The organism is Tunturiibacter empetritectus (assembly GCF_014201375.1).
Classification (GTDB): domain Bacteria; phylum Acidobacteriota; class Terriglobia; order Terriglobales; family Acidobacteriaceae; genus Edaphobacter; species Edaphobacter lichenicola_D.
The window spans coordinates 1-43,009 of record NZ_JACHDZ010000011.1; the positions used below are offsets into that span (position 1 = coordinate 1).

Here is a 43,009-nt window from a genome sequence, read left to right on the forward strand (position 1 = left end):
ACCAAGAGCAACAACAAAAAGCAGAATCCCTATGAAGGAAAAACAAAGAACAATCCCTTGACACTAGTGACCTGCTCATAGAAAGTCGGCTTATCTTCAATCATCCGGCGACAGAATAGCGGTCGGGCGAGTTTCGTAACGGCCTTCCCCCTCCTGCACCTTCCCCTTACGGCTGCGGCGCGAAAGTGGCGAGAAGTGCGCTTGTGGGACTCATCTCTCCAGTTCACAAGAAGACGAGAACGCACCTATTAGAGTCGTCCCCGTGTCGTTTCATCTTGGAGAGCGAAGAGCTCGACGAGCGTCCTCACGCTCTTTCTGACGGAACGGTCGAAATTGTAAGGCCTCAAACTTCTACATCATCTTGTCGAGGGTAATTGGTAGGTCTCGCACCCGTTTTCCTGTGGCGTTGAAGATAGCGTTTGCAACCGCCGCTCCGACGCCTGTAATTCCAATTTCTCCCACCCCGTGTGCCCCCATCGGGGCATGCGCGTCCGGGATGTCAGTCCAAATGACATCAATCTCGGGAACGTCCATCTGTACCGGCACATGGTACTCCGCGAGGCTGGGGTTCATCACACGCCCGTTGCGTTCATCGAACTGTGTTTCCTCCATGAGCGCGAGACCTAGACCCATGATGATACCGCCGCGGAACTGGCTTGCCGCCGTTTTCGGGTTGAGAATGCGGCCGCAGTCGAAATAGCCGAGAAAACGAGTTACCCTAGTTTCCCCGGTGACGGCGTTCACACGAACCTCGCAGAACATCGCCCCATGCGAGTGCATGGACCAATGTGTGAACTCTAGCGGCGGTGGAGCGGTTGCTTCAGCCGTTATCTCATCGCGTCCTATTCTCGCCATCATGGACACATAGCTTTCGCGACGCCCCAGTTCGTCAGCCTTGCACAGGTAACCGTCGCGACCGGTCACTTCGTCCGCATCAAGCCCAGCAAGTGGAGAGTCTTTGCCTGCAAGTTTGAGCAATTCAGTTATCAGCTCTCTATGCGCAGCGATTACCGAAGCTCCAATCGAAGCAGTTTGCTGCGATCCGCCCGCAAGGACAACACCGGGAAAGTGCGAGTCTCCGTAATTTACGGTCACACATTCCATTCCAAGGCCAAGTCGGTCGGCAGTGACCATTGTCTGCGTGGTCGCCGTGCCCATACCCATCTCGTGTGCGGCTATCTCGACGGTAGCCCGTCCATCCTTCGTCAAGGTGATGCGCGCCGCGCCCCCGGGCATCCGGTAGTAGGGATAGGTAGCCGTCGCACATCCCATGCCGAGGAGCCACTCACCCTCGCGGTGAGTGCCCGGCTTTGCTTTGCGCGCTGCCCAGCCAAACCGCTCCGCCCCGGCCTTATACGCTTCCACAATGTGGCGTGAGGAGAAGGGTACTCCGGAGGTCGGGTCCTTCTCCGGCTCGTTGCGGATTCTGAGCTCGATCGGATCCATGCCGAGGCTTTCTGCAAGTTCATCAACGGCACTTTCCAAAGCGAAGGTGCCAACCGCCTCACCCGGAGCACGCATGAAGGTGTTTGCGAGCATGTCCATCTTGGCTGCTTCTACGGCAAGTTTGAAGCTTCCCGACTTGTAGGCTGACATCGCCGGAAGGATGAACGGCTCGGGCATATTGTTATGCCGACCCATTGCCACCATGCCTGTCTGGATGAGCGCGTCGAAGCTGCCATCTGCCTGTGCTCCGATAGCAACACGTTGTTCGGTGAGCGTGCGACCACCAACGATCCGATAAACGCCCTCGCGTGAGAGCATAATGCGGACGGGTCTCCCGGCCACTTTGGAGGCTGCGGCCGCCAAGATCTGATGTTGCCAGAGCGCCTTGCTTCCGAAACCCCCACCCACATAAGGAGACGTGACATGAACCTGCGCTTCCTCAAGGCCAAAGACCTGCGCGAGTGACCAGGCGCCGTGGGCGACACCTTGTGAGGCGTCGTGCACTCTTAGATTGTCACCATCCCATCCAACGGTTGCCGCGTGCAGTTCGATGGCGTTATGACTGTGGCGCGGAGTCCTATAGACCACATCAACTTTATGCGGAGCGGCAGCCAACGACGCCTCAGCATCCCCGATTTCCAGTAGCAGCGGCTGTCCTTGAAAGACTCCTTGCTCGGCGTTGGCCTTCGCGTCTTCAAACACGGTCACAGATGGCTCCGTCTCATAAGTGACTCGTATCAGCGATTTCGCGTAGTCGGCCTGTTCTTGCGCTTCGGCGAGTACGAGGGAAATGGGCTGACCATTCCAGTGGATTTCTTCATCCTGCATGATGGGCAGATCATCGCCGCCGGCGGCTTTATCGCTGGACATAAAAAGGGGCGCCGGCTTCATCCGAGGTGCATTGCGATACGTCATCACCAACACGACACCGGGTGCGGCTTCCGCTGCTGCACTATCAAGCTCCTTGATTCGACCCTTGGCTACCGTGCTGTATTTGAGCGCCGCATAAACCATATTCTCCATGGGAAACTCAGCCGCAAATCGAGCTGTACCGCTGACCTTCTGCGGTCCGTCCAGCCGCGACACCGGTTTACCGATGAGCCCGTGCTTCTGGCGGATGAGCGGGTCAGGCGTGCCGCCGGGCATCCATCCATCCGGAGCGGCTTGAACGGCCTTCTTCATCACCGCCTGCGCGGCGTCCTTGATGCTCATGAAAGATCTCCCGCCAGCTCTGCCAACACCGCTACAATCGTGCGTTTGGCGAGTTCTATTTTGAATCCGTTATGGGTCAGGGGCTTCGCATCTGCAAGCTCCTGATCCGCTGCGGCGCGGAAGTTCTCGTCCGTCGCAGGCTGTCCCGTCAGCGCGGCCTCGAGCTTCAAGGCACGCCAGGGCTTATGAGCAACCCCACCCAGCGCGAGCCTTACATCCTTCACGACCCCGCTATCGATTTCTATCGCGGCTGCAACCGAGATCAGGGCGAACGCGTAACTCGCGCGGTCACGAACCTTGCGGTATACCGAGTGTCGCGCGAAAGGCAAAGCCGGTATCTCAACTGCGATGATTAGTTCGCCCGGCCTCAGCGTTGTTTCCACCTCCGGATTCTCGCCCGGCAGTACATGCAACTCAGCGAAGTCGATCGTTCGCTGCCCGTCTGAGCCTGTGATGTGCACCAGCGCGCCGAGCGCCGCGAGGGCAACGCACATATCCGACGGATGAGTGGCCACACAGGCGGACGACGCTCCCAGAATGGCGTGAATGCGGTTAAACCCCTGGATAGCGTCGCAACCCTGCCCCGGAACACGTTTATTGCACCGTGATCCTTCGTCATCGTAGAAGTACGGGCAGCGCGTGCGCTGCAGGAGGTTCCCGCCTACCGTGGCCATGTTTCGGATCTGCCCGGAGGCGCCGGCCAGGATGGCCCGAGCCAGCAGCGGGTAGCGCGTCCGTACAGCTTTATTTTCAGCAACCGCCGTGTTCTTGGCTGCCGCTCCGATTAGTATGCTTCCGTCTTCTCGCTCAGTGATCGCGCTCGAAAGACCGGTAACATCGACCAGCGCGGAAGGACGCTCTAGCGTCTCCCGCATCAGATCAACGAGATTGGTGCCGCCTCCGAGGTATTTCGCATTGACTGCGGCGCCCTGTCGGACTGCGTCTGCGGAGTCGACCGCCCGGGCATAAGTGAAACTGTTCATTTTATGGTCTCCGCAAATTCTGTGATCGCATCGACAATCCCGTTGTACGCGCCGCAGCGGCATAGATTGCCGCTCATTCGCTCGCAAAGTTCATCTCGCGTGAGCGTGATGGAACCGCCTGCCAAGTCACCGGTCACGTTGCTCGGCAGGCCGCGTTTTACTTCCCCCAGCATGCCCACGGCTGAGCAAATCTGCCCTGGAGTACAGTAGCCGCACTGAAAACCGTCATGCTCAATGAACGCCCGCTGGATTGGGTGCAGCATGCCCTCGGTGGACAACCCCTCGATCGTAGTCACCGAGCGGCCTTCATACTGAACCGCTAGTGCCAGGCAGGAAAGGATGCGTTCCCCGTCCACCAGCACCGTGCATGCCCCACACGCGCCCTGGTTACATCCCTTCTTGGTGCCAACCATATCCAGGTGGTCACGAAGGAGGTCGAGGAGGGACACACGCGTGTCGCTCGGCAGATCGATGGATGATCCGTTGACGTTTATCGACATGCGATGATCCTCGGCATCTTCAAAACCAGTTGTAAAGAATGTAAGACGCAAAAAATGGAACTGGCGGCGTCGCCGATTGATCGAATTATGGGCCTTCCGGCGCAGGCCGCCGCCGGCCAGGAGGCGCAAACGATGAAGCGTGCCTAGCCGATATCTCAGGCGAAGAGGCCCGCGACCGCGTCGTTTTCCATATTTTCAGGTCCGACGCGACGGTCGGTTAGCGCGGATGGATTGTGCGCTTGGCAAATCGCCAATGCTCCTCGACATCTGATCGGTAACGAGAAGTCGGCTTGCGTTGACCGGCTCGGAGTTGCGCATGGTTATGTCCTGCGAGACCAAATCAGTAGGAATCGACCTTCAATCGTTAGCTGTCATGCTTGGGCCCACCTGCTCAGGGCCCAGACGTTGGAGAAAGCGTCGGGTCTGTGAAGTATTCCTTTGCTCGACCATCCATTATTCGCGGGTCGCGGTCCGTTCCGATGTACTCAGCGAGAAAGTCAAGAAGCCCTTCCACTTTTGGCGTGAGACGCGATGAACCTGAAAAAAGCGCGCACAATGTGATTGGTTCCGGCTTCCACTGCGGAAGAATCGGGACAAGCCTACTTCGATTGTTCGGGTGCTTTGCCATCCACAGCGGCAGGACAGTAATGCCCAGACCGTCCAAAGCGAACGCTAAATTGATGCCTGGGTCACTTGTCACGAGGTGAAACGCAATATTTGGACTGAACTGTTTCGATCCGCGGGACAGCTTCCAAACTCCGGACCCCGCACAATGATGGACGATGAGTTCGTCGGGTTTGGCAGGACTTCCGGCCGCATTCACGTAGGCCGGACTCGCGAAGAGGCCCCGGGCAGTCCCGGGATAGTTCCTGACTTTCCGCACGGAGTCCTTCGGCGCCCTAAGTTTGAAGAACACGTCCACATCTTCACTTGGTTCCTGATCCCAGCCGAACGAATACGGCTCAATTTCGATCTTTAGAGACGGAAAGCGGGTGATGAAATCCTTGAGCAGCGGCGCGACAATTTCGCGGGCCATCGTCACCGGGCACGCGATCTTGATTGTGCCACTTGGATCGGAGCGGCGGGCCTCTAAGAACTCCCCCCCGTCGGTAAGAGTGCGCAAAGCACGTCGACAGGAGAGAAGATACTCCCTTCCCGCGTCCGTTAAGATCAATCCTTTGGGACCCCTCTGGGCAAGAAGAACGCCTAAGTGTCTTTCAAGACGCGTGAGGGACCTGCTCACCGTCGACGCGGGCTGATTCAGCGTCTTCCCAGCAGCACTCAGCGTTCCTGCTTGCGCGGCAATGACGAAAGTCCGGACGTCGTTGAGGTCAACATGTTGCGTCATGATGTGTCCCGACAGGTACTGATATAAGCGGCGCTTTTTTCCTCAACGGTCACAAGCGTTCAAAGTCTACAGGTGCGGCGCAGCAGTTTCTGTATCAAAGAGAACATGCTGTCATTATCGGTCTTCCCTTGCGCCAGCGCAAAGCTCCTTTGCGTGCATCGGGGCTCCAAGTGTTCCACGTTATCGCATCTGTTCTATAGACGACAGCCAACGAGATGCTGGCACCTGATCTCAAGCGTGCGATTTCACAAGAACACTTGGAGCACCAATCGGAAGTAGGTCATCCGAGAATAGCGAAGAAGACATGAAAGTTTTAGTTACCGGAGCAACGGGAAATGTGGGTTCTGTGGTGGTTGCGGAACTCTTGAAGCGCGGTGCAGAAGTCCGTGCGTTGATTCGTAAACCCGACGCCGCTCATAAGCTGCCACCGAGCGTTGAGGTGGCAATCGGCGATTTGCTCGATCCCGTTTCGACAGAAGAAGCGATGAAAGGAGTCGATAAGCTCTTCCTGTTGAATGCTGTCGTCGCGGATGAGTTGACGCAGGCATTGATCGCATATGGCATCGCGAAACGGATTGGCTTGAAGCATGTGACCTATCTGTCTGTTTTCAAAGTGCAGGAGTTCCGCGACGTACCTCACTTCGCGTCTAAGCTTGCAGTCGAGGGTGCGTTGCGTGAATTCGGTGTGCCGTACCCCATTCTGCGTCCCGGTTATTACATGCAGAACGATATTAGCTTGAAGGACGCTCTGACTGGACCTGGCCTCTACCCGATGCCGCTAGGCACCGCCGGTATCGCCGCGGCAGACATGAGGGACATCGCGGAGGCTGCTGCCATCTCGCTCACAGAAGAGGGGCATGAAGAACAGACCTACGACATCGTGGCATCTTCGCTTATCAGTGGTCCGGGAAACGCGGCACTATGGAGCAAATTGCTCGGCAAAGAGATCAAGTACAAGGGGCACGATTTCGACCAGTGGGAAAAGGGCATGCGAGCACGAATGCCGAGTTGGAGTGCTTTCGATCTCCGCATGATGCTCCAAGGCTACTTCGATCGAGGGTTCGCCTCGACCGAGACGGAAGTTGCGCGTCTGACGAGACTGATTGGCCATACGCCGCGCAGCTATGAGGCGTTCGCGGCTGAGACCGCACAGACGTGGAAGTCATGACCCGAAGCAGCGGGTGGTGTCGCACAACTCCATATCTGGGGAGGAATGACGGATGTGTTTCCTTCCGACGTCGCACTGCAGGCGGCTAAAGATTGCGCTGGATGAGATCGGCGTCTTCCTATGGCAGCACTTCCATTTCTCAAATTGATTATCCATGGACGACGAGCGGGGTTGACGATGCAACAGGGACGAGTTGTGGTGGTCACGGGAGCTGGCGGAGGCATCGGCAGCAGGATAGTCGATCGATTTCTAGCCAACGGCGATCGGCCGATCGGTCTGGATAGGGCAGAAACCTCATTGAAAGAACTTGGCGCCACCCGAAAGGCGGGAGATCAGCTTTCGACATCATGCGTAGATGTGACCGACGCGGACGCTGTCGCTGCCTTCGCGAGGCAGGTGCAGCAGACCTATGGGCACGTTGACGTGCTCGTCAACTGCGCTGGGTTCTATCCCGTGGTCCCGTTCGAGCAGATGACGCCGACGCAGTGGCAGGAGGTCATCGCAATCAATTTGACCGGAGCCTTCCAGATGACGCACACGTTACTGCCGTTAATGAAGGGCCGTGGTTGGGGACGGATTGTAAACATCGGTTCTGGCGGCCTTGATGAGCGAAGTTCTTGGGAAGCCGGTGAAGCCAATCAAGATCGAGCTTCCTGCAAAATCGAACGTGCCTCCTAAGCTCACGCGGATGTTCGATTGGTACGACAAGCATGCTCTGCTCGGCAACAGCACAACACTTAGAGCGATCCTCGGGCGCGAACCGCGCACCTTGCGATCTTTCTTGGAAGAACTCAACGCACAGGAATAACCAAACCGAAAGTCCCTTCTGTAATTTCGTCCAAGGAGCTATCCCATGTCTAATACACCGAAGCAAAAATTTGAGATGCGCGGACAGTTCACGCCCGAAAATTCCGCTCTTGTCCTCGTCGATTACCAGGTTGGCACCTTGCAGTTGATCCGATCTTCAAGTTCAGACGTGTCACTGCGGAATGCAGTCATGCTGGCAACCGCTGCAACTAAGCTCAAGATGCCCATCGTGATGACATCAAGTCAGGAGGATCACATCCAAGGGCCAATCTCGCCCGCGCTTCAGAGTGCCGCCCCGGACGCATACAAGCACCGCGTCAAGAGAGTCGGCATCGTGAATGCCTGGGCCGATCCGAACTTCAGCGGAGCGATGGAGGCAACCGGGCGCAAGAACCTCATTATGGGAGGCGTTACGACCGACATCTGCCTCGTGTTCCCAAGCATCAGTGCCGTCCAGCTCGGCTATAACGTCCAAGCGATTCTCGATGCCTCCGGTAGCTCGTGGGGAATTCAGGAAGAAGTGACTCGCCAGCGCATGCAACAAGCAGGCGTCGTGCTGACCACGACCAACACAGCGATTGCTGAATTAGTGCAGGACTGGGCTTCACCTGCGGGCAGCGAGTTGATCAAGTTACTCGTCGGCTCAGCGCCAATGATGCAACCGGCAGGCGCATCCTCGATCTTGATCCCGTATGGTTTGAGCGTGTTGACGTTGCTGGGATGGGTGACCATATTTTCTTTGGTCGGAGGGTCCGCGAACGGAAGCGCAATCCCGGGGATTTGGCCGAACTCACGTGAGCACTCTTCTACCATCCACCGAGGTGGCATAGGGGCCGATCCGGGAACGGGTGGTTTACGCTCCGCTGCTGGCGTTGCCAGACTCATCAACAACATCTCGAAACCGCCTGGAGTATAGAAGTTGAGGAGGCGTGAGTTGGGGGCGTCCACAGTGAAGCTGTGCTCCACCATGCGTGGAACGTAAACCAGAGTGCCTGGACCAGCCTTGACCGTCTCCCCGCCGGCATTGAACGTGCAATGACCTTCGAGAATGTAAAGCCCCTCGTCGGAGGGGTGGCTATGGGTAGGAGCCCTGTGTGGAGTTAGTATTTATCACTTCGCCAGATCCTTCAGCGCTCAACTTGGATGTGCGCCATTCGAGTATCAACTAGCCTTGCGCCTGGAGAAAGCCAGGGAGCTGCTTCGCGAGTCGGATCTAGCCATCGAGGCAGTCGGCATTGCCGTCGGTATCGAGAGCGCAAGCAACTTCGCTAGGCTGTTTCGACGGACGGTCGGTGTGAGCCCCAGCGAGTATCGAAGATTGCACTCAGGGGGTACGCACGCAAGAGCGCGCAAGCAATGAGAAACCCGGAAATTTATACCGCCTCAGGGCCACAGAACCAGCTAGGTGAGCGATACCGTCAAGTTCATTGAGACGGTCGTAACGGAACGTCTATTGCGGGAATCCACCTTCAAAAGCTAGTTCTTCCAACGAGCGCCGGTCGCTGGGCAGGTCGCGCGCACGCAATTCCTCCGGCAGACCCGCTGGATCGGCTTTCCTACCAACCGCATAGACAGCTTCGACTTTATGACCTTTCGGAACGCTCAGGTCTTCAAAGGCACGGTCAGCGTCAAAGCCCACCATGCCGTGCACGTACCAGCCCATCAGCGAAGCTTGGAGGGCGAAATAGCCGGAGGCAGTCCCGGCATCGAACGAGTGGGTCGGGGACGGAACTTCGTTACCGCTTCGAGGGGACCGCATGGTCGACTTGGATACGAGAAAGACCAGTGCGGACGACTCTTTCGCCCAGGACTGATTGAAGAGCACAAGGAGGTTCAGGAGGCGCTCCCATGCGGGCGTATCGCGCAAGGCATAAATAAAGCGCCAAGGCTGAGAGTTATACGAAGAGGCCGCCCAGCGAGCCGCTTCCAACATGGTCAGAAGTTCTTCCTGGGTGATTGGCTCAACCGTGAAGGCTCTTGGCGACCAGCGATTGAGGAACATTTCGTGAATGCGATAGTCGGGCTTGCGCTGGTTCGTCATGGACTGTGGCCTCTTTCTTCAGCTTGTGTTCTTACCGTTTCTAGTGCTTCAAAAACGCATAACCGCAAGCCGCGATAAGAATCAGGCACACCAACAACCCCACAAAGAGTTGAGGATGCATCCCCAAGACTGACCCATTCTCTTTCGTAAACTCAGGGTCACTCCAACCGACACCCGGAAAGATGGGCGACAGCAGCATTGCCACAAAGTAGAGCGATGCTGCGACCGCGGCCAGAATGAAATGCAGAAATGTCAGCGGCCCCGTACCGAAGAGAAGAAATAGCGAGTAGAGACCCAACCCGATGCCCAGCAGCATCGTTTGGCCATTGTGGAACTTGGCATGGGGCGGCCACCGTGGATTGTGGATGTGCTGCTTTGCTGTAAACGGGATCACCGCGTCAGCAACATAGCCCCCGAAGTTAAACACAGCAATCAACGCGACAATCCATTTTGCGACTTCCATTGCGTCCCCTCTTTCAGGTAGCGGAGACTGGCATTGCGCATCACTTGCTGCAGCCGTGGTTGTAATGACGGTTCCCGCCTTTGGTTGACAATGTACACCTACCCTTGCTATGGTTGACAGTGTCAACCTAGGAGGTTAGATATGCCTACAGTCCTCATCACCGGCGGTCATGCCGGTATCGGCTTCGAATGCGCAAAGCAATTGGCGTCTCGTTCGCGCTGCGATCTGGTCCTCGCCGGGCGGAGCGTAGAGCGGATGGAGCCCGCGGCACAGCAACTCCGGACCAGCTACGGCGTGAAGGTCACGACGCTGAAGCTGGATACCTCGTCGCTGGTGTCGGTCAGAGAGGCCGCAGCGGAGTTCCGAACTCTGCTCGACAGCGGCAACGTCGCCCCGTTAGATACGCTCCTGTGCAATGCCGGCGGCAGACACAATGGGCCAACAACCTACAGCCCCGATGGCTACGAGACGACCTTCGCGACCAACTGTCTCGGCCATTTCCTGCTGGTCGAACTGCTTGTTGATCGTATGGCCGACGCCGGACGCATCGTGTTTACCGCAAGTGGAACGCATGATCCCGATACAATGGATGGAAAGATGGTTGGCAAAGCGGTTGAGCCGGACGCGATTGCCCTTGAGAACGATGGAAAAGATGGCAAGAAACCGCTGTCTGCGGGGGTCCGCTACTCTACCTCAAAGCTCTGCACCATGCTGTATGCGTATGAACTGCATCGCAGATTACGGCGCGCTGACGGCTCCATTGCATCCATTGCGTTCGACCCTGGATCCATCCCTGAGACGGGACTGCTGAGAACGATGCCCAAACCGGTGCAGTGGCTTGCGAAGACCGCCCTGATGAAAGGCCTCATGAAGCGCATAGGCGTAACGCAAGGCTCAGTCAGCTTCTCCGGCGCCTCGCTCGCACAGATTGCAGTCGATCCCATTTACGGAGACGCGTCCGGCAAGTATCTCCAGTCGAACGATGGTGCATTGAACGAGACGCGATCCTCTAAAATGTCCTATGACGAACAGAGAGCAGCCAAACTATGGAACGACTCCAAGACGCTCGTACGTTTGCAGCCAAGCGAAGAGTCAACTCAGCTGCGGTAACGACGGACAAGAAACTGATTCTTGCTGCTACCACGCTGCTCGATTCCGGTGGCGAGGACGCCGTAACGCTACGCGCGGTCGGCCATGCCTCGGGGATATCTCATAATGCTCCCTATAAGCATTTCAAGAGTCGGGATGCGTTGTTGGCTGCCGTCGCCACGGCCGACTTCGTGATGCTGACGAAAGCTTTTAACGCGGTCCGTCAGAGCTCCATAAAACCAGCCGGGAAGTTGATGAAAGCGCTGAATGTCGTGATCGACTTCAGCGTAAACCATCCGGCACGCTATAGGCTGCTTTTCAACGATCCAGCCATCGCCGCACAAAAGGGTGAACTTGAGAAGACTGCTCTAGCAGCTTTCGCCGAGTTCATTGTGATTGTCCAGGAGTGTCAGGCCGCGCAGGCATTGCCGGACATACCCGACGCCACTCTTGCCGGACTACTTTTTGCAACGATGCACGGTCTCATCGCTCTCCGGGAAAGTGGCAGAATGCACCCGGAAAAGGGACTTTCTGTCGTGCAAAGCAGCTTGAAAACGCTCGTTCATCTGTTGTCGCCTCAAAGGATCTGATGGAGTGTCCAAGACAAGTGAAACAGTCCCCGTTGCTACAAATCGGACACCGGCTTTTCATTTGTCCTGTGTTGCCTGCATGGCCGGGTACAACCGTTCAATTACTTTCGGCAGATAGTTCTTGATGAAATTCTTGGAATTCGCGCCTCGGAAAAAGTGTGCAGCTTTATCTTCCAACACCAGATGAGCGAGCCCATGAAGCGTAGACAAACCGCACAACATGTCGGCGGCATCGTCAAAGCTATCCGGGTCCACCTCGCCCCTGCCGCGGTATGCGAGAACTGCAAGGCTGAGCCGCATTCCTGGTCTACGGCTCACCGCAGCAAAGCGAGGATCGTCTCTGTCCACTAGATCGTTTCGAAACATGAGGCGGAAGTGACCTGCTTAGAGGTTAGGTCTTCGCCTCAGGAAACCGAACCGTCGAGAGAACGAATTCGCGAACCAGCAGGCTTGGAAAGAAACGTACTCAGGCAGTTTTGGCTTCAAGTTCGTCAGCCTTAGCAGCAGCTTTGCCGACAGGCTTCTTCTGGACGCCGTTAGCCATGCCCAGCGATACGGCTTTCTCTACCGCGTTCTCGGTTAGGCCCTTCTTCACGGCTTTCCGGACCGCCTTTTCGACCTTCTTCGCTGCCTTCTTCTTTGCCTTATCGTTCGCCATTTTCCCTCACAGTTATCGCCGTAGCCGGCCACTCTTCTTTATGGTTTTTATCGCAGTTTTCTTCACGGCTTTCTTTGCCGGAACCGTCTTTGCGGGCTTCTTCGCTATGGCTTTCTTCGCAGCCTTCCTGGCGGGTAACTTCTTAGCGGGAGCTTTCTTGGCCACAGCTTTTTTGACCACTACTTTCTTGGCGGCCTTCCTAGCAGGCATTTTCTGGACAAGTTTCTTGGCCACAGCCTTTTTCGCAGGTGTTGTTTTAGTAGTCTTTTTGATCGCGGCTTCCTTCGATGGTGTCTTCGTCGGGACCTCCGTAACGGTGGTCACGGCTGCACCCACTGCGGTTTTGACGGAGCCTGCCACATCTTCTGCCATCGCAATTACGTATCCAACCGCCTCTGCAGCCTTTTCCACTATCGTTTTTTCAGCCATTTTCAGAACCCTCAGTCATTGTGTTCGTACGCAGTTACGAATTGTAGAGGCATATCGACGTATGCGCACAAAAGCTTCGTTTCCTCCCCAAATTGTTGGCTTTTACGTGTCTGGCGGCTCCTTTGCTCCCCTCGCGTGACACTAAAAGCTCTCTTCGATCTGCTAGGGCTGTCTAATGAATGAAGGGCTGGATGGCAAAATGTGCGAGAGCGTATCCCGCCGCTCCGATTAGCGCCGCCCCAGGAAATGTGACGATCCACGCCACTACGATCTTCTCTCCCCAGATCCAGCGAACCGCATGCGGCCCGCGAGTGGCGCCCACTCCCAAAACCGCTCCCCCGATCGCGTGTGTCGTGGAGATAGGGACTTTCGCGATGGTAGCGAAACCAATTGTGGTGGCAGCTGCCATCTCAGCCGAGAATCCGCCGAGCGGCCGGAGATGCGGGGTTATCCGAGAGCCTATCGTCTTCACAATGCGCCAGCCCCCGGCCATAGTCCCGAGTGCCATCGCCGCGTGACAGCTCAAGATGATCCACCAGGCGATCTCGTGCTTCCCGGCCAGCCCCTGGAAACCATTATGGGTCGCTTTACCCCATTGTTCGTGACCAGCCGCGGCGAGTAAAGCCACAATGATGCCCATAGTCTTTTGTGCATCATTAGTTCCGTGACCGAGCGAGTAAAGACCTGCTGAAAGTAACTGCAGATGCCGAAAGCGCTTTTCGGTTTTGTCGCGATTCGAGTGTCGCGTAAGCCAACTGAGTCCAGTCATGATGCCCCACCCAAGGATCATGCCGATCACCGGAGATATGATCAAAAACACTATTACGGGAATCCAACCTTTGATTAGGATGGAGCTCCAACCCGCCTTCGCGATCGCAGCGCCCGCATACCCGCTAATAATGGCGTGCGACGAGCTTGTCGGCAGCGCCATTAGCCAAGTGATGATGTCCCAGACAATAGCTCCAATGAGGCCGCCGCAAATGACGTAGACATCTACCGCCTTTGGATCGATCAATTTGTTGCTGATAGTTTGCGCGACTCCTGTTCCGAAGAGAAAGGCCGCGACGAAATTGAAAAACGCAGCCCATAAGACCGCTTGAAGCGGCGAGAGGACCCGCGTGGTTACCACTGTCGCGACAGAGTTTGCGGCATCGTGAAATCCGTTGAAAAAGTCGAAGACAAGTGCAATCGCAACGAGGAGGAAGACAAAATAAAGCATTGGCATATGAGATCGTCACCCATTCTTGAGAAGCACCCGAGCCAGAGTCTCGGTCGCTTCTTCGCATCGTTCAATCGCGTCCTCGAGAAGATCGTGTAGCTCCTTTTTCTTTAGGACTTCGAGGGGATTAGGATCACCGGCGAATAACCCTCCTAGGAAGGTTTCGCGATCTCTCTTAACAAGTTCCATTGCTCCCGACACTGCGTCCAGGGAAGGCTCTAGATCCTTTAACTTTTTTTGCTTCCTTAGGCCGCAGATGATGGTATTCAGTTCATTAGCGATCCGCGAGAAGTTCTTCGCTTGGCTGGTTAATGTCGGGTGCAGGTCGTTGAGCTTGTAGAGGCGGAAACGCTGCGAAAGCTCTGAAACGCGATCGACAACGCCATACATTTCGGTGATCAAGCTTAGGATGTCCTCGCGATCAAGTGGCGTGATGAACGCCTGGTCGAGTCTAAGAATGGACTCCTTGAAGATTTTCCGGGCACCCAGCCGATCCTGTTCGATATTTGCCAATTGGCCATCGAAGTTTGGAAGTCTGGCCACGATCTCTTCGAACTGCTTCGCCGCGCTCACCACTCGCGAGGAGAGCTGCTCCAACTCGTCGTAGAATTTCTCATCCTTCGGAAGCAGATTGAACATGTTGACCACCTGAGCCCGTATGATGGTCGCAATCATTACAGTTGGATTAAAATGAGATCTAGGCACTACACGAACGGGGAGTTCTGTGGTCCATCGGGACTCGCGGGTAGCAGGAGGGTGCGCGCTCAAATCTTACTTGGGGCGGGGCACGCGCGATGGACCGACAGACGTCTATGCTCTAGTCTTTTTCGAATATCAGATTTAGGAGATGTTGGGTCCCGAGCCATTCGTAGTTTGAGTTCCTGCGCGAAAATAATCCGAAGTTTCGTTTACCAGACCGAGAGAGCTAATTTGTGCCGGATGTGAATAGATGCTTATTCGTCATCATCTTTGACAGAAGTAACCTTCGCGATCTCGCGATCTGCCTTATCCTGCGCCTTCTCTGCCTTCTTGGTCTTACCATCGTCCAGCGCGTGTCTTTGCAGCTTGTCTGCCTTTGCTTGTGCTTTGTGAGCCTTCTGCTCTTGTTTCAATTCCTTCTTCTTTTCGTCTTTCTTCAATGTCGGCATATAGTCACCCTCTGGAACTCTAAGACGCATTTTTTGCCTGCGTCGGTGGTCGAGGAATATTAAGAGACGGTGGATGAAGCCACCGGCGCGTACTAGTTCGCGCGCAAGCAGAAATCGGTTCCGGGCACGGAAGTCGTCTGCCTGAGATCGGCCGCTCGTCTCCTTTCATGACCTCGCTGCTACCCAGTCTGCGGTGCAAAATATGGTGAGGATTGTCTTATCAATTCGGGCGGGTTATCAAAGGTACACGTTGCGAGAGTTAAGGCTGCAATGGCAGTTAATCGTGCATTAAAAGCGATAGCTCGTCAGTCAGGTTCTCCGTCTACTTGACGTGAGGGGGTATTTACCCCGGTTATTCGTGGGATGCATTTTGCTTCTTGTTGAAAATAGCGAGGTAGGTTGTTTTCGCTGCGCGACAGAGATCGGCGTCGGCACCGCGATTTTATCAACATGCCTTGTCGACTACTGCTGGTGCGGATCACCCCGCGGGCGAGACCAGATTCTCCGGCACCTTAAAAGCCTTATGTTCGCCAATGATCTCAAAGCGGACGGTACTGGAACAGAAATCGCATTCTGTCTCGTTCACGCCTTTCGTAACACTTGTAACGGGGAAGGTGCGCAAGCACTCAGAGCAGGTGACTGCAATGGTTCCTCTATCGTTCTTCACCCATACAGCGGCGTGGCTCGGCTTGCCAATTTTGGGACGGGTGGGGAGTTCGTGCAGCAAATCAATAATCTTCTGGAATAACTCTTTGGCGTTGTAGCCACCTTTTGGAAAAAATGCGTCGGCAAGGACGCTCTGGGGCACGGATAAACCGGAGAACTCCCCCGAAATAACAATTACACGAATGGTAGGAAATCGCCGACGTACAACCGAGAGAAACTCAAACCCATTCATATTAGGCATCTGTAAGTCGGAGATAATGATGTCCGGCAGGGATTGTTTGAGCGCCGCAAGTCCCTCAAATCCATCCTCCGCTCCACGCACCTCGTACCCCTGTGCTACAAGCAGCATCGTCCCTAGCTCACGCAAGCTGGGCTCGTCCTCAACAATCAGTATTCTGTATGGGAATGGACTAGCCGACAAAGAACGCTCCGTTCTGCCTACTTATTTAGCGATTATAGTGCGCAGGTAGTTTGGGTCGCAGCTCGAGCTGATCCTGTAATGAAGACAATGACGAGTCGGTTGCTTTTGCTGGAAGATTTGCATCATACGTCGTAAAGCAAGCTGCTTTCTAGACGCACATTCCATTCAGGATTGAAAGCAATGACCGCGGTGGCCAGAAACAACGTGAAAATCCACGGAGACGGCACTCGAACTCTCATGTTTGCCCACGGATATGGCTGCGATCAGAGTATGTGGCGAGCAATGATCCCAGCCTTCGAAAAAGACTTCAGACTGATCCTTTTCGACTATGTGGGAGCCGGCGATTCCGACTTTTCCGCATTCGATAGGACGCACTACAGTTCATTGCGAGGCTATGCCGAAGACGTGCTAGAAATCATTGAGGAGCTGAAAGTCGGCGGTATAACTTTTGTCGGCCATTCGGTTAGTTCGATGATCGGTGCACTCGCTGCGATTGAAAAGCCAAGCTATTTTGAGAATCTGATCATGATTGGCCCGTCGCCTTCTTATATTAATGACGGCGACTATAAGGGCGGCTTCGACCGCTCTGACATAGAAGGGCTTTTGGACCTGCTCGACAGCAATCACTTGGGCTGGTCGGCGACAATGGCTCCCCTGATCATGGGCACCGATCAGTCTCCGGAACTCATTGGAGAACTGGAAGCCAGTTTTTGCCGCACAGACCCGCGTTTCGCTCAACACTTCGCCCGCGTGACTTTTCTCTCAGACAATCGGGCGGACTTACCTAAAGTGACCACGAAGACCTTGATCTTGCAGTGCGAAAAAGACATGATCGCCCCAATCCACGTGGGAGAATACGTAAATAGGTGCCTTCCGAACAGCCAATTCGAGATGCTGCAGGCGACGGGTCATTGCCCTCACATGAGCGCGCCCCAGGAAGTGATCGACCAGATTCGCCGGTTTCTTTAGCGCAACGCAAACCCATTGTGGAGGCTGATTTCTTTGAAGAAGCTCCATGCGGATATGTCGTGCTTGCTCTGGACGGCACTTTGCTGCAGGCAAACCGAGCCTTCCACGTGCTGACCGGCCAAACTGAACCTTTATTCCAAAAACGACGTTTTCAGGATCTCCTCTCTCGCGCTGGGGGAATGTTTTACGAAACTCAGTTCACACAGGTCATTCTCCTGCGGGATCGTCTCACCGAAGTTGCCTTTGACCTCATCGGCGCCGACGGCGTAATCGTTCCGGTCCTCGTCAATGCGGTACTCCGACGGGATAATTCCGGAAAGCCACACGACATTTTCATGGCCGTATTCAACGCGTCACGTCGACGTGCTTACGAACAAGATCTGCTCCAGGCTCGCAAGATCGCTGAACAGATGGTTGAGGTCATCCGACACTCTTCGGATGCGATCATCACTCTTACGACCGGTGGGGACATCCAAACGTGGAACAAGGGCGCGGAACAAATCTTTGGGTACGCTCCAAACGAGGTAAAGGGTAAGTCTCTGCTGACACTTCTGTTTGTCAGAGAGCAGGAGGGCCATATAAGAGAAGCCATCGCCCTGCTGGGTCGCGGTCGCAGCATTAGCAGGGAGTTCGTTGGTGTGAACAAAACTGGGAAGAGGATGGAGTTGTCGGTGAACTTGACTCCCCACATGGAGGCGCCGGGTATTCTGGTCGCGTTCTCGGCCATCCTGCGGGACGTGACGACACAACGAGATGCGGAGAAAGCGCTCATTCGAAGTGAAAAATTGGCGTCCGTAGGCAGACTTGCGAGTTCCATCGCTCACGAGATCAACAACCCCTTGGAAGCAGTGACAAACCTCCTGTACATCCTCCAATCACAGGTAGTCTCGGAAGAAGCGAAGGGTTTGGTAACGACAGCTCAGGAGGAGCTCGCGCGAGTTTCACATATTGCGAATCACACGCTTCGCTTTCATCGCCAGAGTACGAAGGCGACAGACGTGGACTTGGGAGAGCTGTTCAACTCAATCTTGGGGCTCTACCGAGGACGATTCAATAATTCCGGGATCAACGTTGACGTAAGGACGTTAGGCGCGTCTCCTCTTCGCTGCTACGACGGCGAAATGCGACAAATACTGATGAATCTGATAAGCAACGCATTTGATGCTACGCGAAGCGGAGGCCGTCTGATCTTGGCATGCAGAGACATCACCCTTCGTGACGGGCTGCGGGGTGCGCGAATTACGATTGCGGATTCCGGAACGGGTATAGACGCTGCGGTTTTAGAGCACATCTTCGAAGCCTTTTACACTACCAAGGGAATCGGCGGTACTGGCCTAGGACTTTGGATTATTCAAGAGTTGATCGAGAAAGCCGGAGGGTCCGTGCGGGTGCGCAGCTCCACCAAACCAGGCAGAAGCGGTACCGTGTTTGTCCTCACATTTCCACATCTTCGCGAAGAGTTTACCCCTATGGTTTTGAATCGTGCCTAGCGCTAACTCACTTTGATTAGCGTCTTAGCTCAATTGACGATGCTCGCGCGAATGGCAACCGTCGACTTGCGGATCGATTGGCAGCCAATGGATCCAGATTTGAATCTTCATCGGGACCTGCCGATTAGAGCGCTACCGGCCCGGTGGCGCCTCCAAGCTTGATCTCTCGCCCAACGGCCAAAAGCCTCGTTGACTCGTGGGCTCTCGTCGCAAAGGGATGCCTTTCGTGTTGAAGATCAGTGTTAGCCACACCCGGGTTGTCTTTCACGTTGATCGCGGTCTCTTGCTCTGAACCCGAAATAGTCTGCGATTTAAGTGCCCGCGACATCGGCACAGAAGAACTGCCGACCGCATCAAAGAGAGGAGTGGTGCGCAAATGGCGCTGGTCGATCACGGCACTCTATGCGACCAATAGAACGAGGTGTGACATGGGAGAGATAGACAAGATCAATGAACTACCAGAGCCGGACGAGCTCCCCGCGAAGGAAGACTCCGCCGAGTACGAAGCAGGGTTCCAGGCCGGCAAAGCGGGTGAACCGAGCGACGGAAAAACGGTGGATTGGCATCGCGGGTGGGCCGACGCACAGGAATAGGCATTCTCTGACTTGCAGAGACGGCCTACACGCCTCCGTGTGATGACGAGCGCGCAGTCCGGCTAGAGACGGCCAACGACAGCGCACGAAACTTGGAACAAGGTTGGCACGGCCATAGTGTTTAAACCTCCTAACGCTGTTGAGAAGCCGAGTGTTGCAGCGAAAGTCGCTCGAGACTAAAGAATGTTAACAGCTCGAGCCGCGAGCAGAGCGACGGTGGTGAATGAGATGAGAGATTGAACCATCATGAGTCCTTTGGCCCATTTCGACAATACTGGGCAGTCGGTGGGCGAGAAAGCGGTACTCGTATTGAAGGCGATGAAGAGATAGTCTACAAATCCGGGACGCCAATATCGCTCGCCCATCTCCTCTCTCGTCTCTGCATTGAGAGTCATCTGCGGAAACAAGAACGCGCCATCGGTATGGCTTTCGCGCAGATCCCTCACATTAGGGCCACCTGCATCCAAGCGCCAATACCACGACGCAAAGACAAGAATATTTGTGACCCATAATGCCGCCGCCGAACGTAATAGGACTTGAGGTGGTACGTTGTGGGACGGCAAGGCTCCGATCAGCAGGCCCAGCGACCAGACCATATCTGCAGTCACTACGACATTTAAGGCATAACCAAACACCTCATTGAGCTTTAGATTTCCGCCCCGTCTCGCAAGGACAGTTGGGATTACCAGAATGCCAACGACTATAAGAAGAAGCCAATCTGGACCAAAAGAGAGGAAACCGGGTATAGCCAGACGCAGTCCCCCCACGGCAAATAGGGCTACGAGTGCCGGCCACCGAGGTTCAATACGGTTTGTCGATGTTGCCATTCCACTATTGATGCATCAATCAACGGAAATGGAGAGGACGTCAAGAAAGAGTGCCGATTAAAATAATGCCAAAATCTGCACAGAGCTACTTTACAGGCTAATGCTTGACTGACGCATCATGTTGAAGGCGTCTGCCGAATACCAGCCCGATTGTCGTACCGATCGATGCCGAGCGATCGCTTACGCCAAAGCGCACTCCGCCGTCTATGCCAAAGGCATCACTAAATTGGTGGTATAAGCCACCAAACAGGTAAGTCCCTGGCGGAGTGTTGGATTGGGATGTGTTCTGGCCGAAAACTTCGGCGTAGAGGCGCGTCTCCTTTTGAAGGTGGTAACTAAGAGCGAATGATTGTTGTCCGCCGTACCGACATCCGGTGGCCGTTTGACAGTCAGACTGTACGATCGAGCCATTCACGATGACATCTAAATTACCGTTCTTCCCATAGTGGTGATTGAGCAGCAGAATTGCTTGCTGACCATAGCCCTGAAGTGCACCTGCTGAGGCAGTCGGAAGTTCAGCCTCATACTGAAATGCAACTCCCGGCGCGAACCGATGGTACTGTTCCTTTTTCGCCTCGACCTTCCCGCCGATTTGAATAGTACCGATGCCATCGGTGGTAACTCCATCGTCTTGCTGATGATTGAACGCAGACCAATCGAAATCAAATCTGAGTCGAGCTAAAGGAGTGTAAGTAAACAGTGTGTCCAACGTCTGCTGATTGCCGGGTGGATTTCGAGGATAGGCATCATAGCCCGCCTCTACTTGAAGGACCCCCCTGCTTTGAATGGCGGCACTGTTGGCGATCGTGGGTCTCGTGGGGTTGAGGTTCATATCCTGTGCCGCTGCGCTGACCGCTAGCAGCGAAAGCGCGCACAATTGCCAGACAATTTGAGTCATTCGCAGCGATTACGGACTTCTAGATTTTGGAGTAACTCGTTCAATGGTGAATGCGCTCCGAAACGCTACCGGCGCCTCACTAAAAAGACTATTAGCAGGACGATCAGGATGAGCCCCAAACTTCCGGGCCAAACGAACCAGCCACCGCCGCTTGAATACCCTGCCACCAAGCATCCAGATAATCCTACAGTTGCAAAACATGCGGCAAGGAGGCTCAACAGTTTCGCGATCCGGCTGTAGTTAGAGAGTCTTCTTTGAGAATTTCTCAAGTTTGTTCCTCCAATATCAGTCAAGACTAAACAACGTTCTTGACTTCCGAAACCAGCGACCCGACCGGGTTGGTGACGGTCTTTCTTGCTATCGAGAACATGGATTCGCCACGCCGGTACATTAGATAGGCCGCTACAAAGCCGGAAATCACAGTGGCGTATAAAACTATTTTGCTCAACGTACTGTGAGCTTCGATCTGTTTTTCTGCCGCCATAAGCCCTCCTCTAAACTGCCCTTCGCCTTTATGATGCAAAAAGACCGGTCGAAGTAGGGTTCGGCGGCTGTATCTGCAGGCAGCGGAACTATTGACGGTGAAGTGGCTGTGGGCTACTTCTGAAGCGTGGAATCGAAACGAAGATGGACCTCCTTACCCGTCGGTGCTTTGTAGGGTGAAAATTACCACCGCATGCTGTGGCTTTTCTTAGTCGGGTCCAGTTTAGAAGCAGACGGAAACTCAGGCCGCAGCATAGGAAGTACTATGACCGAAACTCCTTAGCATCCGCACGGCGTTGAAATTCATTGGACGCACATAGGCAAGTTGTGGGAGGGAAAACGGTCAGGCCATCAATGAGAGATATTGATGCACGAAAGCGACGGCCATGCTACGAAACACCGCCGTTAGAGACATTGAAGCCACCGGATCAGGGATAGACGTTAGGCGGGACGATACGCTCGTCCCGCCCATTGCAGTCCTCTAGACGTTGTCGAGTGTGTAGACCGCTTCATAGAGCCCTGGATGAGCTTCACCCAACTGATGGCCCTTTTCGATCACCCCCTTTTCGAGAAGCTCTTTGAAGATTCTCTCCTGCGCTTCCAGGCTTTCGGCTTGAGCGTAGTTCACTACAGACTTGCCGTCGATGCTCTTGTGGATACTGATGGATTTCCAGCCGGGAATCTGCCGTGCAACAGACGCTGCGCTGATCAAATGATCGACAAGAGCCTGCTGATTCTCTGGTTTCACAGTGAACACGTTGATTTGGGTAATGATGCCGCTGTTCGCTTCGATCGTAGGCATAGCTTATTCTCCTTTGATTTTGTTCTTGGGAGAGCTGCTAACGATCGGTTCATCGAAAAGGAACCCGCCCAAGTTCGGAGTGCAGACGCACTCCTACTTGTCGCGGGTTCACACACGTTATGTGTGCAAACAGAGCCTTCCTGGCGGAAGGTGGCCGGGCTTACCTTACCGACCTGCCCTTTCTCGACTCCGTTCATCTTGCCACGTTGGCTGTGTTGTATGCAATCCAATCGAATTTGCTCGAAGCGCTGCTTACCGCGCGAACAGCACCGATACGTGAGAAGCTGAATTGGATCGAACATAGAGTTTTGTAATCGTCTCGTTTCCCCTTCCTGCACCTTTCCCCTTTCCCACGGCGCGTTTCCTGCTAGCGCCTGATCGCTTCGGAGAAACGTACTTTAGTCGCCCTGTTCTTCTTGTGTTGTTCTAGAGCTTGTATGCGCACTTGAAGTGAGATGCTCCTGCGACCAACTGCTTAATGAACGAAGGACAGACACAATAGCGTCGGCGGATTCTCCCTGCAATTCATATTCGATCCGCTTAAGGTTTTTGTTGGACCGATCAGTACGAATCACCAAGCCCGACTGTTCGAGTTTGTCGAGCCGTTCGAAAAGGATTTTTTTGGACACCGGTCCCAATCTTCTGCGAAGCTCGCCAACCCGGATCGGTCCATTTATCAATTCCGCGATGATCGAAAGAGTCCACTTGCCGCAGAGGAGTTGGAGGGCACGCTCTGCGTCTGAGAATATATGCTCTGAAGGTTCAGTCACTAGGGCCCCTTGATCTTGTTTCTTACATCGACGTGCTTTTTGCACTAACTATTTGTTGCGCTTGTACGATCTTTTTGCACTGCTTTACGGAAGCCAATGAAGCATACGGAAGTTGCAGTTCATTAGAGGTGGTCGGCGAGGTAGTGGTAGCGAACGCACCCCAGCGGAAGAAAGACCCAGCAACCTGTGGAAAGGGGGAGTCACCTTTAGGGGAGACCTCTGAAGAGGTCCCGCGAGGGCAGCGATAACGCTTTGGCCAGCTTAATGATGTTCTCCAACGCCAAGTTACGCTCACCGCGCTCGACGCTTCCAACATAGTTGCGATGGAGATCAGCGCGTTCTGCCAATTCCTCTTGGGAATAACCCTTCGCTTCGCGATATTCTCGCAAAGTCTTGCCGAAGCGAATCGTGATGGCACTTTTGGCCATACCTCGATACTTCGGTAATGACCACTATGGGTCTACACACTATGAGTGTGAAATGGGCGAGATGAAGTCCAATTGCCACTGGAGTTTGAGGTGCATTATGTGATGTGCGCAAGCATAAGCATCAAGCAACTTAGTCAGCATTGATACGCGATCGCCCGTCGGTTTTTGTTTTACCGTGCTGCTTGCTGAGCTATTGCACGGGCGACAAAGCAAAGATCTTTGAATACCCTGGCCTCAAACGGACTGGTGGGCCCAGCCACCCGCATGACTTCATCGACCTGCCCACGAACCCGACGATAGGTGCGAAGCATCTGCGGCACCCCAGGCTGAGGCCCGCGGCGCACAAATGCGTTGCACAGCTCGCGCATGATCCCCTCAACCGTGGCGTCGGGGATGTTTGCGTCGGTACCGTCAAGGTCGCTAAGCGACTTCTGCAGACGGCGGTTTCGTGATTCGAAGACGAACCAGGTGTGGCGAGCAGGATTGAGCTGCTGCCACGTGATGGTCATGCCAAGCTCGCACGGCATGTTGAATCGGGGAGTCGGGGGAGGGTTGCGGTCGATCTCGATGCGCGAGAGGTCGTGAATCGAATAGCGGCAACTCTGGATGAGAGCCAGAATCCGGTTCAGGCGACGTTCGCCCCCAGGAATTCCAAGCGTTGCACGCGGTTCAAGGCCAAGTTCCGTCAATCCGACTATGTACGCTAAATAGAGACGACTAAAGCGTGCGTCGTACGGGATATTGAGAAAGACGGCGTTCTTCTGGACAGGAGGAACCGGCATTGCGTTTTCAGACCTCGGCTATTTCTTCTTGGTTCTGAAAACCGTGCCCCTCTCCTTAGAAGCGTCTGAGGAATCTCGGCGGCGTTCGACGAAATGACCCGACTTCGAATCGCGACGCACGAGACGGAGGAGGGAGTCCTGGCGGCTCTTGCTGAGGCCGAGACTCTTCCCGAACTCTTCGAGAGTCGGAACCGGGGTCGAGATGGTAACGGAGCGTGCCATGTGTCTATTGTATGAGATGTCCGGCGGAGCCTTCCAGAACTTTCGGGAAAGGGCTGTTTTTCGTTTGTTGGATCCATGTCCTCTGTCGTCCTGGTGCAGAAGACGCAGGCCTTGCAGTTTGGGTTATTCGAGACCGTTTCAGGTCAAACCTCGCGCTAAATATCTATATTTGACTGCGATGCTCTATGAGAGCAAGGAGTTCGATCCGCCGATAAGCCTCGGGCAGAGGTTTAAGCGGCAGAGGTCTCGAATTCGATTCGGGTCAATGGCGATTTGGCCATTTCGGGCGCTGCAAAGAGTTTGATGTACGGACATCTCCCCACTGCATACATACCTGCGGTGCTCCACTCACCACAAGCGCGTTTTACAGGCCTAATGTCCAGAGGTTCGCTCACCTTGGCTCCATAAGTGCATTGGTCTGTTATCGCCAACTGAGACGAATTTTCCTGCGAGTTCACACCGGGGTCTACTATGAGACACCTCTTGAAGTCGAATACGGAGATCAAATGAAGAACAGACCCATCGCAAAGATATTGCTTGCTGCGCTCGCAGTTCCTTGTCACGTGGGTTTTAGGTACCGGATTAGCGGTTCGTTTCAAGAACTTCTTTGCCGCCTCGGACGGGTGTACCTCTAGTCCGACGCAGAAAGATATAAGGAATGATTCGCATCCCACCGAACCACGACCTGTTTGGAAAGCGAAAATAGCTCACAGCTGACATCATCGATCCCGGCACAAATCGTCTCTATCGAAGCGAAGCCAATCGCCGACGGGAAGTGGGCCTCGGTAATTTCAATTTTCCTTGGCATGCGGAACATCATAAAGCCCACTAAGCAGCTTGTCGCAGAAGCTTCAAGAATCTTTGAATACTGTGGTTGATTGCGGCATCCTTCGGGCGCAAGTTTTCTTCAATGCAAAGCCCTGAGAAAAAGGTCAATATGGTGTCTGCAGTTTCGGCACTATCTGACCGCTTTGACTCTGCCTCTATGTTTCGGATGAGGAGCTCCCGGAGGACCGCGTTATGTTGAGCGATGATCTCCTGTCCCTCTGGCGGCAGCAATGCGACATCGCGCATGGAGTTTACCGAAAAACATCCTCTTTTGCCCGTGTAACAAGTTTGCCCGATCTCGAGGAAGTGCTGAACGTTTGTCCATCCAAGTGGCTGAACGGAGAGAATGCCGGCTCCTCCGCGCGTTTGCAGATAGTGTTTCAAACTCGCCATGAACAAATCTTCTTTGTTCTGGAACTCAGAATATAGGCCTGACTTGTTGACTCCGGTTACGGCTTCGAGATCTTGTACTGTAGTCTCGGAGAATCCCTTCTCCCAGAACAGAGGAATTGCCTTCTCTAAAACCTCCACGCGGCTGAACTGTTTTATGCGACCCATATTGATTGGATGGAAGACACTTCTCAGCGATGCAAATCCGGCTGCACCTTCACAGGTGTTTGTCGGCTTTGCCCATCTGATGCTATTCGACCAGTCGACGCGTTTTGGGTCTTCCAAGACTCGGTCGATGCCTGCCAGGCCGAACGGCATTTATCCCTTCCGAAGATTTTACAGAGGGTTCGCTGGATGAGTCGTAGATCTGACTTGTTTTGCCAGCCCGCACTGGTTGCAAGCTCCTACGGTACTCGAGCGGGGTGAGGCTGGTGTGGCGCTTGAAAACTCTGGAAAAATGCGCCTGGTCGCTGAAACCGTGTGCAAGGGAGACCTCGGCGATGGTCCTGTTCGAAGTCCTCAACTCGGTCTTTGCCCGTTCGATGCGGACGCGCCTTGCATATTCTCCTGGAGAAGATCCGAAGTGACGGCGGAACTCTCGCGAGAGATGCGCGGGGTGAACCCCGGTTAGTTGCGCGATCTCGTCGAGAGAAGGCGGGGTCGCTACGAAGTCTTGAAGAATCTCCTTTGCCCGAAGAAGCCAGATAGGTGCACGCCTGCGACGGGGCGATCCGACTCGCTCAGCGCGTGCGATGGTGCTCATAAGTAAACCCTCGAGCACCAGCGCAGAAAAGGGATCCGGATGCATGAGTTCGGAGCGCAGATGCGTTCGCAATACCTGGGAGTGCGCGGGCGGCACCGTGAGTGCCTGTTCCGACGATGGGCCAAGCTCTCGAATGTGCTGGAGGAACGGGTCGCTGAATTCCGCAGAAAGAAATGTAGTGGATTCCGGGAAAGCGTCCTTCTGTAGCCAACGCGGTGGGAGGAAGAGGCCGGTTGCAGGCGCGAGCTGAACGAGCTGGCCATCCATCTGCTTAACGCAGAGCCCGTCCTCTACGAACATTACTGAGGCGTGCGCATTTCCGTGCAGATCCAAGTTTGTACCCATGGCATATCGTATGCGGCTAACAGTAAGCCGGGCGGAACTCCAACTTTGGAGCGTCGCACCATAATGTTGCCCGGGGGGCAGAATCTTCGCCATAGTCGTCATGTCCCAGTGAAATTAGCTGCAAATCGACAAAAACGCAGCGCGCGTTCAATGCACGTAGATATTCGATGATGCACCCTCGATTAAGGCGCATCTGCGGCCTGCCGAACGCTCCGGCGGCATACCGGACGATGTTTTCAGGAGCTATCAACGTGTACGGATTGATTTTCTCGCTTATTTTGCTGGCGCTCGCCGCATCTCCCACAGCGATCGCGCAGTCGACTTTTCCAGCCCCCGGGCAGCCACCGGCCCAAAAGACCAGCGGTTGGGGTTTTGATTTGAAAGCGGAGGACAAGAGCGTTCGTCCGGGCGACAACTTCTTCCTCTACGCCAACGGAAGCTACATCCGAAACATTGAGATTCCGGCCGACCGGACATCGTTCGGCTTGCTCACCAATATGAACGAGTTGAGTGAGGCTACGATGCACCGTCTGCTTGAAGATGAGCTCGCACAGCCGGGTCCGACGCCAGCCGAGCAAAAAGTCGTTGCCTTCTATAAGGCATTCATGGACGAAGAGCGCGTCGAAGCGATCGGGACGGGGCCTCTCAAGGTCGATTTAGATCGAGTACGCGCCATCAAGTCGCTGTCCGACATGAGCCGATTCATGGGATCGTCCGGTAGCGGTTTCGGAAGTTCAATACTCAGGATGGAGGTAATAGCCGACAGCGAGGATACGACACGGTATATCCTCGAACTCTCGCAGAGCGGGCTGGGCTTGCCCGGACGGCAGTACTACCTCAAACCTGAGCTGGCGGCGACCAAACAGAAGTACGAGGCCCATGTGGCCAGGATACTGGAACTCGCGGGATGGCCGGACGCAACGCAGCTTGCGGCCCGGGTTGTGGCCTTCGAGACACAGCTCGCGACTGTGAGCTGGAGCGACGAGGAAGACCGCGATGCTCGCAAGACATACCACCCAGTAAGTCTTAAAGAGCTCGAGAAAGCGGCTCCAGGGGTCGACATCGTTGGCTTTCTTGATGCAGCAAGCTTCGGAGGGGAACGACGATTCGATATCAAAGAGAGCTCCGCGATCCGCGGACTAGCGGAGACCTTCGCCAAGACTCCGCTCGATACGTTAAAGGCCTGGGAGGCGTTTCACGTGACAGCCCAAGCGTCAGACCTACTCCCTCAACGCTTTGTGGAAGCGGAGTTCGAGTTCAGGGGCCGCGTTCTACATGGCCAGCCTACGTTGGAACCGCGTTGGAATCGCGCCATTGAAGCCGAAGATAGGAGACTCGGAGAGGCCGTAGGGCAGATCTACGTAGCTCATTCCTTTCACCCCGAGTCGAAGCGTCAGATGGAAGAACTGGTAGCGAATCTCAAGGCGGCCTTCCATGACCGTTTGGAGCACGCGTCCTGGATGTCCGAGACGACGAGGGCCGAGGCGCTGAAGAAACTCGACACCATGAGCGTGGGAATCGGTTATCCGTCGAGATGGAAGACGTACGATTTCGATGTGAGTTCGACGGACCTGTACGGGGACGTCAAACGGTCCATCGCCTGGAGCCATGCGCAGTCCGTGCTGCGTCTCCATCAGCCAGTAGATCGCGAGGCTTGGGAACTTCTGCCTCAGTCAGGCGGTTCCGAGTATGATCCGTCGATCAATCGCATTACCTTTCCCGCCGCGAACCTTCAGTTTCCATTCTTTGATCAGAATGCCGATCCGGCTATAAATTATGGTGCGATTGGCGTGGTCATTGGACACGAGATCACGCATGGCTTCGACGATCAGGGACGGCAGATCGACAGTGGGGGGTTGCTGCGCGATTGGTGGACAGCGGAGGATGCTAGAAAGTTCAAGGTGCAAGCCGAACGTCTCTCTGAACAATACTCGGCGTTCGAGCCACTGCCCGGCGTCCATGTCAAAGGTGCCTTGACGCTGGGCGAGGACCTCGCGGACACCGGAGGGATGGCCCTCGCGCTGGACGCATACCATCGCTCACTCGGTGGAGCGCCGGCGCCTGTGCTTGACGGCACCACGGGCGATCAGCGTTTCTTTCTTAGCTGCGCTCAGGTATGGGCGGGAAAGACGCGCGAAGAGTCCCTCCGCCGGCAACTGACGAACAATCCACACCCGCCAGGAGAGCAGCGTGTGAACGGAGAGGTGCGGAACCTGGATGCCTGGTACGCGGCATTCGACGTGAAGCCCGGCGATAAGCTGTACATTTCGCCTGAAGACCGCGTTCATATCTGGTGAACGTTCGTTTGCATCCGCGTCGAGGTGTTCATTGAGTCTTTACATGCTTTAAGGCCGGCAAATCATCGCCGGCCTTAAAGCTGGTTTTCTCCACGCCCTTCAACGTGAGATGCCGGCCCCCCTCGTCAGCCGCGCTGCGTGCAGCACTCAAGCTTGCATGCTCCTCCTTAGCCTGACGGTACGCAGTCAGATCGGAATCTGCCGTCTTCCAGAGATCAAGAAATTGCTCGTATGACTTGAGTGCAGCCGCGCGTTGGCCAAGCAGCCTTTGTGACCTGGCAAACTGGAGGATGGACAGCGCTCCAGTCTCACCGGTGCCTGTTAGCTGAGGATTGCGCAGCAGCTTCTGGAACTCAACTGCTGCAAGCTGTCCTTCGTGCAGCTGAAGGTATGCCAGTCCGCGGATATAGTTCGGATAAAGGATCTGAAAGAGCGGAGCGTTCGCATCATCGTATTTTTCTGCGTTATGGAGGATCTCGATCGCCGCTGCAGGATCGTTGGCGTCCAACTTTGCCGCCGCGCGAATTATGGGGAGGCAATACTTCTGGATGAGGGTATCCAAGGGTGCCTTCTGGCCAATGTCATTCGCTATCTTCAACGCTTGAGCTGAATCACCCGCCCGCGCAAATGCTAAAGCCAAAAGCAGTCTGGAGTATTTAGTCTGATCTTGTATAAGAGCCAGGGTGCCGAGTTCTCGTGCCCGTGAAAAGTTGCCGGCTTCGGCTTCACGCAGCGCTCCATCGACACTGTAAAAACCAACATCAAGCGACGAATCTTCCTGGATCGCCATCTCTGTAGCTTGCCCTGATAGGCTTCGGTACTCCCTGTAGCGACCGTAATAACTTTCCATGGATGCTCTGCTGTAAAGCAGCTGTCGATCCGCCCCCGGTTTCCCTGCCGACCACCGCCACTGCTCCTGCAGATCGTGGCCGTTGTTTTGCAGGAAAGCCACCAACGCTCGTTGATCATGCAGGGTTGTATCGTCAAAATGCTGAGCGACGGCTTCGCTGTAAACAGCTTTGGCATCGTCGAGCCGATTCGTAAAGATGTCGGCGGTCATCAGCTTTCCGTGGCTTGATGCGTCAGGGAGGAGACGATTCGTCTCCAGCGCTTCGGCTCGCGACTCGTCAAACCGCCCCAGCAGCGAGAGGCATTCTGCCAGATTATTGTGAGCGGTGTGATTGAGGGGAAAGGTCTGTATGTACCGCGAGAGAACTGCGGTCCTCTCTTCAAGTTGTCCAGTAGCTTCTTGAAAATAGATCTCTTCCGCATGAAATCTGTCGGGCAGCGTTGCACGGGAGCGTAAGTTGTAACCCCGGGTGGCGGCACTCGCCGCCAGGGCTTCTTGGCCGACTGACGCCTGTGCCGCGGCCGTTACGACGTAGGCCACGTCGAACTCCGGGTCTACATCCGTGGCCTGAATATATTTGGAGATAGCGCCCTCATAATCGTTGAACAGGTGGTGCCGGTAGCCTTCCGTAAGAAGTTGAATAGCCTCAGGCGATGCGCTCGTCGCCTGCTCCAGGGGCTGGTTAAATTTGGCGATCGAGGTGTCCGGCTCTCCTAACTTTCTCCTCAATTGGACGGCGGCGACGCCAAGCGTATGAATGATCTGGTTCCGACCAGGGGCATCGTTCTGTACGTGCGCCACGGTCTCTCCGGACTGGCAATCGATTTCATTCAAATCGATCCTGAAATTGTTGCCCGCCTCACTGATGGAAGCCTCGATGACGAGCTTGCTCCTGGTATCGAGGCAGGCTTGCCTGGCAATCGCAGGGGTGATCCTGGTCGGGTCCATCTTCAGGCTTCGCTTCGAGAGCGCCTCGCCGACCTTATTGACGGCGAGAACATTCAAATAGGGAGTCTGCTCCAGACCTGTTAGCAGCGCGATGTAGAGGGCATCGTTCAGAACGGCATCCGTAGTGTTGTTGCTGACAGCCATCACAACGGTGTCGCTCGAATGCAGTTTGAAGACGGGCTTGTGATTCGACGCGAAAAAAAGCGCACCCGCCGCCAGCGCTCCTAGCCCTGACCAGGCGGCGACCCGGAGGTAGGGTGGCCGATCCCTGCGTAGAATTCCTTCTAGGGCGTCCCGCATCTGGCTGCCGACTGATACCGTAGCGCCCGGTCTTTCTGAATGGCCTTTGAAATGACCACCTCCAGACTGCGAGGAAGTTCCGGGTTAAGACTTCGGACTAACGGAGGATCGGTGTTCAGAATGGCGTCATAGATGATCTCTGCGGTCTCTCCAGAGAACGCCCGGATGCCGGTCGAGGCTTCGTAAAGGATTAGACCGAAGGAGAATAGGTCAGCCCTTGCGTCCAATCTCTCTCCGCGCACCTGCTCCGGGGACATGTAACCGGCAGTTCCCATCCTGACCCCGCTTGTTGTCAGGCCAATGTCCGTCTTCGAAGTCTTCGGTTGTGGCGAATTCGGAGGCTCAATTGATGAGGCTGGCTCTCGTCCCCGGTCGGCATCCGGCTCCATCAACTTTGCCAATCCAAAATCGAGGATTTTGACGGGACCGGCTAGCGTGAGGAAGACGTTGGCGGGCTTGATGTCACGATGAATGATGCCCTTTTCGTGCGCGGCCCTGAGTCCATCGCAGATCTGAATGGCTACGGTCAGAAGTTGGCTGACCGGCATTCTCTTATGAGCTATATTCTCGAGCTCATGGTTGAGCGACTTGCCAGACAGCAACTCCATCGCAAGAAAAGGTCTCTCGTCGTGCTCCTCAATTTCGTAGATAGTGCATATGTTTGGATGATTCAGGCTCGAAGCGGTCTGAGCTTCTCTCTCGAATCGACGCAGCGCAACGGGGTCAGTCGCGACTTCGGCTGGTAAGAACTTCAATGCGACGGAACGGCCCAGCTTCAAGTCCTCGGCCCGGTAGACCACCCCCATACCGCCGCCTCCGATCATTGCCAGGACACGATAATGCGATACTTTCAGGCCCGTCATGTCGGCCAGATTTGCCAGCGAAACGGCCCGATGGGCCTGCTCAGAGTCCGTCCCTACTTTCGAGATCAAAAGTTCAGTCTCGACCATAAGCCGATAGCCCCGCCTCGCGAGCGTTTCGATGTATTTGGGGCTTTCGGCCGTATCGCCCAGGGCCTTCCGAAGATTGCGGATGGCAACGTTAATACTGTGGTCGAAGTTTACGATTGTGTCCGCTGGCCAGAGCCTTTTGCGGATGTCTTCCCGGGAGACAATCTTTCCCTTGTGCTCCACGAGCATCTGCAGGATTAGGAAGGGCTGCTCCGGCAGCAGCAACTTCGCCTCGTCCTGATCAGGAGACCCGAGTTCCCCGGTCTGCAGGTTCAGCTCGAAGCGTCCGATTCTGACACGAGTTGAAACAGGTCTCTCCACGAACGACTCTCCCAATCAGTGAGTTCTCTCTGTTGGAAAAGGATACCTGTATGCCCCCTGTTGCTCGATTCTCTTCTTTCGCCTTACATACAAATCATTTAGAAGACTTTGCCAGGTTCTCGTTTGGCCAATGGCGCATGTGAATCCCAGGCGATTCAAGGAAATGATCGCGAAATGATCTCCAATGCATTTATTGCAGATTACAGATTCGACTATTCATGGGGCAGAGGCTATGCCACTTGAGACTAGAGGACTTAGGCCAGCATGGTTGGGCTGTATGCGCCATCTTCCCACACAGTCGCACACCCACTCTCAAAACGGAATTAAATGTGGGAGAAATGAAATATTGAACCGTTTGGTTCTTTTTCGCAATCCAACGTTATGTGAATGTGAGGCGCTCGTTTCAGGCGCACTTGATGGCTGATCTCAGCCCAACATTCATTACCCGATGATTCAGTGTGCTCTGACATCGAGTGGCGAAATAACAATAAAAGGAGATTCCATGTCGAACTTGACGAATAAGGTAGCGCTCATCACGGGAGGCTCCAGAGGCATCGGTGCCGCGATCGCCAAACGCCTTTCTGCGGAAGGCGCGAGCATCGCGATCACTTACGCGAAGGATGCAACATCAGCGAATGAAGTCGTCCGAGCCATCGAGCAAAAAGGCGGCAAAGCGATTGCAATCAAAGCTGACGGTAGCGATGCGTCGGCAGTGAAAGCGGCGGTTGAGAAAACTGTTGAGACGTACGGGCAGTTGGATGTGCTGGTGAACAATGCCGGCACCGCCATTCCGAAGCCGTTTGAAGAGACGCCTCTGGAGGAGATCGATCACGTCCTGAACCTCAACGTGCGCGGCGTCCTGGTCGCGACACAGGAAGCTCTGAAGCACTTGAAGAGCGGCGGCCGAATCATCATGGTGGGGTCTTGCGTTGGCGAGCGCGTCATCGCGCCCGGATTGGTCTCGTACTCGGCCACGAAGGGCGCCGTAAAGATGTTCACGCAGGGCCTGGCCAGGGAGATTGGAGGTCGCGGTATCACGGTGAACAACGTACAGCCGGGGCCGATAGACACGGACTTGAATCCCGCAGCCGGGGACTGGGCGGTTTCGCAAAAGGCAGCGACAGCGCTCGGCAGATATGGAACTGTCGCCGAAGTCGCCGGACTCGTAGCGTTCCTTGCCGGACCTGAGTCGTCCTACATCACCGGCGCCAACCTGACAGTAGATGGCGGTACAAACGCCTAAAAGCTCCCTATGGGTCGGCGGGTATTGTGACGGCGCGTCCCACAAGTGCGCTAGCCAATTCGGCCGGCCCAGTTCACATAACCAGTAACGCAACATGCAAGGAGTTTGCAATGAGTGCCGCCAAAAAGAAAATTCTCGTGACTGGAGCGACCGGACAGGTGGGTAAGGTCCTGCTTCCCTATCTGCTTGCCGACGATTCGGTAGAAGTGGTTGCCGGTGTCCGCAACCTGGAAAAGGCCGCCGATCTCGGTGTTCCAGCCGTCTACCTGGACCTCGACAAGTTCGATTCGATCACGCCCGCACTTCAGGGTATCGATAGACTTTTTCTGATGACCGGATACACCGTGGATATGCTGAAGCAGAGCAAAGATGTCATCGACGTCTCTGCGAAAGTCGGAGTCGAGCAGATCGTGCACCTAGGTGCCTGCGGAGATAACGATACACACATTGGCCACTATGGATGGCACCAGTTCATCGAGCGCTACATCGCTTCCTCTGGCATCCGCTTCCATACCCATCTGCGCCCGGAGATGTTTATGCAAAATCTGCTCGGTTACGGGGGCGAAAGCTTCGTCAAAGAGGGGCTCATTCGCCACTACATCGGCAAAGCACGATGGAGCTGGGTCGACGCCGATGATATTGCAGCCGCGGCCGCAGTTTCTCTGCTTGATCCGGAGAAGCACCATGGACAGACCTACCGTCTGGGCTATGAGGCGAAGAGCTTTAGTGAAATCGCGCAACTCATGACCGAATACTTTGGCAAACCCTATCGTTATGAATCCCTGCCGGCGGAAGAGTTTTACAAGAACGTCCTAGCTACGGGCGGAGAGCCTGCCTACATGAAGTGCGTATATGAATGCTTTCGCGATTTCACCACTGGAGAATTGAAGGGCGATGAGGTGTTTGACAACTTCCCGTCGATCGTCGGAAGACCGCCGACGACAATCGCCCAGTTTATCGAGAAAAACGCCGACGCATTTCGCTACTAAGCACGACACGCTTAGGCATTGAGCTTTCGCGGAACAAGCTAACGTACCGGCAGACCCGAGCTCCAGATAAAGCTGCTGATAGTTTCGATGACGGCGACGCACAATTCCTGACCGGCGAATTGTAGTGGTGTCTCCGCTGGTCCAGTAACTATCCCAAGTCTCGACCTAGATTTACCTGTTGCGCTCATGCGACAGAGATACCCCATACTCAGCACGCGAACGACAGCGCAGCTGACAGGATGAAAAGAGGTTTACTCCGATGTATATAGCCCACGGTTACGCCGCACAATCTGCTACTGGCCGCCTCGAACCATTCACCTTCGAACGGCGCGATCTCCGCGCAAATGACGTGCTTATCGACATTCTCTACAGTGGAGTTTGTCATTCCGATATCCATACCGTTCGGAACGAGTGGGAGGGATCCGTCTATCCGGACGGCACCATCTATCCGGCGTTGCCTGGCCACGAGATCGTCGGACGAGTGAGAGCTATAGGTGATGCGGTTACCAAATTCAACGCAGGCGATCTGGTTGCCGTCGGCACCATGGTCGATAGCTGCGCAGAATGCGCAAACTGCAAGCGGGGACTGGAGCAGTTTTGCCAGCTTGGAGCTACGTGGACCTACAATTCGCCCGATCGTATCTCCGGAGCGAATACTTATGGTGGCTACTCGGACTTGATTGTCGTACGCCAGGAGTTCGTGTTGAAGGTGACGCACGCCAAAGAGGACCTTGCCGCTGTGGCACCTCTCCTTTGCGCGGGCATCACGATGTGGTCGCCGCTCCGTCATTGGGAGGCAGGTCCGGGCAAGAAGGTCGGCATCGTGGGAATTGGTGGCTTGGGTCATATGGGGATCAAGCTCGCGCGTGCCTTGGGCGCCCATGTGGTTGCCTTCACAACTTCAGAGAGCAAGCGGACAGATGCCCTGGCCCTGGGTGCTGACGAGGTCGTCCTGTCGCGCGACGCGAACGAGATGAAGCGTCACGCTGGAAGTCTGGATCTGATCGTCAATGCAGTAGCAGTACAACATGAACTTGACGCGTACTTGGGGCTGTTGAATCTTGACGGCACAATGGCACTCGTTGGGGTTCCAGCTGAGCCGCACCCTTCTCCCTCGGTGACGAACCTGATCTTCGGTCGCCGCAGCCTTGCAGGCTCGCTTGTAGGTGGTATCTCGGAGACACAGGAACTTCTGGACTTCAGTGCCAAGAACCGAATTCTTGCAGATATCGAGACCATACCTATCGCTCGCATCGAGGACGCGTTCGAGCGCATGGGACGGAGCGATATCAAGTACAGGTTTGTGATTGACATGCAATCAGCGAGCAATTCAACCCGTTCCTGACCTTTCACCAATAATGCAGTGGCACTTATGAAAGTCCGCAATACAAGAAATTATCGAGGTAAGCAATGACAACGACAAAGCAATCCGCTCTCTCCACGCCTATCCAGTTGGGTGCGACTAAGTTGAAACACCGGGTCATTATGGCCCCACTCACACGCTCTCGCTCGATCCAGCCGAACTCCGTTCCTGGCGAACTGATGGCGGACTACTATTCCCAGCGCGCCTCGGACGGCGGCCTGATCATTGGCGAAGCTACGAACATATCCTTGACAAGCCGCGGCTGGCTGGGGTCTCCCGGGCTCTATTCGGACGAGCAAGTTCAGGGCTGGCGAAAGATCCTCGATAGGGTTCATGCCAAGGGCGGTCTGATGTTTGCCCAACTCTGGCACACCGGCCGTGCCTCGCATGTCTCCATGACAGGTGGAGCAACACCGGTCACCGCATCCGTCAATCCATCCTATTGGGAGAACCCTGCCCAGGTCGTCTCGACCCCGGATGGATGGATACAGCCGTCGCCCCACCGGGCCCTGGAGTTGTCTGAGATTCCCTTGATTCTCGAGGATTATCGAAAGGCCGTGGAACGTGCGAAACAAGCAGGGTTTGACGGTGTTGAACTCCATGGCGCAAACGGCTATCTGATCGACCAGTTTCTCCAGGATGGAAGCAACCAGCGGACCGATCAATACGGCGGTTCGATTGAAAATCGAGCTCGTCTGCTGCTCGAGGCCGTAGGTGTTCTGGTGTCTGTATGGGGCAGCGAACGGGTGGGTGTCCGCGTCGGACCCGGAGGGAGCTTCAACGCGATGTTTGATAGTAATCCAGGCCCCTTGTTCTCCTACGTTGCTGAGCAACTGAATGCGTTCGATCTTGCCTATCTACACATCATCGAGCCGAGGGTCAGGGGTAACACTGTGATTCATGAAGGTCAGGGTCCGATCGCTTCAGAGCAGTTGCGGAAGATCTTCAAAGGCAAGATCCTCGCCGCGGGAGGCTTTGAGCCCGGGACGGCTGAGGCTGCGGTCGAACAAGGTGTCGCGGATGCGGTCGTATTTGGTCGTTATTTCATCTCAAATCCGGATCTGCCGAGGAGAATCCAGGAGGGGCTTCCGCTCGCCGAATATGACCGGAGCACTTTCTACACTTTTGATGAACATGGATATAACGATTACCCCGCTTTCGTGCCTGAACTTGCTGAGAAGTAAGCCGAGGCGAGCGGCGTAGATGGACCACGCCGCTCACTCGCTACTGACCTAGCGGCCTATCTTCATTCGCTGAGCCAGGCCCGCGCGATGACTTGCCTGTTGAGCTCAAGAGAGAGGTTTTCATGGTTCTACGTCTGTTGCATGCATTCCTTGTCGTCACCTTTTTCGCCGTGATGGTTGAGTCTTCCGGGGCGACCACGGTGACTATTCACACAGAAGATGCACGAGCAACCCTCAAGGCGATGCAAGATCACTCTCTGACCAAAGATGAGGCGACAAAGATTGCCACGATGCATGGCAATCAGGCTGTTATCCGCAAGCTTCAAGAATTCAAGATTCCTGCGACAGTCCAGACTTTTGCTGATGCTTTATATTCGGCGGCTCATGATCAGGCTGCCCGCGGCCTCGCAGAACAGGCTATCGGGCTCGATCATGTGAAGCTTAACATACCCTTGATTGTCGCGCTCCTCGACGAGATACAAGCCCATCCCCGCGTGTTTGAGCAGCCGATCCAGCGCGCATTGCAATGTTCACGCCTTCCAACGCAAATATTCATCTTGACGGCTATGTCGTTGCCTCTGGCGATGGAGGCGGTTACGCATTTGGCGACACTGATTTTTTCCTCAACGTCGGCATCGTCGACGACCTTGTCGTGGCAAAGAGCACGACAGTCCATGAAATGTATCACGCGGTTCAGGGATTTTATGCACCAGATCGTGAGCCGAAGAGCGGCCCTTCTAGCGGATCGCCACAAACATCCTGTTCGAACGTTGAACACCTCTTCGGGAATTTATATGAGGAAGGATCCGCTAGGTATGTCGAAGAATTCTCGCTTATGTCCCAGTCCCACTCGCCGGCAGCCAAGCAAATGCTTTCAGATATCGAAGACGGCATATTTCGCGTGAAGCCGGCGCGACGCTGTTGGATATGTCTGTTGGGTCCTTGGCTGCCCGTCAATCTCTTCCGTATGACGACGTGTATGCAGTCGGCTTCCTTGGACATGGATTGCTTTACGGCATTGGTTATGTGATGGCCAAGGCAATTGTCGATAGCGAAGGCTATGGAGGGCTTATAACCTCTCTGCGTCAGCCACCTCATATGTTTGTGCTCCGCTACATCCAGCTACCCCAGTACGGAGCCGATAAAGACCATCCCCGACTTGGAACGAACACGATTAAAGCTGCTCATCGTCTCGAACATTTGTGCAAATGATTTCAGAAGCAGTTCCAAGCCTCGCAAGAGTGATATCGATGCCACCGCGCTTATAAAGAACAATCGAATTCTCGCGTTGTTGAAGGAGCTTTAGATGAAGATCGCTTTCGTTAGTCTTCCCGTTGCGGGACACCTGAACCCTATGTCGGCGCTTGCCGCAAGGGTGCAGTCCGACGGGAATGAAGTCGTGTTCATTTCGGTGGCGGATGCTGAAGCACGCGCAGTTGCAGCCGGTCTGCGTTTCGTAGCTGTGGGAACCGATCACCTGCCGCTCGGAAGCACCAAGGCTGTGGAGCAGCAATTCAGCACGATTCAAGGAGGAGAACGAGGAATTGGTCAAAACTTCGGCGGTTCGATTCGAAGCTGATCTAATCGGCTGTTAAAACCGCGCGATGAATTTAACAAGCGGAAGATCCCCTAGCGCCAGCCTGGCGAGCTCTCCCGCGCTAACCGCCACCAGACCAACATAAACAACACTGCCAGCGCAAGGTCAATGCCGCCGAAGTACAGATCGCTATGATCCAGCCTGCCGTGACGGTATAGCACCATCGCGCCGATGCCGAAGCTCAACTTCTCGATCACGGCGAAAGGAATGACCGGACGCAGCCGCACCGGCTGGTACGCGATCGCAAGGAACAGGAGTTGCCACACCAGTGTCACCCCGACGAATCCGTAAAAGAACATCGGATGCGTGATCGGCGGTGGATCCTGCTGACCGATTGCTTGCTCCATAAAGTACAAGGGTGCTATGGAGATCACTCCATAAACACCCGAAATATTGAATACCCAGCGCGAAAATTTCATTGGCCGCTCCTCGAGAGATACCAACCCTTGCTTTCGACAAATGATAAACGCGGATTAGACTCGCGTCCCACAAACCCGGAGACTCCGCGAGGACAGTCCGCTGCTTTTTCAAGAAAGAGGCGGAATCGTTTATGTCGCCATCACTGCGCGGGTACATCTCTTGAGTTCGAAGGTGAACTCAAGAGATGCACCCATACTAAGCATGGTCTGCGACAAGGAATGTCTGGTTCTTTTCCATGGATTTGGTCAATTTCTCAAAGTCGGCCTGGGTGAGTTGAGTGGGCAAGAAGTCTGTCCTGCCATCCGGATGCACCGCATCCTTCATCATTCGCTCGTGGTGATACGTTGAGACACTCAGCACGCGGCACGGACGCTCACTCTTATTGAAGAACGAGTGAGGCGCATTGGGTCGCACCATCAGACTCTCTCCGGCTTCGCACGTGTCCCACTCAGTGACACCCTGGTTGTTCCAATAGCCGATCGACAGATCGCCTTCCAGCACGTAGAAAAACTCTGCAAATGGGTGCCTATGAAGGGGAATACCCATACCCGGCACAACCGTCATCTCAAAAATGGAAAAGGTATAGCCCGTGTTTTCTCCCAGTGCCCTCCATAGCAACTGCATAGGCCCGATATCCAGCACTGGGCCACATGTTTTGTTGTTCTTAACAACGTTGTGATGAATGACTTCTTCAAGCGGTGTGGGGAAGTTCGACATAAACAATCCTTTCGTGAACGAGTTGGTGCTCTGAGGTGGACACAGAGCTGGTGAGTTGCGCAGCTAGCACTCCGCTAGTGCGGTGGGTTTCACAGTTCTCGGTCGCATGAATCGTTGAAGGCGTTTACGGGGCCGATTGGATCGCCTCGATGAGAGAGGTGGGTGATCCTCACCGAGGTCTTGCTATGTGGTCGTCACGGTCACTGCCTGACGCACATACTGGCCGCTTTCCAGTTGCTGCACCATAAAGGCCGCAAGATCGGCGCGCGTGATCTTGTGCGCCTTTTCGCCGCCCTCCGTACTCAGCACCCTGGCAATGCCGGTCTTCTCGCGGTCGGTCAACATCGGCGGCCGCACGAGCGTCCAGTCCAGGTTGCTGCCTTCGATCTCAGCCTCCATGCCGGCCTTATCTATCAGCAGACCCCGCAGAAACGTCCGCATGAGTACGTGCTCGTTAAAGAAGCCAGCGTTCTTTACGCTCTCGCCCGCACCCACCATTGAAATCTTCAGCAGCCGCCGCACGCCATTGCGCCGCATCGCGTCGACAATATTGTGTGCCGCGCTCGCTTCCATCGTCGTCACCTTCCACGGCGTCTTGCCGCCAAGCGCGTCGATGACCGCATCCTGCCCCGCTACCGCAATGTCGACCGCAGCCGCGTCTAGCACGTCTCCTGCAACAACTCTGACATTCGCCTTCTTATAATGCGCGGCACCGCGCACGAAGGCCGTCACTTTATGCCCGGCGGCCAACGCCTCATTTACCAGTGCCTCTCCGCTCTTGCCCGCTGCTCCAATCACTAGAACTTTCATCGCATCCTCCTCTTGCCTCGATATGGCCGCCATCCAAATACGCGGCCTAACAATTAGAGACCTAATCTAACCATTGGTTGCAAAATAATCGCTGGTTTGTATCCAATGGTTATAAATCTACATTTGGTCGCAGTAAGCGGCCAAACAGACTAAGCTATGACAGTGACATCCACATCACCAAGTCGACGGGTAGAGCGTAAGGAGAGGCTGCGGGGCGAAATCCTTGCGGCTGCCAGCAAAATGTTTGCCGATCGCGGCTACGAAGCCGTGACGCTTCGCGAGATCGCTAAAGAGATCGGTTATACGCATGCCGTGATCTATCAGCATTTCCCTGACAAGTGGCACATTCTTGCGGAGTTGAGCCGCGAGACGATCGGGCTGATGGTTCAGGACTTCGACGCGATTGCCGCTAAGCATCCTGCACCGAAAGAGCGTCTTTTTGCGACTTCACGCGGCTTGATTCAATTCTGCATTGCCCACCCACAGCAGTTTCGCAACGTCTGGTTCGGGCCTGAGAACAGAAACGGCGTCCGTGCTGGACAATACATCGACGACCTTGGCGCTCCGCTGTTCACCCGTTTCGTACAGCTCTTTTTCGATGTCGCCAAGGATGAAGGATTGCCGAATAGGGATGACATCGTGATAGCCCACACATGGTGGTTTACGATCTTTGGCCTCGCCACACTCTTTGTTATTCAAGGAGTTGTGCCTGGATTGTCTGACCAGACTCTCGTGACCGAGCAGACGATCGCAACGCTTTGGGCGGGAGTTCAGGCGGTACCGCGATTGCCAAAGAGCGCAATCTCTAAGCGATCCGGCCGATCCAATGCCTCAAAACAATAACAGGTGCTATCTACGTGAGAAGTTCCCAAACATATCGGTGCATGCGTTTAGGGTTGTGCCTACGCGCAAACAGTAGACGATGATGGTGGTCTTCGCAGCGGTGCGTGGCAGGCTGGCTCTCAAAGCCGACATGCTCAATGCTTGAAGCCGCGCACCAAATAAGCCGTTCAGTCAACACAAGTGCGTTTATCGTGAGTTGTTTCCTGAAGTACATGGTCAGGGGGCAATGGCGATCGGCTACTTGGTCGGTGTTAGCTCCGGCGGGAAAAGGAATGTGACCGCAGGACCGAACCGCTCGCCCCAATATTTATCCTGATGCTGTCCACCCGGCTCAACGGTCAGCTTCACTTCAGGATGGTTCATTAGGCTCTTCTTCATATTCTCGGCGAGCGTTCGACTCATGGCGACGAACGCCGTGTCGAAATCAGGAAAGCCGTGTGCAGCAGCATCAGATGGAGGGACTTCCGTCGTACCCACCCCGATGGAAATGCGAGCGGGGCCTTGGACCATCGTCGACGTATCCTGCAAAACTCTTCCATTGCCAACCTGCAACGAAGTGCTTTCAAGCAAGCCCAGACCGAACGTATCAGGCTGATCGAGCAGAAGGCTCAGCGCAGCAATGGAACCCAGCGACGAACCACCCACGCCTCTATGTGTTCGGTTTGCGATCGTCCTGTAGCGCCCGTCTAGAAGAGGCAAAACCTCCCGCGTCATGAGCGCCGACAGCTTTTGCGGTGCGTCAATCAGCGCGCTATATCTGGAGTATTCGTCCTCGCGGCGGCCGGGACCAGCGTTGTCGATTCCGACCACAATCAATGGCTGAACCGCTCTTTTCGCAATCAGACTGGTCAGGGTCTCATCGATGTGCCACTCGTCCTGACCTGGCCGCGTTGTGCATCGGTCAAAAAGATCCTGCCCATCGAACATATAGAGCACGGGGTAACGCCTGGAGGAGTTTGGAGAATCGGAGTAGGCGGTCGGAAGCCAGACTCGCACCGTGCGTTTGTCGCCGTATACCTTGCTCTCCAGCGGAACCACATCGAGAGTCCCGGTGACGGTGCTCTGACAAGGTTTCGCTGGTGTCTGCGCCGTTAGCGTAAAGGCACCGAGCAGACATACCATGCAAAGACTTACGGAAGCAATACGGCGACACAACATAAAGACCTCCGGAACCTACAGTTCTACATAGGATGTGAGAGAGGGAGTGATGGGGTGCTTTTCAGCGTAATCCGAAAGCTCCGTGTTAAGTACTGAGAATGTATGGTCCGCCGCCTTGTCGCAAGCGAAAAGTGATCTAACAGGGTGGTCTGCGCAAATGTATTCGTCAATAAGGGCGAAGATGTTGTCAAGGGCAAAGATATCCTTCCCGTTGCCTGGAGCAACGCTCGGAGTCGAAGCT

The 43,009-nt window shown here is 54.9% G+C and carries 48 protein-coding genes and 1 pseudogene; 19 read left to right on the forward strand and 30 right to left on the reverse strand.

Annotated features, from left to right (window positions below):
- Window positions 1-351: 351 nt before the first annotated feature.
- The 3 genes from HDF10_RS20145 to HDF10_RS20155 are packed head-to-tail and all read right to left on the reverse strand — an operon-like array spanning window position 352 to window position 4,141.
- Window positions 352-2,658 (reverse strand): xanthine dehydrogenase family protein molybdopterin-binding subunit, encoded by a 2,307-nt coding sequence (locus tag HDF10_RS20145; protein WP_183816714.1) that lies wholly within the window; start codon window positions 2,656-2,658, stop codon window positions 352-354.
- A complete protein-coding gene (locus tag HDF10_RS20150) occupies window positions 2,655-3,641 on the reverse strand; it encodes an FAD binding domain-containing protein (protein WP_183816716.1) in 987 nt (328 codons plus the stop codon). Before HDF10_RS20150 ends, HDF10_RS20145 begins: the two co-directional genes overlap by 4 nt.
- A complete protein-coding gene (locus tag HDF10_RS20155; protein WP_183816718.1) occupies window positions 3,638-4,141 on the reverse strand; it encodes a 2Fe-2S iron-sulfur cluster-binding protein in 504 nt (167 codons plus the stop codon). The genes HDF10_RS20150 and HDF10_RS20155 overlap by 4 nt, the downstream gene beginning before the upstream one ends.
- A 3-nt stretch (window positions 4,142-4,144) precedes the next feature.
- On the opposite strand from HDF10_RS20155, the gene HDF10_RS20160 reads away from it, so the two are divergent.
- Window positions 4,145-4,288 carry a hypothetical protein gene (locus tag HDF10_RS20160; RefSeq protein ID WP_183816720.1) on the forward strand — a complete coding sequence of 48 codons (144 nt, stop codon included), beginning with the start codon at window positions 4,145-4,147 and terminating at the stop codon, window positions 4,286-4,288.
- A 244-nt stretch (window positions 4,289-4,532) separates the two neighbouring features.
- Here HDF10_RS20160 and HDF10_RS20165 read toward each other — a convergent pair whose 3' ends face one another.
- Window positions 4,533-5,489, reverse strand: coding sequence for a LysR family transcriptional regulator (locus HDF10_RS20165; RefSeq protein WP_183816722.1), 957 nt, complete (start codon window positions 5,487-5,489; stop codon window positions 4,533-4,535).
- Window positions 5,490-5,793: 304 nt separating this feature from the next.
- Here HDF10_RS20165 and HDF10_RS20170 point away from each other — a divergent pair, with 304 nt between their 5' ends.
- From HDF10_RS20170 to HDF10_RS20180, 3 genes are all read left to right on the forward strand, one after another.
- On the forward strand, window positions 5,794-6,657 hold the full coding sequence (locus tag HDF10_RS20170) for an SDR family oxidoreductase (protein ID WP_183816724.1): 864 nt from the start codon (window positions 5,794-5,796) through the stop codon (window positions 6,655-6,657).
- Window positions 6,658-6,834: 177 nt separating this feature from the next.
- Window positions 6,835-7,335 carry an SDR family NAD(P)-dependent oxidoreductase gene (locus HDF10_RS20175; protein ID WP_260178046.1) on the forward strand — a complete coding sequence of 167 codons (501 nt, stop codon included), beginning with the start codon at window positions 6,835-6,837 and terminating at the stop codon, window positions 7,333-7,335.
- Between the two features lie 205 nt (window positions 7,336-7,540).
- Window positions 7,541-8,380 (forward strand): isochorismatase family protein, encoded by an 840-nt coding sequence (locus HDF10_RS20180; RefSeq protein WP_183816728.1) that lies wholly within the window; start codon window positions 7,541-7,543, stop codon window positions 8,378-8,380.
- Between the two features lie 44 nt (window positions 8,381-8,424).
- On the opposite strand, the pseudogene HDF10_RS21520 reads toward HDF10_RS20180, so the two are convergent.
- A pseudogene (locus HDF10_RS21520) lies at window positions 8,425-8,571 on the reverse strand (cupin domain-containing protein); the annotation flags it as partial.
- On the opposite strand from HDF10_RS21520, the gene HDF10_RS21525 reads away from it, so the two are divergent.
- Window positions 8,570-8,824, forward strand: a complete 255-nt coding sequence (locus HDF10_RS21525) for a helix-turn-helix domain-containing protein (protein ID WP_406706873.1) — start codon at window positions 8,570-8,572, stop codon at window positions 8,822-8,824. The pseudogene HDF10_RS21520 and the gene HDF10_RS21525 overlap by 2 nt on opposite strands.
- A gap of 90 nt (window positions 8,825-8,914) precedes the next feature.
- On the opposite strand, the gene HDF10_RS20195 is transcribed toward HDF10_RS21525, so the two are convergent.
- Both HDF10_RS20195 and HDF10_RS20200 read right to left on the reverse strand, forming a co-directional pair.
- Window positions 8,915-9,505 carry a nitroreductase family protein gene (locus HDF10_RS20195; protein ID WP_183816730.1) on the reverse strand — a complete coding sequence of 197 codons (591 nt, stop codon included), beginning with the start codon at window positions 9,503-9,505 and terminating at the stop codon, window positions 8,915-8,917.
- A 40-nt stretch (window positions 9,506-9,545) separates the two neighbouring features.
- Window positions 9,546-9,968 (reverse strand): DUF6640 family protein, encoded by a 423-nt coding sequence (locus tag HDF10_RS20200; protein WP_183816732.1) that lies wholly within the window; start codon window positions 9,966-9,968, stop codon window positions 9,546-9,548.
- Window positions 9,969-10,109: 141 nt separating this feature from the next.
- On the opposite strand from HDF10_RS20200, the gene HDF10_RS20205 reads away from it, so the two are divergent.
- Together HDF10_RS20205 and HDF10_RS20210 are read left to right on the forward strand one after the other, a co-directional pair.
- Window positions 10,110-11,078: an SDR family NAD(P)-dependent oxidoreductase gene (locus HDF10_RS20205; protein WP_183816734.1), complete on the forward strand. Its 969-nt coding sequence runs from the start codon at window positions 10,110-10,112 to the stop codon at window positions 11,076-11,078.
- Entirely contained in the window at window positions 11,015-11,647 is a 633-nt protein-coding gene (locus tag HDF10_RS20210) for a TetR/AcrR family transcriptional regulator (protein ID WP_183816736.1), read from the forward strand. The genes HDF10_RS20205 and HDF10_RS20210 overlap by 64 nt, the downstream gene beginning before the upstream one ends.
- Window positions 11,648-11,704: 57 nt before the next feature.
- On the opposite strand, the gene HDF10_RS20215 is transcribed toward HDF10_RS20210, so the two are convergent.
- The 7 genes from HDF10_RS20215 to HDF10_RS20245 all read right to left on the reverse strand — a co-directional run bounded on the left by HDF10_RS20215 (window position 11,705) and on the right by HDF10_RS20245 (window position 16,188).
- Window positions 11,705-11,947 (reverse strand): hypothetical protein, encoded by a 243-nt coding sequence (locus HDF10_RS20215; protein ID WP_183816738.1) that lies wholly within the window; start codon window positions 11,945-11,947, stop codon window positions 11,705-11,707.
- Between the two features lie 166 nt (window positions 11,948-12,113).
- On the reverse strand, window positions 12,114-12,305 hold the full coding sequence (locus HDF10_RS20220) for a hypothetical protein (RefSeq protein ID WP_183816740.1): 192 nt from the start codon (window positions 12,303-12,305) through the stop codon (window positions 12,114-12,116).
- Between the two features lie 12 nt (window positions 12,306-12,317).
- The gene (locus HDF10_RS20225) at window positions 12,318-12,734 is read right to left on the reverse strand and encodes a hypothetical protein (RefSeq protein WP_183816742.1); all 417 of its coding nucleotides are present in this window, start codon (window positions 12,732-12,734) and stop codon (window positions 12,318-12,320) included.
- Between the two features lie 172 nt (window positions 12,735-12,906).
- Window positions 12,907-13,959, reverse strand: coding sequence for an inorganic phosphate transporter (locus HDF10_RS20230; protein WP_183816744.1), 1,053 nt, complete (start codon window positions 13,957-13,959; stop codon window positions 12,907-12,909).
- A 9-nt stretch (window positions 13,960-13,968) separates the two neighbouring features.
- On the reverse strand, window positions 13,969-14,628 hold the full coding sequence (locus HDF10_RS20235; RefSeq protein ID WP_183816746.1) for a DUF47 domain-containing protein: 660 nt from the start codon (window positions 14,626-14,628) through the stop codon (window positions 13,969-13,971).
- Window positions 14,629-14,906: 278 nt separating this feature from the next.
- A complete protein-coding gene (locus HDF10_RS20240; RefSeq protein ID WP_183816748.1) occupies window positions 14,907-15,101 on the reverse strand; it encodes a hypothetical protein in 195 nt (64 codons plus the stop codon).
- 478 nt (window positions 15,102-15,579) lie between these two features.
- Window positions 15,580-16,188, reverse strand: a complete 609-nt coding sequence (locus HDF10_RS20245; protein WP_260178043.1) for a response regulator — start codon at window positions 16,186-16,188, stop codon at window positions 15,580-15,582.
- A 180-nt stretch (window positions 16,189-16,368) separates the two neighbouring features.
- Here HDF10_RS20245 and HDF10_RS20250 point away from each other — a divergent pair, with 180 nt between their 5' ends.
- The 3 genes from HDF10_RS20250 to HDF10_RS20260 all read left to right on the forward strand — a co-directional run bounded on the left by HDF10_RS20250 (window position 16,369) and on the right by HDF10_RS20260 (window position 19,240).
- Window positions 16,369-17,157 carry an alpha/beta fold hydrolase gene (locus HDF10_RS20250; protein WP_183816752.1) on the forward strand — a complete coding sequence of 263 codons (789 nt, stop codon included), beginning with the start codon at window positions 16,369-16,371 and terminating at the stop codon, window positions 17,155-17,157.
- A gap of 17 nt (window positions 17,158-17,174) precedes the next feature.
- Window positions 17,175-18,647: a PAS domain S-box protein gene (locus HDF10_RS20255; protein WP_311732838.1), complete on the forward strand. Its 1,473-nt coding sequence runs from the start codon at window positions 17,175-17,177 to the stop codon at window positions 18,645-18,647.
- 428 nt (window positions 18,648-19,075) lie between these two features.
- On the forward strand, window positions 19,076-19,240 hold the full coding sequence (locus HDF10_RS20260) for a hypothetical protein (protein ID WP_183816756.1): 165 nt from the start codon (window positions 19,076-19,078) through the stop codon (window positions 19,238-19,240).
- 176 nt (window positions 19,241-19,416) lie between these two features.
- On the opposite strand, the gene HDF10_RS20265 is transcribed toward HDF10_RS20260, so the two are convergent.
- The 9 genes from HDF10_RS20265 to HDF10_RS21530 all read right to left on the reverse strand — a co-directional run bounded on the left by HDF10_RS20265 (window position 19,417) and on the right by HDF10_RS21530 (window position 26,880).
- Window positions 19,417-20,067: a hypothetical protein gene (locus HDF10_RS20265; protein WP_183816758.1), complete on the reverse strand. Its 651-nt coding sequence runs from the start codon at window positions 20,065-20,067 to the stop codon at window positions 19,417-19,419.
- Between the two features lie 97 nt (window positions 20,068-20,164).
- Window positions 20,165-20,965, reverse strand: a complete 801-nt coding sequence (locus HDF10_RS20270) for a hypothetical protein (protein ID WP_183816760.1) — start codon at window positions 20,963-20,965, stop codon at window positions 20,165-20,167.
- Between the two features lie 295 nt (window positions 20,966-21,260).
- Window positions 21,261-21,449 (reverse strand): hypothetical protein, encoded by a 189-nt coding sequence (locus HDF10_RS20275; protein WP_183816762.1) that lies wholly within the window; start codon window positions 21,447-21,449, stop codon window positions 21,261-21,263.
- Between the two features lie 480 nt (window positions 21,450-21,929).
- Window positions 21,930-22,250, reverse strand: a complete 321-nt coding sequence (locus HDF10_RS20280) for an antibiotic biosynthesis monooxygenase family protein (protein ID WP_183816764.1) — start codon at window positions 22,248-22,250, stop codon at window positions 21,930-21,932.
- Window positions 22,251-22,648: 398 nt separating this feature from the next.
- On the reverse strand, window positions 22,649-23,020 hold the full coding sequence (locus tag HDF10_RS20285; protein WP_221271929.1) for a winged helix-turn-helix transcriptional regulator: 372 nt from the start codon (window positions 23,018-23,020) through the stop codon (window positions 22,649-22,651).
- A gap of 206 nt (window positions 23,021-23,226) precedes the next feature.
- A complete protein-coding gene (locus tag HDF10_RS20290; protein WP_183816766.1) occupies window positions 23,227-23,448 on the reverse strand; it encodes a helix-turn-helix domain-containing protein in 222 nt (73 codons plus the stop codon).
- 170 nt (window positions 23,449-23,618) lie between these two features.
- On the reverse strand, window positions 23,619-24,230 hold the full coding sequence (locus HDF10_RS20295; RefSeq protein ID WP_183816768.1) for a hypothetical protein: 612 nt from the start codon (window positions 24,228-24,230) through the stop codon (window positions 23,619-23,621).
- Between the two features lie 1,050 nt (window positions 24,231-25,280).
- The gene (locus tag HDF10_RS20300; RefSeq protein WP_183816770.1) at window positions 25,281-25,988 is read right to left on the reverse strand and encodes a TetR/AcrR family transcriptional regulator; all 708 of its coding nucleotides are present in this window, start codon (window positions 25,986-25,988) and stop codon (window positions 25,281-25,283) included.
- Window positions 25,921-26,880, reverse strand: coding sequence for a helix-turn-helix transcriptional regulator (locus tag HDF10_RS21530; protein WP_406706865.1), 960 nt, complete (start codon window positions 26,878-26,880; stop codon window positions 25,921-25,923). Before HDF10_RS21530 ends, HDF10_RS20300 begins: the two co-directional genes overlap by 68 nt.
- Before the next feature lie 149 nt (window positions 26,881-27,029).
- Here HDF10_RS21530 and HDF10_RS20310 point away from each other — a divergent pair, with 149 nt between their 5' ends.
- Window positions 27,030-29,075, forward strand: a complete 2,046-nt coding sequence (locus HDF10_RS20310; RefSeq protein WP_183816773.1) for a M13 family metallopeptidase — start codon at window positions 27,030-27,032, stop codon at window positions 29,073-29,075.
- Between the two features lie 28 nt (window positions 29,076-29,103).
- Here the strand turns inward: HDF10_RS20310 and HDF10_RS20315 are convergent, their stop codons facing one another.
- Window positions 29,104-31,173: a tetratricopeptide repeat protein gene (locus tag HDF10_RS20315; RefSeq protein ID WP_183816774.1), complete on the reverse strand. Its 2,070-nt coding sequence runs from the start codon at window positions 31,171-31,173 to the stop codon at window positions 29,104-29,106.
- Entirely contained in the window at window positions 31,158-32,459 is a 1,302-nt protein-coding gene (locus HDF10_RS20320) for a protein kinase domain-containing protein (protein ID WP_183816776.1), read from the reverse strand. The genes HDF10_RS20315 and HDF10_RS20320 overlap by 16 nt, the downstream gene beginning before the upstream one ends.
- A gap of 487 nt (window positions 32,460-32,946) precedes the next feature.
- Between HDF10_RS20320 and HDF10_RS20325 the strand changes: the two genes are divergently transcribed.
- From HDF10_RS20325 to HDF10_RS20355, 7 genes are all read left to right on the forward strand, one after another.
- Entirely contained in the window at window positions 32,947-33,687 is a 741-nt protein-coding gene (locus tag HDF10_RS20325; RefSeq protein WP_183816778.1) for an SDR family NAD(P)-dependent oxidoreductase, read from the forward strand.
- A gap of 110 nt (window positions 33,688-33,797) precedes the next feature.
- Window positions 33,798-34,676, forward strand: a complete 879-nt coding sequence (locus HDF10_RS20330; protein WP_183816780.1) for an NmrA family NAD(P)-binding protein — start codon at window positions 33,798-33,800, stop codon at window positions 34,674-34,676.
- 259 nt (window positions 34,677-34,935) lie between these two features.
- Window positions 34,936-36,021, forward strand: a complete 1,086-nt coding sequence (locus HDF10_RS20335; protein WP_183816782.1) for an NAD(P)-dependent alcohol dehydrogenase — start codon at window positions 34,936-34,938, stop codon at window positions 36,019-36,021.
- A 65-nt stretch (window positions 36,022-36,086) separates the two neighbouring features.
- Window positions 36,087-37,223 (forward strand): alkene reductase, encoded by a 1,137-nt coding sequence (locus HDF10_RS20340; RefSeq protein WP_183816784.1) that lies wholly within the window; start codon window positions 36,087-36,089, stop codon window positions 37,221-37,223.
- A 122-nt stretch (window positions 37,224-37,345) separates the two neighbouring features.
- Complete coding sequence (locus HDF10_RS20345; protein WP_183816786.1) at window positions 37,346-38,128, forward strand: hypothetical protein; 783 nt, start codon at window positions 37,346-37,348, stop codon at window positions 38,126-38,128.
- Between the two features lie 37 nt (window positions 38,129-38,165).
- The gene (locus HDF10_RS20350) at window positions 38,166-38,435 is read left to right on the forward strand and encodes a hypothetical protein (protein ID WP_183816788.1); all 270 of its coding nucleotides are present in this window, start codon (window positions 38,166-38,168) and stop codon (window positions 38,433-38,435) included.
- A gap of 94 nt (window positions 38,436-38,529) precedes the next feature.
- Window positions 38,530-38,802, forward strand: a complete 273-nt coding sequence (locus tag HDF10_RS20355) for a glycosyltransferase family protein (RefSeq protein ID WP_183816790.1) — start codon at window positions 38,530-38,532, stop codon at window positions 38,800-38,802.
- A 50-nt stretch (window positions 38,803-38,852) separates the two neighbouring features.
- On the opposite strand, the gene HDF10_RS20360 is transcribed toward HDF10_RS20355, so the two are convergent.
- The 3 genes from HDF10_RS20360 to HDF10_RS20370 form a co-directional block, all read right to left on the reverse strand.
- On the reverse strand, window positions 38,853-39,239 hold the full coding sequence (locus HDF10_RS20360; RefSeq protein ID WP_183816792.1) for a hypothetical protein: 387 nt from the start codon (window positions 39,237-39,239) through the stop codon (window positions 38,853-38,855).
- Between the two features lie 196 nt (window positions 39,240-39,435).
- Window positions 39,436-39,957, reverse strand: a complete 522-nt coding sequence (locus HDF10_RS20365; protein WP_183816794.1) for a cupin domain-containing protein — start codon at window positions 39,955-39,957, stop codon at window positions 39,436-39,438.
- Between the two features lie 183 nt (window positions 39,958-40,140).
- Window positions 40,141-40,767 (reverse strand): NAD(P)-dependent oxidoreductase, encoded by a 627-nt coding sequence (locus HDF10_RS20370; RefSeq protein WP_183816796.1) that lies wholly within the window; start codon window positions 40,765-40,767, stop codon window positions 40,141-40,143.
- A 156-nt stretch (window positions 40,768-40,923) separates the two neighbouring features.
- Between HDF10_RS20370 and HDF10_RS20375 the strand changes: the two genes are divergently transcribed.
- Window positions 40,924-41,610: a TetR/AcrR family transcriptional regulator gene (locus tag HDF10_RS20375; RefSeq protein WP_183816798.1), complete on the forward strand. Its 687-nt coding sequence runs from the start codon at window positions 40,924-40,926 to the stop codon at window positions 41,608-41,610.
- A gap of 237 nt (window positions 41,611-41,847) precedes the next feature.
- Here HDF10_RS20375 and HDF10_RS20380 read toward each other — a convergent pair whose 3' ends face one another.
- A complete protein-coding gene (locus tag HDF10_RS20380; protein WP_221271931.1) occupies window positions 41,848-42,768 on the reverse strand; it encodes an alpha/beta hydrolase in 921 nt (306 codons plus the stop codon).
- 15 nt (window positions 42,769-42,783) lie between these two features.
- Window positions 42,784-43,009 (reverse strand): hypothetical protein (locus tag HDF10_RS20630; protein ID WP_221271933.1); only part of this gene is annotated, 226 nt, incomplete at its 5' end.

Excerpts from the sequence above, each read along its gene's own strand:
- HDF10_RS20290 (WP_183816766.1), bottom strand. The coding sequence starts at position 23,448 with ATGGCCAAAAGTGCCATCACGATTCGCTTCGGCAAGACTTTGCGAGAA.
- HDF10_RS20360 (WP_183816792.1), bottom strand. The coding sequence starts at position 39,239 with ATGAAATTTTCGCGCTGGGTATTCAATATTTCGGGTGTTTATGGAGTG.
- HDF10_RS20145 (WP_183816714.1), bottom strand. The coding sequence starts at position 2,658 with ATGAGCATCAAGGACGCCGCGCAGGCGGTGATGAAGAAGGCCGTTCAA.
- HDF10_RS20165 (WP_183816722.1), bottom strand. The coding sequence starts at position 5,489 with ATGACGCAACATGTTGACCTCAACGACGTCCGGACTTTCGTCATTGCC.
- HDF10_RS20215 (WP_183816738.1), bottom strand. The coding sequence starts at position 11,947 with ATGCGGCTCAGCCTTGCAGTTCTCGCATACCGCGGCAGGGGCGAGGTG.
- HDF10_RS20335 (WP_183816782.1), top strand. The coding sequence starts at position 34,936 with ATGTATATAGCCCACGGTTACGCCGCACAATCTGCTACTGGCCGCCTC.
- HDF10_RS20325 (WP_183816778.1), top strand. The coding sequence starts at position 32,947 with ATGTCGAACTTGACGAATAAGGTAGCGCTCATCACGGGAGGCTCCAGA.
- HDF10_RS20175 (WP_260178046.1), top strand. The coding sequence starts at position 6,835 with ATGCAACAGGGACGAGTTGTGGTGGTCACGGGAGCTGGCGGAGGCATC.
- HDF10_RS20250 (WP_183816752.1), top strand. The coding sequence starts at position 16,369 with ATGACCGCGGTGGCCAGAAACAACGTGAAAATCCACGGAGACGGCACT.
- HDF10_RS20270 (WP_183816760.1), bottom strand. The coding sequence starts at position 20,965 with ATGACTCAAATTGTCTGGCAATTGTGCGCGCTTTCGCTGCTAGCGGTC.
- HDF10_RS20345 (WP_183816786.1), top strand. The coding sequence starts at position 37,346 with ATGGTTCTACGTCTGTTGCATGCATTCCTTGTCGTCACCTTTTTCGCC.
- HDF10_RS21530 (WP_406706865.1), bottom strand. The coding sequence starts at position 26,880 with ATGACGACTATGGCGAAGATTCTGCCCCCCGGGCAACATTATGGTGCG.
- HDF10_RS20170 (WP_183816724.1), top strand. The coding sequence starts at position 5,794 with ATGAAAGTTTTAGTTACCGGAGCAACGGGAAATGTGGGTTCTGTGGTG.
- HDF10_RS20205 (WP_183816734.1), top strand. The coding sequence starts at position 10,110 with ATGCCTACAGTCCTCATCACCGGCGGTCATGCCGGTATCGGCTTCGAA.
- HDF10_RS20375 (WP_183816798.1), top strand. The coding sequence starts at position 40,924 with ATGACAGTGACATCCACATCACCAAGTCGACGGGTAGAGCGTAAGGAG.
- HDF10_RS20150 (WP_183816716.1), bottom strand. The coding sequence starts at position 3,641 with ATGAACAGTTTCACTTATGCCCGGGCGGTCGACTCCGCAGACGCAGTC.
- HDF10_RS20295 (WP_183816768.1), bottom strand. The coding sequence starts at position 24,230 with ATGCCGGTTCCTCCTGTCCAGAAGAACGCCGTCTTTCTCAATATCCCG.
- HDF10_RS20315 (WP_183816774.1), bottom strand. The coding sequence starts at position 31,173 with ATGCGGGACGCCCTAGAAGGAATTCTACGCAGGGATCGGCCACCCTAC.
- HDF10_RS20225 (WP_183816742.1), bottom strand. The coding sequence starts at position 12,734 with ATGGCTGAAAAAACGATAGTGGAAAAGGCTGCAGAGGCGGTTGGATAC.
- HDF10_RS20355 (WP_183816790.1), top strand. The coding sequence starts at position 38,530 with ATGAAGATCGCTTTCGTTAGTCTTCCCGTTGCGGGACACCTGAACCCT.
- HDF10_RS20180 (WP_183816728.1), top strand. The coding sequence starts at position 7,541 with ATGCGCGGACAGTTCACGCCCGAAAATTCCGCTCTTGTCCTCGTCGAT.
- HDF10_RS20160 (WP_183816720.1), top strand. The coding sequence starts at position 4,145 with ATGATCCTCGGCATCTTCAAAACCAGTTGTAAAGAATGTAAGACGCAA.
- HDF10_RS20200 (WP_183816732.1), bottom strand. The coding sequence starts at position 9,968 with ATGGAAGTCGCAAAATGGATTGTCGCGTTGATTGCTGTGTTTAACTTC.
- HDF10_RS20155 (WP_183816718.1), bottom strand. The coding sequence starts at position 4,141 with ATGTCGATAAACGTCAACGGATCATCCATCGATCTGCCGAGCGACACG.
- HDF10_RS20260 (WP_183816756.1), top strand. The coding sequence starts at position 19,076 with ATGGGAGAGATAGACAAGATCAATGAACTACCAGAGCCGGACGAGCTC.
- HDF10_RS20275 (WP_183816762.1), bottom strand. The coding sequence starts at position 21,449 with ATGGCGGCAGAAAAACAGATCGAAGCTCACAGTACGTTGAGCAAAATA.
- HDF10_RS20220 (WP_183816740.1), bottom strand. The coding sequence starts at position 12,305 with ATGGCGAACGATAAGGCAAAGAAGAAGGCAGCGAAGAAGGTCGAAAAG.
- HDF10_RS20340 (WP_183816784.1), top strand. The coding sequence starts at position 36,087 with ATGACAACGACAAAGCAATCCGCTCTCTCCACGCCTATCCAGTTGGGT.
- HDF10_RS20330 (WP_183816780.1), top strand. The coding sequence starts at position 33,798 with ATGAGTGCCGCCAAAAAGAAAATTCTCGTGACTGGAGCGACCGGACAG.
- HDF10_RS20240 (WP_183816748.1), bottom strand. The coding sequence starts at position 15,101 with ATGCCGACATTGAAGAAAGACGAAAAGAAGAAGGAATTGAAACAAGAG.
- HDF10_RS20365 (WP_183816794.1), bottom strand. The coding sequence starts at position 39,957 with ATGTCGAACTTCCCCACACCGCTTGAAGAAGTCATTCATCACAACGTT.
- HDF10_RS20210 (WP_183816736.1), top strand. The coding sequence starts at position 11,015 with ATGGAACGACTCCAAGACGCTCGTACGTTTGCAGCCAAGCGAAGAGTC.
- HDF10_RS20280 (WP_183816764.1), bottom strand. The coding sequence starts at position 22,250 with ATGCCTACGATCGAAGCGAACAGCGGCATCATTACCCAAATCAACGTG.
- HDF10_RS20195 (WP_183816730.1), bottom strand. The coding sequence starts at position 9,505 with ATGACGAACCAGCGCAAGCCCGACTATCGCATTCACGAAATGTTCCTC.
- HDF10_RS20235 (WP_183816746.1), bottom strand. The coding sequence starts at position 14,628 with ATGATTGCGACCATCATACGGGCTCAGGTGGTCAACATGTTCAATCTG.
- HDF10_RS20265 (WP_183816758.1), bottom strand. The coding sequence starts at position 20,067 with ATGGCAACATCGACAAACCGTATTGAACCTCGGTGGCCGGCACTCGTA.
- HDF10_RS20300 (WP_183816770.1), bottom strand. The coding sequence starts at position 25,988 with ATGCCGTTCGGCCTGGCAGGCATCGACCGAGTCTTGGAAGACCCAAAA.
- HDF10_RS20380 (WP_221271931.1), bottom strand. The coding sequence starts at position 42,768 with ATGTTGTGTCGCCGTATTGCTTCCGTAAGTCTTTGCATGGTATGTCTG.
- HDF10_RS20230 (WP_183816744.1), bottom strand. The coding sequence starts at position 13,959 with ATGCCAATGCTTTATTTTGTCTTCCTCCTCGTTGCGATTGCACTTGTC.
- HDF10_RS20370 (WP_183816796.1), bottom strand. The coding sequence starts at position 40,767 with ATGAAAGTTCTAGTGATTGGAGCAGCGGGCAAGAGCGGAGAGGCACTG.